This is a genomic window from Paracoccus sp. (in: a-proteobacteria) (genome assembly GCF_046289755.1).
GTDB lineage: Bacteria > Pseudomonadota > Alphaproteobacteria > Rhodobacterales > Rhodobacteraceae > Paracoccus.
Genome location: NZ_JBKBVD010000029.1, coordinates 1 through 49,281, shown reverse-complemented (window position 1 = coordinate 49,281; position 49,281 = coordinate 1). Strand labels below are relative to the sequence as shown.

51 protein-coding genes are annotated in these 49,281 nt (G+C 65.1%); 22 read left to right on the top strand and 29 right to left on the bottom strand.

From position 1 onward, the window contains the following. Positions 1 to 377, bottom strand: a 377-nt coding sequence (locus tag ACK41U_RS12020) for an autoinducer binding domain-containing protein (RefSeq protein WP_409680336.1), incomplete at its 3' end; no start/stop codon positions are given. A 128-nt stretch (positions 378 to 505) separates the two neighbouring features. Between ACK41U_RS12020 and ACK41U_RS12015 the strand changes: the two genes are divergently transcribed. The 4 genes from ACK41U_RS12015 to rsgA all read left to right on the top strand — a co-directional run bounded on the left by ACK41U_RS12015 (position 506) and on the right by rsgA (position 3,216). Continuing rightward, entirely contained in the window at positions 506 to 754 is a 249-nt protein-coding gene (locus ACK41U_RS12015) for a hypothetical protein (RefSeq protein ID WP_409680334.1), read from the top strand. Beyond that, positions 729 to 1,361, top strand: coding sequence for an acyl-homoserine-lactone synthase (locus ACK41U_RS12010; RefSeq protein ID WP_409680331.1), 633 nt, complete (start codon positions 729 to 731; stop codon positions 1,359 to 1,361). The genes ACK41U_RS12015 and ACK41U_RS12010 overlap by 26 nt, the downstream gene beginning before the upstream one ends. A 237-nt stretch (positions 1,362 to 1,598) precedes the next feature. Continuing rightward, the gene (locus ACK41U_RS12005; protein ID WP_409680328.1) at positions 1,599 to 1,817 is read left to right on the top strand and encodes a hypothetical protein; all 219 of its coding nucleotides are present in this window, start codon (positions 1,599 to 1,601) and stop codon (positions 1,815 to 1,817) included. Between the two features lie 391 nt (positions 1,818 to 2,208). Beyond that, positions 2,209 to 3,216 carry a ribosome small subunit-dependent GTPase A gene (gene rsgA, locus ACK41U_RS12000; protein ID WP_409680325.1) on the top strand — a complete coding sequence of 336 codons (1,008 nt, stop codon included), beginning with the start codon at positions 2,209 to 2,211 and terminating at the stop codon, positions 3,214 to 3,216. A gap of 10 nt (positions 3,217 to 3,226) precedes the next feature. On the opposite strand, the gene ACK41U_RS11995 is transcribed toward rsgA, so the two are convergent. Continuing rightward, positions 3,227 to 4,006, bottom strand: a complete 780-nt coding sequence (locus ACK41U_RS11995; protein ID WP_409680322.1) for a helix-turn-helix domain-containing protein — start codon at positions 4,004 to 4,006, stop codon at positions 3,227 to 3,229. Between the two features lie 349 nt (positions 4,007 to 4,355). Here ACK41U_RS11995 and ACK41U_RS11990 point away from each other — a divergent pair, with 349 nt between their 5' ends. Then, positions 4,356 to 5,021: a TorF family putative porin gene (locus ACK41U_RS11990; protein ID WP_409680319.1), complete on the top strand. Its 666-nt coding sequence runs from the start codon at positions 4,356 to 4,358 to the stop codon at positions 5,019 to 5,021. A 189-nt stretch (positions 5,022 to 5,210) separates the two neighbouring features. Here ACK41U_RS11990 and ACK41U_RS11985 read toward each other — a convergent pair whose 3' ends face one another. Beyond that, a complete protein-coding gene (locus ACK41U_RS11985) occupies positions 5,211 to 5,759 on the bottom strand; it encodes a peroxiredoxin (protein WP_409680316.1) in 549 nt (182 codons plus the stop codon). Positions 5,760 to 6,254: 495 nt separating this feature from the next. Here ACK41U_RS11985 and ACK41U_RS11980 point away from each other — a divergent pair, with 495 nt between their 5' ends. Continuing rightward, positions 6,255 to 6,752 carry an Lrp/AsnC family transcriptional regulator gene (locus ACK41U_RS11980; RefSeq protein WP_409680313.1) on the top strand — a complete coding sequence of 166 codons (498 nt, stop codon included), beginning with the start codon at positions 6,255 to 6,257 and terminating at the stop codon, positions 6,750 to 6,752. A 14-nt stretch (positions 6,753 to 6,766) separates the two neighbouring features. Here the strand turns inward: ACK41U_RS11980 and ACK41U_RS11975 are convergent, their stop codons facing one another. Then, positions 6,767 to 6,931 carry a hypothetical protein gene (locus ACK41U_RS11975; protein WP_409680310.1) on the bottom strand — a complete coding sequence of 55 codons (165 nt, stop codon included), beginning with the start codon at positions 6,929 to 6,931 and terminating at the stop codon, positions 6,767 to 6,769. Here ACK41U_RS11975 and ACK41U_RS11970 point away from each other — a divergent pair. From ACK41U_RS11970 to ACK41U_RS11950, 5 genes are all read left to right on the top strand, one after another. Continuing rightward, entirely contained in the window at positions 6,917 to 7,357 is a 441-nt protein-coding gene (locus ACK41U_RS11970) for an NUDIX hydrolase (RefSeq protein WP_409680307.1), read from the top strand. The two genes, ACK41U_RS11975 and ACK41U_RS11970, sit on opposite strands and share 15 nt — an antisense overlap. Positions 7,358 to 7,559: 202 nt before the next feature. Next, positions 7,560 to 7,799, top strand: a complete 240-nt coding sequence (locus tag ACK41U_RS11965) for a hypothetical protein (protein ID WP_409680304.1) — start codon at positions 7,560 to 7,562, stop codon at positions 7,797 to 7,799. Continuing rightward, the gene (locus ACK41U_RS11960; protein WP_409680302.1) at positions 7,796 to 8,800 is read left to right on the top strand and encodes a sensor domain-containing diguanylate cyclase; all 1,005 of its coding nucleotides are present in this window, start codon (positions 7,796 to 7,798) and stop codon (positions 8,798 to 8,800) included. Before ACK41U_RS11965 ends, ACK41U_RS11960 begins: the two co-directional genes overlap by 4 nt. A 352-nt stretch (positions 8,801 to 9,152) precedes the next feature. Further along, on the top strand, positions 9,153 to 12,614 hold the full coding sequence (locus tag ACK41U_RS11955) for a chemotaxis protein CheB (RefSeq protein WP_409680299.1): 3,462 nt from the start codon (positions 9,153 to 9,155) through the stop codon (positions 12,612 to 12,614). Further along, positions 12,611 to 12,982: a response regulator gene (locus ACK41U_RS11950; RefSeq protein ID WP_409680296.1), complete on the top strand. Its 372-nt coding sequence runs from the start codon at positions 12,611 to 12,613 to the stop codon at positions 12,980 to 12,982. Before ACK41U_RS11955 ends, ACK41U_RS11950 begins: the two co-directional genes overlap by 4 nt. A 19-nt stretch (positions 12,983 to 13,001) precedes the next feature. Here ACK41U_RS11950 and ACK41U_RS11945 read toward each other — a convergent pair whose 3' ends face one another. Then, positions 13,002 to 14,009 (bottom strand): chemotaxis protein CheB, encoded by a 1,008-nt coding sequence (locus tag ACK41U_RS11945; protein WP_409680293.1) that lies wholly within the window; start codon positions 14,007 to 14,009, stop codon positions 13,002 to 13,004. A 318-nt stretch (positions 14,010 to 14,327) separates the two neighbouring features. On the opposite strand from ACK41U_RS11945, the gene ACK41U_RS11940 reads away from it, so the two are divergent. After that, positions 14,328 to 14,804: a DUF421 domain-containing protein gene (locus ACK41U_RS11940; RefSeq protein WP_409680291.1), complete on the top strand. Its 477-nt coding sequence runs from the start codon at positions 14,328 to 14,330 to the stop codon at positions 14,802 to 14,804. A 6-nt stretch (positions 14,805 to 14,810) separates the two neighbouring features. Here the strand turns inward: ACK41U_RS11940 and ACK41U_RS11935 are convergent, their stop codons facing one another. The 6 genes from ACK41U_RS11935 to ACK41U_RS11910 form a co-directional block, all read right to left on the bottom strand. Then, positions 14,811 to 15,518, bottom strand: a complete 708-nt coding sequence (locus ACK41U_RS11935; protein ID WP_409680288.1) for a hypothetical protein — start codon at positions 15,516 to 15,518, stop codon at positions 14,811 to 14,813. A 159-nt stretch (positions 15,519 to 15,677) separates the two neighbouring features. Next, the gene (locus ACK41U_RS11930; RefSeq protein WP_409680284.1) at positions 15,678 to 16,706 is read right to left on the bottom strand and encodes a substrate-binding domain-containing protein; all 1,029 of its coding nucleotides are present in this window, start codon (positions 16,704 to 16,706) and stop codon (positions 15,678 to 15,680) included. Next, positions 16,706 to 17,212, bottom strand: a complete 507-nt coding sequence (locus ACK41U_RS11925) for a gluconokinase (protein ID WP_409680281.1) — start codon at positions 17,210 to 17,212, stop codon at positions 16,706 to 16,708. Before ACK41U_RS11925 ends, ACK41U_RS11930 begins: the two co-directional genes overlap by 1 nt. Positions 17,213 to 17,242: 30 nt before the next feature. Next, positions 17,243 to 18,727 (bottom strand): tripartite tricarboxylate transporter permease, encoded by a 1,485-nt coding sequence (locus ACK41U_RS11920; protein WP_409680278.1) that lies wholly within the window; start codon positions 18,725 to 18,727, stop codon positions 17,243 to 17,245. An 80-nt stretch (positions 18,728 to 18,807) separates the two neighbouring features. Then, a complete protein-coding gene (locus ACK41U_RS11915; protein ID WP_409680276.1) occupies positions 18,808 to 19,758 on the bottom strand; it encodes a tripartite tricarboxylate transporter substrate binding protein in 951 nt (316 codons plus the stop codon). Positions 19,759 to 19,791: 33 nt separating this feature from the next. Next, positions 19,792 to 20,277, bottom strand: a complete 486-nt coding sequence (locus ACK41U_RS11910) for a tripartite tricarboxylate transporter TctB family protein (RefSeq protein WP_409680273.1) — start codon at positions 20,275 to 20,277, stop codon at positions 19,792 to 19,794. 175 nt (positions 20,278 to 20,452) lie between these two features. On the opposite strand from ACK41U_RS11910, the gene ACK41U_RS11905 reads away from it, so the two are divergent. Beyond that, the gene (locus ACK41U_RS11905; protein ID WP_409680270.1) at positions 20,453 to 21,661 is read left to right on the top strand and encodes an MFS transporter; all 1,209 of its coding nucleotides are present in this window, start codon (positions 20,453 to 20,455) and stop codon (positions 21,659 to 21,661) included. 317 nt (positions 21,662 to 21,978) lie between these two features. Then, the gene (locus ACK41U_RS11900; RefSeq protein ID WP_409680267.1) at positions 21,979 to 22,986 is read left to right on the top strand and encodes a class 1 fructose-bisphosphatase; all 1,008 of its coding nucleotides are present in this window, start codon (positions 21,979 to 21,981) and stop codon (positions 22,984 to 22,986) included. Positions 22,987 to 23,216: 230 nt separating this feature from the next. Here ACK41U_RS11900 and ACK41U_RS11895 read toward each other — a convergent pair whose 3' ends face one another. Then, the gene (locus ACK41U_RS11895; RefSeq protein ID WP_409680265.1) at positions 23,217 to 25,388 is read right to left on the bottom strand and encodes an esterase-like activity of phytase family protein; all 2,172 of its coding nucleotides are present in this window, start codon (positions 25,386 to 25,388) and stop codon (positions 23,217 to 23,219) included. A gap of 235 nt (positions 25,389 to 25,623) precedes the next feature. Here ACK41U_RS11895 and ACK41U_RS11890 point away from each other — a divergent pair, with 235 nt between their 5' ends. Beyond that, complete coding sequence (locus ACK41U_RS11890) at positions 25,624 to 26,955, top strand: NAD(P)/FAD-dependent oxidoreductase (RefSeq protein WP_409680262.1); 1,332 nt, start codon at positions 25,624 to 25,626, stop codon at positions 26,953 to 26,955. A gap of 42 nt (positions 26,956 to 26,997) precedes the next feature. Here the strand turns inward: ACK41U_RS11890 and ACK41U_RS11885 are convergent, their stop codons facing one another. After that, the gene (locus ACK41U_RS11885; protein ID WP_409680259.1) at positions 26,998 to 27,570 is read right to left on the bottom strand and encodes a TetR/AcrR family transcriptional regulator; all 573 of its coding nucleotides are present in this window, start codon (positions 27,568 to 27,570) and stop codon (positions 26,998 to 27,000) included. Between the two features lie 88 nt (positions 27,571 to 27,658). On the opposite strand from ACK41U_RS11885, the gene ACK41U_RS11880 reads away from it, so the two are divergent. Then, positions 27,659 to 29,152, top strand: a complete 1,494-nt coding sequence (locus ACK41U_RS11880) for an MFS transporter (RefSeq protein ID WP_409680256.1) — start codon at positions 27,659 to 27,661, stop codon at positions 29,150 to 29,152. Positions 29,153 to 29,231: 79 nt separating this feature from the next. Here the strand turns inward: ACK41U_RS11880 and ACK41U_RS11875 are convergent, their stop codons facing one another. From ACK41U_RS11875 to ACK41U_RS11845, 7 genes are all read right to left on the bottom strand, one after another. Next, positions 29,232 to 29,435, bottom strand: a complete 204-nt coding sequence (locus ACK41U_RS11875) for a hypothetical protein (RefSeq protein WP_409680254.1) — start codon at positions 29,433 to 29,435, stop codon at positions 29,232 to 29,234. Positions 29,436 to 29,501: 66 nt separating this feature from the next. Next, positions 29,502 to 29,981 (bottom strand): hypothetical protein, encoded by a 480-nt coding sequence (locus ACK41U_RS11870; protein WP_409680252.1) that lies wholly within the window; start codon positions 29,979 to 29,981, stop codon positions 29,502 to 29,504. Then, positions 29,978 to 30,187, bottom strand: coding sequence for a hypothetical protein (locus ACK41U_RS11865; RefSeq protein WP_409680249.1), 210 nt, complete (start codon positions 30,185 to 30,187; stop codon positions 29,978 to 29,980). Before ACK41U_RS11865 ends, ACK41U_RS11870 begins: the two co-directional genes overlap by 4 nt. A 196-nt stretch (positions 30,188 to 30,383) precedes the next feature. Next, a complete protein-coding gene (locus ACK41U_RS11860) occupies positions 30,384 to 31,667 on the bottom strand; it encodes a TRAP transporter large permease (protein ID WP_409680247.1) in 1,284 nt (427 codons plus the stop codon). Beyond that, positions 31,664 to 32,161 (bottom strand): TRAP transporter small permease, encoded by a 498-nt coding sequence (locus ACK41U_RS11855; protein WP_409680244.1) that lies wholly within the window; start codon positions 32,159 to 32,161, stop codon positions 31,664 to 31,666. The genes ACK41U_RS11860 and ACK41U_RS11855 overlap by 4 nt, the downstream gene beginning before the upstream one ends. Positions 32,162 to 32,363: 202 nt before the next feature. Next, positions 32,364 to 33,374 (bottom strand): TRAP transporter substrate-binding protein, encoded by a 1,011-nt coding sequence (locus ACK41U_RS11850; RefSeq protein ID WP_409680241.1) that lies wholly within the window; start codon positions 33,372 to 33,374, stop codon positions 32,364 to 32,366. 115 nt (positions 33,375 to 33,489) lie between these two features. After that, a complete protein-coding gene (locus tag ACK41U_RS11845) occupies positions 33,490 to 34,392 on the bottom strand; it encodes a helix-turn-helix domain-containing protein (RefSeq protein WP_409680238.1) in 903 nt (300 codons plus the stop codon). Between the two features lie 208 nt (positions 34,393 to 34,600). Between ACK41U_RS11845 and ACK41U_RS11840 the strand changes: the two genes are divergently transcribed. Together ACK41U_RS11840 and ACK41U_RS11835 are read left to right on the top strand one after the other, a co-directional pair. After that, a complete protein-coding gene (locus tag ACK41U_RS11840; RefSeq protein WP_409680234.1) occupies positions 34,601 to 34,990 on the top strand; it encodes an antitoxin Xre-like helix-turn-helix domain-containing protein in 390 nt (129 codons plus the stop codon). Further along, positions 34,987 to 35,688 carry an RES family NAD+ phosphorylase gene (locus ACK41U_RS11835; RefSeq protein ID WP_409680231.1) on the top strand — a complete coding sequence of 234 codons (702 nt, stop codon included), beginning with the start codon at positions 34,987 to 34,989 and terminating at the stop codon, positions 35,686 to 35,688. The genes ACK41U_RS11840 and ACK41U_RS11835 overlap by 4 nt, the downstream gene beginning before the upstream one ends. A gap of 161 nt (positions 35,689 to 35,849) precedes the next feature. Here ACK41U_RS11835 and ACK41U_RS11830 read toward each other — a convergent pair whose 3' ends face one another. Next, positions 35,850 to 36,761, bottom strand: a complete 912-nt coding sequence (locus tag ACK41U_RS11830; RefSeq protein ID WP_409680228.1) for a LysR substrate-binding domain-containing protein — start codon at positions 36,759 to 36,761, stop codon at positions 35,850 to 35,852. A 146-nt stretch (positions 36,762 to 36,907) separates the two neighbouring features. Here ACK41U_RS11830 and ACK41U_RS11825 point away from each other — a divergent pair, with 146 nt between their 5' ends. After that, positions 36,908 to 38,290 carry an aspartate ammonia-lyase gene (locus ACK41U_RS11825; RefSeq protein WP_409680225.1) on the top strand — a complete coding sequence of 461 codons (1,383 nt, stop codon included), beginning with the start codon at positions 36,908 to 36,910 and terminating at the stop codon, positions 38,288 to 38,290. A 38-nt stretch (positions 38,291 to 38,328) separates the two neighbouring features. Next, positions 38,329 to 39,615, top strand: a complete 1,287-nt coding sequence (locus ACK41U_RS11820) for a dicarboxylate/amino acid:cation symporter (protein ID WP_409680222.1) — start codon at positions 38,329 to 38,331, stop codon at positions 39,613 to 39,615. Positions 39,616 to 39,652: 37 nt separating this feature from the next. Here ACK41U_RS11820 and ACK41U_RS11815 read toward each other — a convergent pair whose 3' ends face one another. The 8 genes from ACK41U_RS11815 to ACK41U_RS11780 form a co-directional block, all read right to left on the bottom strand. Continuing rightward, positions 39,653 to 40,312: a nucleoside triphosphate hydrolase gene (locus ACK41U_RS11815; RefSeq protein ID WP_409680219.1), complete on the bottom strand. Its 660-nt coding sequence runs from the start codon at positions 40,310 to 40,312 to the stop codon at positions 39,653 to 39,655. A gap of 19 nt (positions 40,313 to 40,331) precedes the next feature. Further along, entirely contained in the window at positions 40,332 to 40,661 is a 330-nt protein-coding gene (locus ACK41U_RS11810; protein WP_409680216.1) for a TIM barrel protein, read from the bottom strand. Positions 40,662 to 40,817: 156 nt separating this feature from the next. After that, on the bottom strand, positions 40,818 to 41,522 hold the full coding sequence (locus ACK41U_RS11805) for an ABC transporter permease subunit (RefSeq protein ID WP_409680213.1): 705 nt from the start codon (positions 41,520 to 41,522) through the stop codon (positions 40,818 to 40,820). Continuing rightward, positions 41,462 to 41,731, bottom strand: coding sequence for an ATP-binding cassette domain-containing protein (locus tag ACK41U_RS11800; protein WP_409680210.1), 270 nt, complete (start codon positions 41,729 to 41,731; stop codon positions 41,462 to 41,464). The genes ACK41U_RS11805 and ACK41U_RS11800 overlap by 61 nt, the downstream gene beginning before the upstream one ends. A 69-nt stretch (positions 41,732 to 41,800) precedes the next feature. Continuing rightward, positions 41,801 to 42,571 (bottom strand): substrate-binding domain-containing protein, encoded by a 771-nt coding sequence (locus ACK41U_RS11795; RefSeq protein WP_409680206.1) that lies wholly within the window; start codon positions 42,569 to 42,571, stop codon positions 41,801 to 41,803. Between the two features lie 379 nt (positions 42,572 to 42,950). Next, positions 42,951 to 46,043, bottom strand: a complete 3,093-nt coding sequence (locus tag ACK41U_RS11790; protein WP_409680203.1) for an efflux RND transporter permease subunit — start codon at positions 46,041 to 46,043, stop codon at positions 42,951 to 42,953. Then, positions 46,043 to 47,101, bottom strand: coding sequence for an efflux RND transporter periplasmic adaptor subunit (locus ACK41U_RS11785; RefSeq protein WP_409680201.1), 1,059 nt, complete (start codon positions 47,099 to 47,101; stop codon positions 46,043 to 46,045). Before ACK41U_RS11785 ends, ACK41U_RS11790 begins: the two co-directional genes overlap by 1 nt. After that, entirely contained in the window at positions 47,086 to 47,649 is a 564-nt protein-coding gene (locus ACK41U_RS11780) for a TetR/AcrR family transcriptional regulator (RefSeq protein WP_409680198.1), read from the bottom strand. Before ACK41U_RS11780 ends, ACK41U_RS11785 begins: the two co-directional genes overlap by 16 nt. A gap of 303 nt (positions 47,650 to 47,952) precedes the next feature. On the opposite strand from ACK41U_RS11780, the gene ACK41U_RS11775 reads away from it, so the two are divergent. Beyond that, positions 47,953 to 48,894, top strand: coding sequence for a DMT family transporter (locus tag ACK41U_RS11775; RefSeq protein WP_409680195.1), 942 nt, complete (start codon positions 47,953 to 47,955; stop codon positions 48,892 to 48,894). Positions 48,895 to 49,026: 132 nt separating this feature from the next. After that, the coding region (locus tag ACK41U_RS11770; protein ID WP_409680192.1) for a hypothetical protein at positions 49,027 to 49,281 on the top strand (255 nt) is incomplete at its 3' end.

The window sequence follows — 49,281 nt, the reverse complement described above, 5'->3', positions numbered from 1 at the left end:
GTCATCTCTTCGTCCGTCAGTTCGCGGTCGGGCCGCGCCAGCGACAGGAACGAACGCTTGGCCCCGATCTTGGTGACAAACGTGGCCCCATAGACCAGGCCATGGTCCGCCGCCTGCTTCATGATCCCCCTCAGGTCGGGGAACCCGCACGCGGACCAGCGCAGCGAGCCTTCACGTGCAATCGTCCAGACTGCGATCGGGTCACCGAAAAAGAAGTTCTCGGCCTCGTACAGGTCTGTCCATGCCTTGGGATAGCGATTCAGAAAGAGATCCGGCTGGCCAAAGCGCAGCCCGAACCCCAGGAAAAATCCGGACGTGCCAATGCGTTCAAGCAATTTCAGTTCGGCTTCATGGTTTGGAATCGCGATTTCAAGCATGGCGGGTTTGTCAAGCCTTTTGTGGAAACTATCTAAAAGACCTGTCCAAAAAGTCAGGCCCGTGTCAACAGCAAATTAGTCTTCTAGTATGGTCCCACGGCGCGTCGGGACTGGCCAGAGGATGACAGATGAAGGACATTGCACATCGGGTCCGCCCCAGAGGGGTCAGGATCCATGCGTCCGCAGAATTCACCTCGGACATGGCCGACAATCTTGCGGCCATTTTCAAGCGCAACGAGCTGGGCGAAAAAATCACTGTGAACTTCTCGAACATGGGCGTTTGGGCGGTCACCAGTCGTGGCGTGCGCGTGTTCATTGGCGCAACAGATATATTTGAGACGGACCATTCAGATGCAACAAAGTCAAAAGTTCAGTAGCGCGGCAAAGCGCGCCTCCGAGGAATCGGAATACAAGGCCGAGATCATCACCTGCCCCGGAGGGCTGAATCGCTGGCATCTGGTGAACGACTATCTCAAACTGCGCAAGGAGGTCTTTGTCGACCGGCTGGAATGGCCGCTGTTTCACGCCGAAGAGCTGGAATTCGAGCAGTATGACACGTTTGACACCGTCTATGTCGTGGCCACCCGCGGGGGCGAGGTCGTGGGCGGGGCGCGGCTGCGGCGCACCGATCAGGAAACCGGCAACGGCCAGCTGACCTATTCCTACATGATCCGCGACGCATCGTTGGGCATTCTTCCCGGCCTGCCGCAGAACCTGTGCGATGAACTTCCCCCCATGCAAAAAGATGTGTGGGAGATTACGCGCATGGTCGTGAAAGGCCCGAAAGAGGTGTTTGCCCTGATCCTGGACACATCCAACACCTATCTCAGGACCAAGGGCGCCTCGACCGTTCTGTTTCTGGGTTCGCCGGCGTTTCAGCGCATGGCAGACACATGGGCTTGGCCCGTGAAGACGCTCGGACCTGTTGTCGGCAATGCTGACGGACGCTTTCAGGTCTTCGAATGCCCGGTGCGCCACCTCTAGCGCTGCAATCTTTTTTACCACAGGCAGGGGCCGCGCTGGTGCGGCCCCGCCGTCACGCCGGGTGCAGCAGAACGGCACATTGCGCCATCCGGGAACCCGAACGCAGGCCGAGTGTTTGATTGACCGGTCAAGTTAAAAGTGCAGACTAACTTTTTAGACTGACCTTTTAGACAGTCTAGTGCCAAACTCAACCGAACCGCATAAGCTGGTTTCAGATTTCAACGAGGGACATTTTAGATGCTATCTACACGCGATACCGGCCAGGACGCCAAAGTCGAAATTACCCGCGACATGCTGCAAAGGATGTTGTCAGAGTTTGACAATCTCGCTGACCAGCACGGTATCCTGAATCTAGAACTTCGCGGTAACGGGTTGTTCGTAAAGGACCCTGTCACCGGAAGCTACGAGGTCATCGGCCTCGCACGCATGTCCGGCGCAATGGACCACCTGCGCTGAACAAGGGGCGGCGTCTCTGGCGGCCCGCCACGTGATATCCAATGACATACGCGCGTGCGATGGCCAGCGACGGCAATGGCCCCGCCCGCGCAGACCCGGCTTACATCGTAAATCTGTGTACATGGTTTCTCACCCCGCCTGCTTCTGACAGTTCACTGTAAACGTTTCTGATTTTTCGCAGACGCAGGAAAGACGCCCCCGGTTGCAGCGCAGCCGGGGGTTTTCCTTTGCGCCCGCGCGCCCGTCGCCGTCTTTGGTCCCTTCCGTGGCCCTGTCTCTGGCCCGACGCGCGTGGGACGCGCGTGGACGGATATCGCAAAGGTTGCGCTTGCATCATGCAAGTGTCGCGGGCACAGAGGTGATCGTGACCCATTCATCAGATCAGGCATCAATGTCCCTGCAGACCCTTGGCTGGTCGGCCTTTTTTGGCGACCAGCTGGACCCGGATGAAACCAGTCTGGCGCGGATGCGGATTGCAACCGTTCACCGGGCGCGGCTGACGGCCGAATCGGTTTCGGGTCCGGTGCGCCTGAACCTGCCCATCCCTGCCAATACCGCAGATTATGCTGTCGGCGACTGGGTTCTTGTCGATCCCGCAACCCGGATGCTTGTCCGCAGGCTTGACCGCAGGACGCTGCTGCAGCGGCGCACCGAAGGCGGCCGCGTCCCGCAACTGATCGCCGCCAATGTCGATACGCTGTTCATCGTCACCTCGTGCAATGACGATCTGAACCCCGCGCGCCTGGAACGGTATCTGGCCCTTGCGAATGAGGCCGGGACCACCCCCGTCATCATCCTGACCAAGGCCGATCAGGTGGCCGATGCCGCGCCCTTCCGGGATCAGGCTGCGGACCTGCAGCGGGGGCTGGAGGTCGTGACCCTGAACGCCAAGGCGCCCGAAGCCGCGTCGGCGCTGGCCCGCTGGTGCATGCCGGGGCAGACCGTCGCGCTGGTCGGCTCGTCCGGGGTGGGCAAGTCATCGCTGCTGAATACCCTGTCGCAGAAATCTGCCGAAGAGGCGCAGGCGACCGGCGCCATCCGCGAGGCTGACGCCAAGGGCCGACACACGACCACCTCGCGTTCACTGCATGCCATTGCGGGCGGCGGTTGGGTGATCGACACGCCCGGCATCCGCACCCTGCATGTCAGCGAGATTTCCGCCGGTCTGGACCTGCTTTTCGCCGAAATCGCCGAGCTGGCGCCGGCCTGCCGCTTTCGCGACTGCACCCATGCGCACGAGCCCGGATGCGCGGTCCGCGCCGCGGTCGCCGCCGGAACGCTGGACCCGCAGCGGCTTGAACGGTGGCGCAAACTGTTCGATGAGAACCGGGCCAATACGCCGGTGCAGTCGGGCCCCCGCGGCAACAAGACGACAAAAACCTGGGGCAAGCGCCACTGATCCCGCTCCGTCAGCGCGTGTTCCCCCGCAGCAGCATCTGCTCGACCTCGGGCAACAGTTCGATCTCGTCGCGCCGGTAATAGCCGCAACGCCGCAATTCCTGCCGCAGATCGGGCTGTGCCCCCAGATAGATCCAGACGACAGGATGTGTCTGGATCGAGGCGTTGCCCTCGGGTTCGCTGCCGATCGCCACGCCGCTCAGCATGCTGGGCCGGGCGAAATCGCCGATCGACAGGATCGTGAACCATGTCGACCGCCGGTGCCGGACCTCTTGCATCAGGCTGTACAGCTTGCCGTGACGGACAAAGCCCGTGCCCTCATAGGTCATGCGCCGGGGCAGCGAAATGGACGGGCGCGGATAGCGTTCGACCAGCTTGATCACCACCCCTTCGGGCGCCGGGCTCAGCCGCATCAGGGCGCGGTAAAAGATGGCGCTGCCGGGGTCAGGGCAGAACAGCAGATGATAGTAGCCGATCGCCACCCGGTCGGGCGGATCGCCCGCCGAGATGCGGGTCTGGATGGCGCGGAACGGATCATCCAGCTGCCCGATCCGGGGCGGACGCACCCGGATCAGGGCGCGAAAGCCGTCGCGGTCCAGCAGCATCTCGTGTTCTTCCACACCGAAATAGTCGCACAACCGGCGCAGGTTCCGCATCGTCGGGACGGTCTGCCCTGAAAGATAGCGGTGATACTGGGTCCGGTTCACCGACGCCCCCCGGCACACATCCGAGATCGAGCGCGCATAGCCCGTCAGCAGCTTCAGATTCGCAGCGATATCCTCAACTGACATGGCCCCCTCCCCCGACCGGGTGACATGGCTGTCGCGACTTGTCCGTCGTTCCGACCGTTTCGCAACAGTTATACTACATAACTTTTCTTGCCGTGACACATTTCGGATGCGATTTTGTCATCACGACAATCTGACAGGGATGTCCTGCCCGGCGTATGGGCCGCTGATTGTCACCCGGACCGAGGGTTCCGGGCGGCGGTTGGCGACACATGACCGGCGCAGTTCCGGATGCACCCGCGACACGGCCCCGACGCGCAGCATGTCCGCGCGCTGTCCCCGGCTGCGCGGCTGTGGCGGCGCCCTGACCACGGACGAACACAAAACAAACCGCCAAACAACAGGGATGCAGATGAAACACACACTCACCGCCACCATCGTCGCACTGGCAGCAATCGCCCCGGCCGGGCTGGTCCATGCCGAGGGCATGACCTTTACCGGCCTCACATGGACCTCGGACTATGTCGTCGGCGGCTATTCGCTGAACGACAGCAGGCCCGCGCTGCAGGGCTATGTCGAACACAATTTTGCCTCGGGGTTCTATACCGGGATCTGGGCCACCCAGACCGATATCGGCACCGATGACGAGGTCGAGATCGACCTCTATGCCGGCTATCGCGGTGAATGGCAGAAGCTGAGCTATGATGTCAGCTATTTCGCCTATTTCTACGAGCGCTCGGGCTTTGACTACCCCGAGGCCATCGCCAAGGCCGACTGGAACTTTACCGACAGCTTCGCGCTTGGCGCGACCCTGCGCGCGCCTTTTGGCGGGGTCTATGACGGCGAATACATGTACGGCCCGCGCGTCACCTTCAAGCCGCTGCCCCAGACGACGATCAAGGCCGAATACATGTTCAACACCGCCGACGATCTGAACGACTGGAATGTCAGCCTCCGCCAGCAGGTCACCGACAACATCGCCCTCAGCCTCACCTATTGGGAGAACGAGGTTGTCGGGTCCACCGTCGTCGGCGCGATCAGCTTTGACACCGATTTCGCCAGCCTGTTCGGCGGCTGATCCCGACACCCCCGCCAACCGCCAGCCGCGCCACGCGGCTGGGGCCCGCAGACCACATCGCATGGCGCGCGCGATCGGACCCGAATGGCGGCGTGGCCCCGCATCTGCGGACGACGCGGCGCTGTCATGGGTCGCGGGCAGCGCCCGGATCAGCGCCTCGCGACATTGCCGATCAGTCGCGCGCGTCCCTCAGGCCGCCGCGCCTTCGCGTGCGGTTGCAAGATAATCCAGCAGGTTCTCGGGGCTGGAAACTCCGTAAGGGTCATCGCCGCAATTGTCCGACAGGCCCGGCTCTTCGAACCAGGCCTCGACCACGCCGTCATTGATGATCGCCGCGTAGCGCCACGAGCGCATGCCGAAACCCAGATTGTCCTTGGCCACAAGCATACCGATGCGGCGGCTGAACTCGCCCGAGCCGTCAGGGATGACCTTGACCGCATCAAGGTTCTGCGACCGGGCCCATTGGTTCATCACAAAGCTGTCGTTGACCGACATGCAATAGATCGCGTCGATGCCATGGCTGCGAAAGGCGTCGGCGTTCTTTTCGAAACCCGGCAGCTGATAGGTCGAGCAGGTGGGCGTGAAGGCCCCCGGCAGCGAGAACAGAATCACCCGCTTGCCTTTGAAATAGTCGTCGGTGGTCATATCCTGCCAGCAAAAGGGGTTCGGCCCTTCGATGGACTCGTCACGCACACGCGTGTGGAAGGTCACATTTGGCAGAGAGATTCCGGGTTTCATGGGTCGGATCCTTTCGTCATCTTCGATCTGATCTTTCCCCCCTGCGGCCGAGATAATGGCAGCGTGCGACAGGTGCAACTCGGCGGCTGCGATCTGGTGCGCATAATTGCCGCATCCGCAGCAGATCCGTCATCGCCCGCAGCCCGGCATGTCCGGAACCTCCGGACCGACAGCGCAGGCACCGTGCCGGCCCGCCGCTGATGGCAGCGCTCGTTGCCCGAGGGATGACGACGCCGCTTTATGCTCTGCTTCCGGCAAATACCGCCGACCGGCGGTCGGTCGGGGACAGGCCAGCGGCTTCCGGCGGACTGGTCTTCGTCCCCGTTCCGGCGTCATCCCCCCACAGCGCCAAGAGCACCGTGCGGGGCGCAAGGCGCCGTCAGTGCACTGCCCCAAGGCGCCGCCGCAGCCAGGACGGGACGCGGCGTTTAATAACGACAAAGACGCTAGACATTAACCTGTATTGAGGCATGCTGTCGGGGAAAGGAATCGCCCATGACCCAAGCAGAGCCGCAAATGCCCGCCGTTCTGGACCTGATCGACCGCAAGATCGTGGCCGCCCTGATGGAAGATGCAACCACCCCCATCGCCCAGATCGCCGACAAGGTGGGCCTGTCGCAAACCCCCTGCTGGAAGCGGATCCAGAAGCTGGAGGCCAATGGTGTGATCCTGCGCCGGGTGGCTTTGGCCGATCCGGCGCGGCTGGGCTTTGGCCTGTCCGTTTTCGTCGGCATCGAGGCCCCGGACCACAGCGCCGGCTGGCGCGAGGGGTTCATCCAGGCCCTCGACCGCCTGCCTCAGGTGATGGAGGCATGGCGGATGGCAGGGGATATCGACTATCTGCTGCATGTGGCCGTGCCGGACATGGCCGCATTCGACCGCTTTTACCTCGCTCTGACGGATGCGGTGGCGATCAAGAATGTCACCTCGCAATTCGCCATGGAATGTCTGCGCCATACCACCGCCTATCCTCTCAACACCAAAGACTGGTAGAACCATCTTCGCGTTCACGCGCATTCCTGAGAACCACCGAACTGCGTGTTCACTACTGCCGGGGCGCGGCCCTGCGCCATCGCCGTGGGCGCCTGCATCGTGATCCCCGCAACCATCACCGAGGCCCGGACCGGGCTTTGTGCAAAGGAACAGGTGCCCGAACCATGCAACTGGCTCAACCCTCTCTTGCCGTTCGACCCATCGCGGCTGTTCTGGCCGTCGTGATCCGCGACGATCAGGTGCTGCTGGTCCAACGCGCCAATCCGCCGGACGCAGGATATTGGGGCTTTCCCGGCGGCAAGGTCGAATTCGGGGAAACCCTGCTGGACGCCGCCGAACGCGAGCTGCTGGAGGAAACCGGCGTCCGCGCGACCGCGCGCAGGGTTTTCAACGCGGTCGACGCATATGATCGCAGTGACGCCGGGGTCCTCAGACAGCACTTCGTCCTTATCGCGGTTCTATGCCAGTGGCAGTCGGGCGAGCCCTTTGCGGCAGATGATGCGCTGGATGCAAAGTGGGTCGCGATGTCGGATATGGAGCAGACCCTGCGGCTGAGCCGCGATGTGGCAGCGGTGGCCCGGCAGGCGGCAGCAGTGGCTGGCTGAGGGACCGGCACGGGGGGCCGAAGCGGGGTCTCTGCCCTGCTGCAAAAAGGGGTCCGGTCATGCCCCGCCCCTGCGCCATGGCCAATCGCACTTGCTGCGGCGCGACAGGTCGGGCATCTTTGGCAGAGATATGTGCAGCCTAATTCGGGATGCGCGCCCGGATGCTGCTCTGGAGGTGAATGTGCCGGACACGGTGAAAAACGTGGGTATCAGGACCCATCTCGATGCGGCGACACGGCGGATCGTGGGGGACGATGTTCCCCAGCGGCTGCAGTCGATCACTGATGGTCACCTGACCAAACTGATGGCGCTGGTCGACACGATGCATGCGGCCGGGATCGACGAGACCCTCGTGCGCCACAGTGTCCATGAGCTGATAGAAAGCTATGAATCGGAACTTGTCGATGTGATGACATCGCTGGCACAGGCGCCGAAACGATGACGGCACTGGGCACGATTCCGAAGAAGGGCGACGAGTGGGGGCGCCAATGCGCGCTGGACCGGCTGGACGTTCTCGACACCCAGCCCGAACCCGAATTCGAAAAGATCACAGCGCTTGTCCGCGCGGTCTTCGGCGTTCCCATTGCGGCGGTTTCGCTGATAGACCGGGACCGGCAGTGGTTCAAATCAGTTCAGGGGCTCGCGACGCGCGAGACGCCGCGCCGGGTCGCTTTTTGTGATCACACCATCCGATCCAGGGACGTCTTTTGCGTCGAGGATGCCTCTGCCCATCCGCAGTTTTGCGACAATCCTCTGGTCACCGGCCCGCCGGGGATCAGAGCCTATATCGGCGCCCCGCTGATCACCGCCGACGGCTATGGCGTGGGCGCGCTTTGTGCGATTGACTGTCAGCCGCGCTCATTCAGCGACGAGCAGGCCCGCGTCCTGGTCAGCTTTGCCGATCTGGTGATGAACCAGCTTGAGCTGCGGAAAATGGCGACTGTCGATCTGCTGACTGGTCTTGCAACGCGGCGGGCCTTCATCGACGCCATGGAAACCGCGATCCGCGAATGCGGGAACAGCGACCGGCAGCTGTCGCTCATCTGTCTGGACCTCGACAGGTTCAAGGCAATCAATGACACGTTCGGCCATCTGGCGGGCGATGCCGTTCTGAGCGCTGTCGGGCAGACCATCGAACAAGCATCGCGCCACCTGGCATTCGCAGGACGGGTCGGGGGTGAGGAACTGGCCATCCTGCTCGTTGGCGCCGATCCGGACGAGGCCGCCCTGTTTGCTGAACAGATCCGGGCCGCGATCGAAGCCCTGACACTGCCGGATTATCCTGACATCGCATTCACCGCCAGCTTTGGCGTGGCCCAGAGACAGCCTCAGATGAGTGTGAAGGCGTGGATCGCCCATGCTGATGCCGCGCTCTATCGCGCCAAACACGAAGGCCGCAACCGCGTGGTTCACTCGGGCGACAGGATCAATATCCCGTTCTGACGTCACACCGCCGGAGGGGGGTGGCGACGGACAATCCTGAGAAAAACCGGGACGCCAGGTTGCCGGTGGGGGAAGGCCGTGCGAAGCTGGGTGTCAGAGCGGCCCGCGCAACGCGGTCAGGCATGGTCAATTCTGCGGATGAGCCTTTCCGTAATTTTCCCCGTAAGCCCCTGGGTGACGAAAGATGGCGGACAAACCGCAAGACGGAGACAATCGCTCTGGGCGCGCGCCGAGGGCGAAGACGATCCAGCGCGCGGAGATAAAGGGCGGCAACGCGGCCGTCCTGCCGGGCCCGGACGCCGGACCTGAGGACGCCATCGACGGCGCGACGCCCCGGCGCGGGTCCGTCCCGGTGATCGGTATCGGTGCATCGGCTGGCGGCATCGAGGCGCTGAGCGGATTTTTCGATGCCATGCCGGCGGACAGCGGCTGTGCTTTCGTGGTCGTGCTGCATCTTGATCCGAACCGCGAAAGCGAACTGGCCCATATTCTGAGCGCCCACACGACGATGCCTGTCATTCAGGTCAAGGATGGGATGCGCCTTGTTGCGGACAACGTGTATGTGATCGCGCCCGCCTCCAGTCTGCGGGTCAGCGACGGCGCGGTGCATGTGGTGACGCCGACCGAGCCTCGTGGCCAGCGCCACCCCGTCGATGTGCTGTTTTCATCGCTGGCCCTGGACCAGCGCGAACGGGCGGTGGCGATCGTGCTGTCCGGCACGGGCAGCAACGGGACCGAAGGCTTGCGCGACATCCGGGCCGAGGGCGGCATGAGCCTTGTGCAGTCACCCGGAACCGCGAAATTCGACGGCATGCCCCGAAGCGCGATCTCGGCCGGTATGGCCGATCATGTCCTTGATCTGAAAGACATGCCCGAAACGCTGACCGCCTTTATCCGTCATGGCTATGTCGCCGCGCCCGCCGGGGTCGAGGGTGCCTCGCCGCGCGGGCAGACAAGTCTTGGCGATGTTCTGGAACTGTTGCGCGTCCGGGGCGGGCACGACTTTCGCAGCTACAAGCACTCGACGCTGAGCAGGCGGGTTCACCGGCGTCTTGGCCTGAGAAACATCGCAACTCTGGACGAATATATCGGTGAATTGCGCGACAATTCCGACGAGGTGTCCACGCTCATCGGCGATCTGATGATCAGCGTCACCGGCTTTTTCCGTGACCCGGATGCATGGAAAATTCTCGCCGATCTGGTCATCGCGCCGCTGGTTGCCGGACGCGATACCGGGGCTGCGATCCGGGTCTGGACCCCGGCCTGCTCGACCGGCGAGGAGGCCTATTCCCTCGCCATCCTGCTGACCGAAATGGCCGAGGCGGCGGGAAAGCGGCTTGACGTGAAGGTGTTCGCGACCGACGCGCAGGAGGCCAATCTTCGCCGTGCCCGCGACGGCATCTATCCGGCTGCCGCGATGGCCCGCTTTCCGGCCGCACGCCTGACACGCTTTTTCGAAAGGCTCGACGGTTCGTATCAGGTCAGCAAAGACCTGCGCGACATGGTCGTGTTCGCGCCGCAGAACCTTTTGCGCGATCCGCCCTTTTCGCGGCTGGACCTCGTGTCCTGCCGCAACGTCCTGATCTATCTGGAGCCGGAGGCGCAGCAGCGGATCATTGCGCTGTGTCATTTCGCGCTGCAACCGGGCGGACATCTGTTTCTGGGCAACGCCGAAACGATCGGGCGCCATGACGACCTGTTCGAGCCGGTGTCCAAGAAATGGCGCATCTATCGTCGGTTGGAAACAACCCGGCGTGATCTGGTCGGATATTCGCCGCCACGCAGCCAGCCGAACCAACCCGACAGGAAAACCTCGCCGCCGTCACCCGCCCCCCCCGCGTCGGCGGCCGACATGGCCCGCCGCGCCTTGCTGGAACATTTCGCCCCGGCATCGGTGCTGATCGACCGGAAGGGCCGCGTCCTTTATTTCCACGGGACGACACGGGATTATCTGGAGAACCCGCCCGGAGAGCCGACCAGCGATCTGCTGATCATGGCCCGCGACGGGCTGGCTGCAAAGTTGCGCGTGGCGATCCGCGAGGCGACAAACGCCAACACAAACGTGACGGTGGACGCCCGCATCCGCGAGGGCAGCACCGATCGCGCGGTGTCGATGACGGTGATGCCGTTGCCCGCCTCATCGCAGGGCAGCTTTCTGCTGGTCAGCTTCGCGCCCGCCATGCCGCGGCTCGATCCGGCCCCGGCGGGCCACGATGCCTCATCGGACGAACGGGCCCTGCTGGAAGAGCTGCGCGCGACCCGCGCCGAATTGCAGAACACCATCGAATATCAGGAGACGACCAACGAGGAGCTGAAGGCGGCGAACGAAGAGGCCATCTCGGTCAACGAAGAGCTGCAGTCCATCAACGAGGAACTCGAGACCTCAAAAGAGGAATTGCAGTCGTTCAACGAGGAACTGAACACCGTCAACAGCCAGCTGCAGCACAAGATCGGTGAGCTTGAGACCACCACCAACGACCTCAACAATCTGCTGGCCGGGTCCGAGACGGCGACCCTGTTTCTGGACGAGGAATTCCGCATCAGATGGTTTGCCCCGGCGACGCGGGATCTGTTCGACTTCGTCGCCTCGGATATCGGGCGGCCGATTGCGCATCTGGCGCGCAAATTCGATGACGAGCATCTGTTGCGCGATGTCGACACGGTCCTGAGAAAGCTGTCCGTCGTCGAGGCCGAGGTGCCAAGCGACGAGGGCCGCTGGTATCTGCGCCGCGTGCTGCCCTATCGCACGCAGGACAACCGGATCGAAGGGGTCGTCGTCACCTTCAGCGACATCACCGACCGCAAACGCGCCGCCGATGCGATCAACGATGCGCGCGTCTATTCCGAAACCATCGTGCGCACGGTTCAGCACCCTCTGCTGGTTCTGGGCAAGAACCTGCATGTCCAGTCTGCCAACCGCGCCTTTCGCGAGCTGTTTGCCATGTTCGAGGATGAGCCCAGGGGCCGCCCGATCTTCGAGTTGGGAACCGGCGAGTGGAACAACCCGCCGCTGCGCGCTCTTCTGGACAAGGTTCTGTCCGAGGACGAAGAGATCCACAACTTCGCGTTCGAGCAGGATTTCAGCCTGACCGGGCGCCGCTCGATGCTGCTGACGGCCTGCAAGCTGCCGCAAGAGGGAAGCCGCGAGGACCTGATCCTGATCGCCATCGAGGATGTCACCAAGCGCAAGCGTTTTGAAGAGCACCGCGAGATCCTTGTCGGCGAACTGAACCATCGCATCAAGAACGTCATGGCGACGGTGCAGGCCATCGCGTCGCAGACGCTTGGCACCGCCACATCAATGGAAGAAGCCCGCGCGACCTTCGAGGCAAGGCTGATCGCGCTGGGTAAATCGCACGATCTGCTGACCCGCGAAAACTGGGCCGGTGCGGATCTGCGCAACATCGTCGCGGATACGGTCCAGCCGCTGGCGGGGGGCGCGGGCCGCTTCCGGATCGAGGGTCCGCATCTGTGGCTGATGCCCAGTGCCGCGCTGTCGATTGCGATGGCGCTGCACGAACTGGCCACGAACGCCGCCAAATACGGCGCGCTGTCGAACGAGGGCGGGCAGGTCGACATCCATTGGCAGCTTGTCGGTGGCGGCGATGACCGCCGGCTTGCCCTGCGCTGGTCCGAAAGCGGCGGCCCGCCTGTGGTCCCGCCCACGCGCAAGGGGTTCGGCTCGGTTCTGGTGCAGCGGGTGCTGGCGGCGGAACTGAACGGAAAGGTCTGCGTTCACTATGAGCCATCCGGAGTTGTGTGCACGATCGACGCCCCGATGCCAGTCACCGAACCGAGGGGCGAGACCGAGTGACCAGTCAGGCAGCCAAACGCGTATTGATCGTCGAGGATGAGGCTTTGCTGGCCCTGCATCTCGAAGACATGCTGAGCGAACTGGGACACGAGGTCGTGGGCCAGGCCGGTCGGTTCGACGCGGCCATGCAACTTGCCCGCGACGGCGATTTCGACTTTGCCATTCTCGACGTGAACGTGTCGGGGACAAAATCCTTCCCGATCGCAGACATCCTGCACGAACGCGGCATCCCCTTTGCCTTTGCAACAGGGTACGGCGCCGACGGGCTGTCAGAGAAATATCGTGCGTTTCCGATCCTGCAAAAGCCCTATGCGCAGCACGACCTGGAGCGCACCATCGAACAGGTCTGTTCCGGATCGCCCCAATAAGGTGATCAGGCCGGGGCGGTCAGCCTCTTGGGGCCGATACGGCCCTGCGCGGTGCCTCCGGCGTGATCCAGTCCTGCTCGACCAGATCGCGAAGTTTGTAGGCCCGGTCCAGCGCCTGCTTGCTGGCCGCATGCCAGTCGCCGGCGGCATCACCGTCGGAGACGCCTCCGTGCTCGGCCATCTGGAGGCAGAATTCCGCGCGCTCATTCAGAAACCGGACAGCGGCGCGCATGACTTTTTCCATCTCTTCGAACTGTGCGGCAGCCATCACCTCGGCCGTGTAGATGTGCCCGATATGGCAGCCGAACTTGATGACCGACCCGACCTCGAACGCCTTCAATGCGCCGCCGCAATCCGGGCATGTTACGGTCGCGGGACGCTCGAAAGGCCGACCCTTGGCGGTTCCGGGTTCCTGCCCGTCAGTCTGAGAGGTGGCATTTGACATGGCCATTTTCGTTTCCTCGTTCCGATCGACCAGTTTCACAAGCAATGCGGGGATTTCCAGCAGCGGCAGGCAATGATCCAGCGCGACATGCGCAGCCGCGCTTGCAGGCATTTCGGGATAGGCGGCATCCGCCGGATCCTGCCCTATGGCAACGCCACCGCGTCGCTTGATTTCCAGCAGTCCCGTCGTTCCGTCATTCAGATTGCCCGTCAGGATCACGCCTGCGGCCGCCGGGCCATACTGTTCCGCCACGCTGCGAAACAACGGGTCGATGGCGGGCCGCGCGCAGTTCTCTTTCGGCCCACGCGACAGGCGCACGCGCCCGCGATCCACGAGCATGTGGCGATCGGGCGGTGCGACATAAATCTGACCGGGACGGATGTCCTCGCCGTCTTCGGCATGTTTGGCGGGCACCCGACCCGCAGACGTCAAAAGCGCAGGCAACTCGCTGCGATAGGCTCCGATATGGAGGACAATCAGAACCGGCGCGGAAAAATTTTCCGGCAGCGCGGCGACCAGGCTGCGCAATGCGTCAACCCCGCCTGCCGATGCGCCGATAGCAATGATCGAGGAACGAGTCATGACGGCCTGTGCGTTGAGCGTGGTTGTGGTCAGCCAGGGTCAACGCAGCCGGCGGGCAAAGGTTCGCAGCGCCGGGCAGCAATCGTTGCACGCCCGTTGCTGACGCCGGAGAACAGCATGTCGGCGCCCGGACAGCCAGGTGTCCTGACCTGTCGGTGACCGCCGACCGACATAGTTGCCAAATCGGGTGTCATTTTGCAGCCGCTGCGCGTTCGGTCCATGGCAGAACCGGACTGCCGACATTAGACAATCCCGGTCACGGCGTCACGCAATGGCGCGCCGCTACCTCTTTCAACCGTCGTCCCGAAAGGAAACCCGATGTCCGACCCTCTTTTTGTCGATGGCTGGCCCGGCGTGCTGCGCATTCCGCTTGTCGGTTTGCTGGCCTATGCGGCGCTGATCATCATGCTGCGGACATCTGGCAAGAGAACGCTGAGCAAGATGAATGCCTTTGATCTTGTGGTGACTGTGGCGCTTGGCTCGACCCTGTCGACGGTTCTGCTGAACGCCAGCATTCCGCTGTTCGAAGGGATCGTGGCCCTGGCCCTTCTGGTCTATCTGCAATACGCGATCACGTGGCTGTCGGTCCGGTCCCCGCGGTTTCAGAGCCTGATCAAAGCCGAACCGACGCTGCTGGTCCATGACGGTCGCTACCTTGATGCGGCGATGAAAACCCAGCGTGTGACGCGCGACGAAATCGGCGCGGCGCTACGCCAGAGCGGCAAAGCCGGGATCGAACAGGTTCTCTCTGTCGTGCTGGAAACAGATGGCTCGATGACGGTCATGCCACGGTGAACGGCCCTATCCCCGAAATCCGGCGCGGCTGAATGTGGCGGGCTGAGGTCGGGCGCGATGCTGCAACCATGGCCGCGACAGGCTGAGACCGACAACCTGCACAATCAGGATCGCGCCAAACAGCTCCATCCCCTCTTCGACGCGCCCGGCTGTGCGGTTGGCCCATTCCGACAATTCGATGCCCCAGCCGGCCAGCTTTCGCCCCAACCCGTCCAGCGTCTTGGCCAGCGCATACAACGACAGCGCACAGGCCATCAGCCAGGCCCAGACCTGTCCCCCGCGCAATCCGGACAGCCACGGCCCCAGATTGCGGCGAAGCAGGCGCAGCCCGGCCCAGACCAAAAGCGCAACGACCAGCGCGCCCGCAATTTTCTGCGCCACTGGTGCTGCACCAGAATACAGCCGCAGCGACAGGATACCGCTATCGGTAAAGCCCTTGTCCCAGTCCAGTTCCCGCAACCCGGCGGCCAGCGCCAGCACGGCCAGATGCCAGCGCCCCGGCTCTTTGCGGCGAAGCATGTCGCCCGTCAGTGCCAGCGCCCCCAGGATGAGAAACAGCGCCGAGGCGGACTCGATCGGCCCCGATTCGGCAAAGACCTGTTCGATCGTGTCGACAGAGACCAGCCCCACCAGCAGCCAGCCAAGCGCCAACGCGCAGGACAGAGCAAACACAAGGACGGGATCGCGCAGGCGATTGGGGGGAATTGCGGACATGAGCATTCATGACGGATTTATGACGGACATGCCATAGGTCAGGACCGCCTGCCCTCCGGCAAGAGATCAAAACAGCGTGCAAATACAGCAACGGCAACGATGTGCTTTTGCATCGCGGGCGGGTCAGGACCGGGCTTGTCCTACGCGTCTTGCGCGACGTCAGCGCGCCCGGACGGTGTCGCCAAGGTCAATCTGATAGCCGAGGTCGATGACCATCCGGGATGGCAGCCCGCCCGACAGACGGTTCAGCAGTTCTGCGGCTGCACGGGCGCCGATGGCGTGACGGTCGGTGTGCACGCTGGCCAGACGGGGGATCATCGCCTGCCCGACATCCAGCGCATGAAACCCCGCGATCGACATGCGTCCCGGAACCGCGATCCCCTGACGGATACATTCGAAATAGGCGCCGACGGCCACGTCATCATTCGTGCAGAAAATCCCGTCGGTCGCGGGGTGGTCCCGCAGCACCTGCTGCATCAGGACCGAGCCGCCGGTGAATGAGGATTTCTCGGCGCTCTCGACGCTGACCGGCGCCAGCCCGTGATCGCGCATGGCCTGCGCATAGCCCTCGCGGCGCTGCAATGTCCGCGCATCCAGCCGCACACCCAGATAGACGAGGGCGCGGCAGCCCTGCGCCAGCATCGCCCCGGTCATGGCATGGGCGGCCTGAAAGTTGTCGTAGCCCACGGCCTGCTGCAGGGTCGGGCTGCGGCTGTCCATCACCTCGACCACCGGGATCGCGGCGATGTCCATCAGGCGCAAGGCCTCGTCGGTATGCTCGCGGTCGCCCAGAACAAGCCCGTCGACATTGGCCGCGATCAGCGAGGCGATGCCGCGTTCCTCGGCCTGCGGATCATAGCCGTAATGCGCGATCATCACGCGATAGCCTGCGGCCTCGGCGGTTTCCACCACCCCGGCCAGAACCTGCGCAAAGACCTGATTGGTGACCGAGGGCACCATCATGCCGATGGATTTGCTGGGCGCGCCCGTCAGCATCATCGGCGCATTGTTGGGCAGATAGCCTATCTCGCGCGCGGCGGCCAGGATCCGGTCGCGCAGCGGCTGGCCCACGGCCTCGGGCGTCCGCAGACAGCGGCTGACGGTCATCTTGGTGGTGCCGACACGCTCGGCGATGGCCGCCAGACCGGGGCGGCGGCGTTTGCGCCACGGTTCGGGCGGCGCCTGCATCAGCGCGCCGGGGCGGCACCCAGGGCCGCCAGCGATGCCGCGATCACCTTGTCCAGATCCTGTTCGACCGAGACGTTCAGAACGGGTTCGTCCACCGGCTCCTCCAGCTGGCTGAACTGGCTTTCAAGCATATGTTCGCCGGCAAAGTAATGGTCATCGCGCGATCGCATCCGGGTGCTGATCGTCTGAAAGCTGCCGTGCAGATAGAGAAAGGTCAACGCCGGATCGGCCTGACGCAGCCGGTCCCGATAGCGGCGTTTCAGCGCCGAACAGGCCAGCACCAGCCCGTCCTCGCGCGCGATCAGACCGGCAAGCGCCTCCAGCCAGCCCGCGCGGTCGTCATCGTCAAGGGGCTGGCCCGCCGCCATCTTGGCGATGTTTTCAGGGCTGTGCAGGCTGTCGGCATCGACAAAGCGCCGCCCCAGATGCTGCGCCAGCGCCCGGCCCACCGCCGTCTTGCCGCAGCCCGACACGCCCATCACCACAACCCGGCCAATCTCAGTCATCTGTCTCTCCTGCTTGCGGATCAAAGCGCCTCATGCACGGGCGGCCTTGCGCCGCATCTGCACCACCATGGCCAGCAACGCCAGCACCACCGCGACCAGCCCCTTGGACAGGTCCGAGGCCAGCAGATACTCGACCAGCCCCTGACCGCGCGCATTGGCGATCAGCAGCGAGCGTGACAGGTTCGATTCGATCAGCGGCCCCAGCACGACGCCGATGATGATGGGGGCGGGCGGCACGCCGATCTTCTTGAACACCGCACCCAGAATGCCCAGCACGATGGCGATCAGCACGTCAAAGACGCTGTTGCGCAGCGAGTAGGCGCCGAACAGCGACATGACCAGCACCGTCGGCACGATATATTCCATCTTTATCTTCAGGATATGGGCGAAATACTTGATCCCGAAGGCGCCGATCAGCCCCATGGCCACCACCGTCAGAACCATCCCGTACAGGAAGATAAAGGCCACATCGGGGCGGTTCTGGAACAGGCTGGGCCCCAGTACGATGCCATGCACGACCAGCGCGCCCGCGATGATCGCCGTGGTCGGGCTGCCCGGCACGCCAAGCGCCAGCAGCGGCACCAGCGACGAGCCAACGGTGGCGTTATTTGCCGATTCCGCGGCGATGATACCCTCGACATTGCCCTTCTCGAAGGTCTCGGGCTGTTTCGAGGCGCGCTTGGCCTCGGCATAGGACATGAAGACGGCCAGCGTGGTGCCCACGCCCGGCAGCAGGCCCACGAAATTGCCGATAAGATTGGCCTTCAGCAGCAGGATCTTGTGGCGGAAGATGTCGCGGATCACCGACAGACGGGTGATCGACTGTTCGACATAGCTGACCTGCTGATCGGCCCGCTTGCCGATATTCAGGATCATCTCGGCGATGCAGAACAGGCCCAGCACCACCGGCACGACGGAAATTCCCGTGCGCAGATCCGGCTGGCCGAAGGTAAAGCGGTCCTGCCCCGAAATCTGGTCCAGCCCGATGGTCGAGATCAGCAGCCCGAACAGCACGGCAAAGGCGGCTTTCAGCAGGCTGCCCGCCAGCGCGCCCACGATGATCAGCCCCGACAGCGAGATGAAGAACATCTCAGCCGGGCCGAACTGCAGCGCGAACCGCGCCAGAGGCGGGGTGAACAGGATCAGCACGATCACGCCGACAAACCCGCCGATCGTGCTGGAAAAGACCGAATAATACAGCGCCTCCTTGGACCGGCCCTGCTGGGTCAGGGGATAGCCCTCCATCGCGGCGGGGGCTGCGACCACATCGCCCGGCACATTGATCAGGATCGCGGTGATCGAGCCGCCATACATGCAGCCCATATAGATGCCGCCCAGCAGCAGCAGCCCCACCTCGGGCGGCAGCGCGAAGGTCAGCGGCAGCAGCAGCGAGATGCCGACCGCGCCATTCAGCCCCGGAATGGCGCCGACGACGATGCCGATCAGCACGCCACAGAACACCGCCACAAGGACGGGCCAGCTCAGCAGCATGGGAAGATAGGTCAGGATGTCCATGAGCATGGCCTTCTTGCGGGCGGAAACTTGCGGGCGGAAAAAGGGGGGGGTGCAGGCGGCATGGCCGCCTGCCGGGGCGATCAGAACTGGTCGCGGTTGGCGTCGATGACCTCGGCCAGCGCGGCGTTCGATTCCTCGACCATGGCGTTGACCGCGTCGCTGTCCAGATAGGCATAGGGCAGCGCTGCGGTTTCAAACCGGGCGATCAGATCCTCGTCGGTGGAAATCGCATCCAGCGCCTGCGTCAGCCGGGCGCGCACATCATCGGGCAGCCCTGCGGGCGCCACGACCACGCGACCCACCTCCATCACCTGATCAATGCCCAGCTCGCGCATGGTCGGCACGTCGGGGAACATCTCCATCCGCTCGGCCGAGGCGAAGGCCAGCGGCGTGCCGCCCGCATCCGTGATCGGATCGTGGCTCATGGACGAGGTCGAGGCCAGGTCGATATGCCCGCCCAGCACCGCGTTCATCAGCTCGCCGCCGCCGGCATAGCGCACGGGCGTCAGCACAGCCTCCAGCTTGTCGCCAAAGGACAGCGCGTTCAGCAGGCCAAGCGAGCCGCTGTCGCCCACGATCACCGCGCCGGGGTTTTCCGTCGCATGAGCGCGCAATTCGTCCAGCGTCGAGAAGGCGGCATTGGGGCGCGCGAAAATGCCCATCGGCGTGCTGTCGAACTGCGCCAGGAAATCCAGATCCTCGGCAGAGTCGAAGGCCACCTCACGCGTGCTTTCGATGACGAAATTGTCGGGATAGCCGAACACGCCGATCGTGTAGCCATCCGCATCGGCGGCGGCGATCTCGGCAATACCGATCTCTCCGCCCGCGCCGGGGCGGTTGACGACGTTCAGCTGCACGCCCAGTTCCTGACCCAGCCGTTCGGACACAAGCCGCGCGACGGTATCGCCGCCGCCGCCCGCGCTGTAGGGCACGATCACGGTGATCGCCTGTCCGGGGTAATCCTGCGCGGCGGCGGCCAGCGGCAGCAGGATCGCGGCGGTTCCGCCCATCAGGGCCTTTGCGAATGTCATGGTGTTCTCCTCCTTGGAAAGTCGTTATGCGTTCTAGAGCAGCGCCCCGGACGGCGCCGGCAGGCCGATCAGCCGGTCAAAGACCAGATACATGACCAGCGTGGCCCCTGCCGCCAGCACGAGGGCTGCGACAGCATCGCGCCACAGCCGGACGGCCCCGGCCGAGACCCGGCAATGCCACAGGTAGATGGCGACGATCAGCAGGGGCGAGGTCACGTAAAACCCGAAGGCATAGAGCAGCGCCCCCGCAGCGATCAGGATGGCGCCCGGCACGCCGATGCTGCGGCCCCATGCCATCGACGGCGCGACCGCGTTCTGACCGCGCATGCCCGACAGGATGGCCACGGCCACGATCCCGGCGCCGGTCACGATCATCAGCGTCAGGATGAAGCGCGGAAACAGCCCCGGACCCGCCGCAAGCGACTGCGCCTCAAGGAACAGCCACAGGCTGCCCAGCAGAATCACCGCGCCCAGAATGATGTCGGAAATATGGGTCTTCCACCCTTCGCGCATGATCATGCCCCCTCCTCAGACCGGCTTCTGCCGTGTCTGTTACGCGTAACGTTACGCGTAAAGCAAGCAAAAAACGCGCGAGGGGCCAAAACAGCGCGGCTTGCACGTCACGCAGATCCGATGTCAAAGGCGCTTGTCCGAGGCTCATGCCGCGCCCGGATGAACCCTCAGGTGATCCGCCATGCTGCCGTTTCTGCGCGAAAACATCCGCTGGCTGAGCGTCGGCTTTCTGCTGACCTTCACCTCGGCTTTCGGGCAGACATGGTTCATCGCGCTGTTCGCCGGATTCATCAAAGAGACGCATGGGCTGACAGATGGCAGCTGGGGCGGGCTCTATACCGTTGCCACGCTGTCTGCGGCGGCGCTGATGTTCTGGCGGGGATCGCTGGCCGATACGGTGCCGCTGTCGCGGCTGGCGCCTGCGATGACCTTGCTTTTTGCCCTAGCCGCGATCGGTCTGGCCTTTGCGCCCTCGGTCCTGTTTCTGGGGATCGCGCTGTTTCTGCTGCGGTTCTGCGGGCAGGGCATGTTCAGCCACATGGCCATGACCGCCATGGGCCGGTGGTTCGAGGCGCGGCGCGGGCAGGCCGTGTCGATCAGCAATCTGGGCCATCCGGCGGGCGAGATCGTCGTGCCGCTGCTGGTCGTGGCGGTGCTGGGGGCAATCGGCTGGCGCAGCACATGGCTGGTCGTGGCCGTCGTGCTGTGCATGGTCGTCGCGCCGCTGCTGTTCGTGATGCTGTCCGAGGGGCGCAACCCGGTCGGACGGGCGGCCCCGATCGCGCGCCCCGGCCTGAACGGGCGCCAGTGGCGCCGCCGGGACGCGGTGCGCCACTGGCTGCTGCCCGCATTGCTGCCGGTGTTGCTGACGCCGGGCTTCATCTCGACGGTGATCTTTTTCCAGCAGGCCCATATCGCGCAGGTCAAGGGCTGGACCTTGCCCGAGATGGCGCCGGGCTACACCGCGTTTGGCATCGCCACGGTCATCGCGGCCTTTGCATCGGGCTGGCTGGCCGATCGGTTCGGCGCGCTGCGGCTGCTGCCGGTGCTGGTGGTTCCGATGGGGCTGGGCGTCGCCCTGATCGGACCTGCAGACAGCGTCTGGGGCTGGTACGTGGCGCTTGGCGTGGTCGGAATCACGCAGGGGATGGCGGGCTCGCTCTGGGGGGTTCTGTTCCCGGTGCTGTACGGCACCGCCCATCTGGGCGCGATCAGGTCGCTGGCCACGACCATCATGGTGGTCTCGACCGCGATCGGGCCGGGCATCACCGGCGTGCTGATCGACGCCGGAATCGATTTTCCGACCCAAAGCCTGTTTCTCGGCCTGTGGTGCGCCGCCGTGACCTGCCTGTGCTGGGGGATCAGCCGAAAGCTGCGCGCTGATACCTGAGGATCGCCGCGTGACCCACAGGCCGACCCGTCGCTGTGGGTTCATCGACGCCGACCCTGGCGCGATCGGCGTGCGCCGGGGTTCCTGGCTTTTGCGATTTTGAGATGGGCGACCGCCCACTGCACCACAGCGCCCGGCGCCCTTGCCGACGCAAGCGCATCGGCTTTTTGTCACCCGGATGACCGAAATCTGCTTTATGTCACTTGCACCGCGTGATGCGCTGGCGTGGCATGATGCCGGGCGGCGCCCCGTCAGCGCCTCTGGCCCATTGGCACCAGCACTGTGCCTGAAACGATACGAAAATACAGGAGACACCCATGCGAAGAAAAAGTCTGACCCAGTTTCTGGTCGAGCAGCAGCGCGAGCAGTCGGCCCTTCCGGCACAGCTGCGGCTGCTGCTGGAGGTCGTGGCACGGGCCTGCAAGCGCATCAGCTATACCGTCAATCAGGCCGGGACGGATGGCCTTTTGGGCGATGCGGGCGCGATCAATGTGCAGGGTGAGGCACAGAAACGTCTCGATGTGATGGCCAATGAGATCCTGCTGGAAGCCAACGAATGGGGCGGCCACCTGGCCGCGATGGCCTCGGAAGAGATGGACACCATCCACCCGGTTCCCAACCGCTATCCGATGGGCGAATACCTGATGATGTTCGACCCCATCGACGGGTCGAGCAATGTCGATGTGGCGCTGTCCGTCGGTACGATCTTTTCCGTCGTCGAGGCGCCTGCCGACATCTCGGGGCGCACGCCGACCGAGGCCGATTTCCTGCTGCCCGGACGGCGGCAGGTTGCGGCGGGCTATGCGCTTTACGGCCCGCAAACCCTGCTGGTCCTGTCGGTCGGAACCGGCGTCTACGAGTTCTCGCTGGATCGCACCATGGGCGCCTGGGAACTGACCGGAGAGAATTTGCGCATCCCTTCGGGTTCGCGCGAGTTTGCGATCAACATGTCGAACCGCCGCCACTGGTCCGAGCCGGTGCGCCGCTATATCGACGATTGCATGGCCGGGAAAGACGGCCCTCTGGCGCAGGACTACGGGATGCGCTGGACCGGGTCGATGGTGGCCGACATTCACCGCATTCTGAAACGCGGCGGCGTCTTCATGTACCCGTGGGACAGCCGCAACCCCGATGCCGCAGGCAAGCTGCGCCTGCTTTACGAGGCAAACCCGATGGGCTTCCTGATCGAGCAGGCCGGAGGTCTGGCCTTTGAAGAGGATCATCCGATCCTTGAGATCCAGCCCAGAGCGCTGCACCAGCGGGTCGGCGTGACCATGGGCGACCGGGACGAAGTCGAACGTATCCTTGGCTATTTTGCCGGGTAGCCTCCCGGCAGGCAGGCCGCCGGAGCCCATTGGTCCGGCGGTTCTGTTCGGCCCGCGCGGCGGCCTCTGAAGGGTCCGCTGTCTGATCGCCGGTTCAGCGCTGTGCCCCTTTGGCGGAAACGGAAGCGCGGGCGGTGAACAGGCCGGGCACAAGCCCGCGGAGGTCAGCGCCCCGGCTTATCCGAAACGCGCACCCCCGCGGGGGCCCCGGTGCTGGCCTCTGGCCTGTGTCAGTCCAGCTGGCCGACCGACCAGAACAGCGTCTCGCCCGAGGCGTCCTGCACCCCGTCATTGTCGGTCACGACCCATCCCGTGCCCGCCGCGTCGATGGCAAAGCCCTCGACCTTGTCCTGAACATAGCCGTTCAGCACCCGCAGGTCGGGGATCAGATCGCGCACCAGTTCCTTGGTCACGACCGGCAGATCGCCGCCAAGGGGTGCGGGGGTCAGATCGGCCACCGGCACGCGATACAGCCTCTTGGTCGCGGCCGCCGCGCCGATCTGATTGTCGCGCTCAAGGATATAGGCCCAGTCCCCGTGCAGCGTGATCTCGGACAGGCCCGTCCATGCGCCCTCGGTGGGCTGGTCCAGCGGGTAATGCACCGCGCCCCAGCTTTTGGCCTCGGTGTCATAGGCGACCAGCTTGACCATACCCTCGGGGTCATCGCCCCATTCGCGCTGAACGGCCATCCACAGCGTCTTGTCCTGCACGGCGATGCCTTCGAACCCATAGCGGATTTCATGGGCCAGAAGTTCGGCGGGCAGGCCGATCTCTTCCTTGATCGCGCCCTTGGCGTCGGTGCGATAGATCGCATGCGGCGTCAGCCGGTCGGTCCGGCCTTCCGAGGCCAGCCAGAAACCGCCATCGGCAGCCAGCGCGATCCCCTCAAGGTCCAGCTTCTGCGCCGGTTGGCCGTTGCGGGTGACGACCATCTTGTCGGTGATGCGCGCGGGCGTCTGGCTGGCGTCGATGGTGAAGATCGCGGGCTGCATCGCATAGACGCTGTCCGAGACGGCATACAGCTTGCCCGGCGTCTGGGCATCGGCCACCATGCCCGACAGCGCGCCCCATCCGATCAGCTCATCGGCCCCGGCCGAGGTGATCATCGGATAGGCGGCGGGCGCGTCCTGCCATTCATAGATCATGACATGGCTGGCGGCGGCGCCGTCTTCGCGCCCGTCGAATTCATTCGCGGTGGCGATCAGGCCCCGCTCGGGGATGGCCACGATGCCTTCGGGGCTGATGCCCGAGGGCAGCAGCTGGTGCAGGCGGGGTGCGGCCATGTCCGAGACGTCATAGACGCCGATGACCGAGCCGCGTTCCGCGGCGACAAAGACCATCGGGATGTCGTCAAAGGTCGCGACCTCCATCCCCTCGGGCTCGACACCCTTGGTGTGGCTGCGATGTTCGGGGTAATGGCCGATTTCGACAATGGCATGCTCAAAGGACGTGCCCGCATCCCAGACCTGGGTGCCGTCGCGGTGAAAGATCGACCAGCCGCGCGTGCCGCCGTTCCAGTCGCCCTCATTGGCGAAGGCGACGTGATCGTTGTCCAGCCACTGGACGGCGTCGGGTTCGCGCGGTGCGGCGGGCTTGCTGCCGCTGAAATCCAGCGCCCCGTCGCGGGCGGTGTCGATGCCGTCCAGCGCGACCTCGCCCGCCGGGAAATGCGATTGCACCGTGCCGTCGGCGCCGATGATGACGATGTGGTTGTTTTCCTGCAGCGTGACGACGATTTCACCTGCGTCGTTCACATCGACGAATTCCGGCTCGGGGTCTTCGGGGAAGATCGCAGCCAGACCGGTCATGTCGATGTCCTGACGGCCCGCGCAATCGACCGCGCCATCGGTCACCGGCAGCTTGACGACATAGCCTGCGGGCATCTGCGGCAGGCCGCCATCGCCCAGATCCTCGTCACGCTCGTTCTCGATCGCGACGGCCAGAAAGCTGCCGTCCTTTGCGCGCGCGACCGCGTCGGGCTGGCCGCCCAGATCGCATTCGGCCACCACGGACATCGAGGCGGGATCGACCGTCACCAGCTTGCCCGAGGGCTGGGTATAGCTGTCCGAGGTGTTCACCCCGGCAAAGACCAGACCGCCGATAAAGACGGCGGTGGTCGGCTCACCGCCCATGTCGATATTGCCCATGGCGACGGGCGCCTTCGGATCGGTGATGTCGATCAGGCCCAGCACGCCCAGAGGGCTGTCGGAATAGACCAGCGTCATCCCGTCCTCGGAGGCCGAGATGATCTCGGCCGAAGAGGGGCGCGCGACATCATCGGTCTCCGCCATGTTGGCGGTGACGGGCAGGGTCGCGATGCGGTTGAAATGCGATTGGGCCAGCGCCGGGACGGCGGCAAGGATGGCCAGAGTGGAGACGAAACCTGACAAACGAACAGACATGGGACCTCGGAGGGCTACGATTGATGGCGCGACGCTAGCGCCGATCTGTCACAGTCTTGTGACCGTCCATGCCTTGCGTCAGGCCGGGGTCAACAGGCGCGTCCGGGGCCTGTTGACCGGCGAAAAGGCAGGCGGACGGGCTGGTCTGCGCGACCGGGATGCTGATAGATCTGCCGGACGCGGCCCGCATCGCCGGAGTCTGCGTGAACTAGCCAGCCCGAGGAGAGCGTCTGACATGCCCGGTCCCTTTGTCACCCCCGTCCACGGCGATCCGGACCTGCCGGAAAAGGTGGATGTCGTCGTGATCGGCGGCGGCATCATCGGCTGCTCGACCGCGCTTGAACTGGTCGATCGCGGGTTCAGCGTCGCCCTGTGCGAAAAGGGCGGCATCGGGCACGAACAGTCCAGCCGCAACTGGGGGTGGGTCCGTATCTCGCGCCGCGACCCGCGCGAGGTGCCGCTGATGGCCGAGGCGGTGCGGCTGTGGCAGGGACTGGCCGCGCGGACCGGGCGCGATGCGGGCTATCGCCAGACCGGCATCGCCTTTGTCTGCGAAAACGACACCGCCTATGCCCAGCACGCGGCATGGCTGGACAACCTCAAGGGCTATCAGTTCGACAGCCGGATGCTGTCGGCGCGCGAATTCGCGACCCGTTTTCCCGGCAGCCGGATGCAGCCGGTGGGCGCGCTGTTCACCAGCGCCGATGGCCGGGCCGAGCCGCAACTGGCCGCCCCGGCCATTGCCGAAGCCGCGCGCGACCGGGGCGCCCATGTGCTGACCGAATGCGCCGTGCGCGGGATCGAGACGCAGGCCGGGCAGGTGTCGGGTGTGGTGACCGAACGAGGCCACATTGCCTGCGAACAGGTGGTTCTGGCCGGCGGCGCGTGGTCCAGCCTGTTTGCCCGCAACAGCGGGCTGCGGCTGCCGCAGCTGCGGGTCAAGAACTCGGTCATCCGCACCAGACCACTGGAGGGCGGGCCGGATGCCGCCATCTGGTCCGAGCGGTTCTCGGTCCGCAAGCGGCAGGATGGCGGCTATACGATTGCGGACGGGTTCCGCAATGTCGTGGACATCGTGCCCGACAGCTTTCGTTTCATGCGGGATTTCCTGCCCGCATTCAGGGCCGAGCACAAATCGCTGATGCTGCGGTTCGGCGGGCAGTTCTATGATGAATGGCGTGTTCCGAACCGCTGGTCGCCGGATGAGGCCAGCCCCTTCGAATATTGCCGCGTCCTCGACCCCAGACCCGCGATCTCGATTCAGGACAAGGCTCTGGCGGCGCTGCGTCAGGCCTTCCCGGTCTTTGACAAGGCCCGGATCGCGCAGCGTTGGGCGGGGGCGATCGACGTGACGCCGGACGCTGTTCCGGTCATCTCGCCGGTCGAGTCGATCCCCGGATTTCACATCGCCACCGGCTTTTCCGGCCACGGCTTTGGCATCGGCCCCGCTGCCGGGCTGCTGGCCGCCGATCTGGTCTCGGGGCGCGCCCCGGTCGTGGACCCGGCCCCCTTCCGGTTCAGCCGCTTTTCCGACGGATCGAAGATACAGATCCTCAGCGGCTACTGAACGACCGCAACGAACAGCACCCCTGCCCCCGCGTGGCACAGCTCAGTCGTCCCGAGGCGCCGCGTCGGGCGGGGCTGATCCTGTCGCGGACATCATGTCCTGGAACAGGGCCGTCCACTGCGCCTGATCAAGGTCGATCAGCCCGAACGCCTTCAGCAGGAACGCCCCCTCCCCCGCCAGAAAGGCCAGCGCCACCTGACGGTCGCCGGGCTGTGTCAGATCAAGCCCGGCCAGACGCGAGTTATACCACGCTCGTGTCGCCGACAGCTGATCGGGGTGCTGCAAAAGCGCGGTCATCATCACGGCAGAGCGCGAGTGCTCGGCATCGTCGGCATCGCGGGCGGCCGCAAGATGCCCGCGGATCAGCGCGTGCGGCGAGGGGTCGGGGCCGGTCTGCCGGGCCACCTCGGCATCGAAGGCCTGCCCCCACCGCGCGATCATCGCCTTGATCAGGTTGTCGCGCGTTCCGAAGGCGTATTGCACGCCGCCTTTGGTGATGCCGGCGGCCTTCGCCACCGCATCGAAACTCAGTGCGGCCGCGCCTGTGGTCACCACCAGAGCCTCGGCGGCGTCCAGAACCTTGTCGCGGTCAATGCTGCGGGGTCGTCCGGCCATTTTCCCTCTTTCATTACGATACGACTGTATCTATATGCCCCATTCCAGAGACACAACCTCTTGTTCAACGTTCCAAAGGATGACCGCAATGGCCCCCCGCAACCGCTGGCTTGTTCTGACCATCGTGTCGAGCGCGCTGTTCCTGATCGTCATCGACATGACGGTCCTCTACACTGCGCTGCCAAGGCTGACACAGGATCTGGCCGCCACAGCCAACCAGAAGCTGTGGATCGTGAATGCCTATCCGCTGGTGGTGGCCGGGCTTCTGCCCGGTCTGGGCGGGCTGGGGGACCGGGTCGGGCACAAGCACATGTTCATGTCCGGCCTCGTCGTGTTCGGAGCGGCCTCGCTGGCGGCGGCCTTTTCGCCCACACCTGCGGCGCTGATTGCCGCCCGGGTGCTGCTGGCGGTGGGCGCGGCCATGATGATGCCCGCGACCCTGTCGCTGATCCGGCTGACCTTCACCGACGAGAAAGAGCGCGCCTTTGCCATCGGGATCTGGGCCGCCGTCGCCTCGGGCGGTGCCGCGATGGGGCCGGTGGTCGGGGGCTTTCTGCTGGAATGGTTCTGGTGGGGATCGGTGTTTCTCATCAACGTGCCGATCGTTATTCTGGCCCTGCTGGCGGGGGCGGTGGTGCTGGTCAACAAGCGGCCCGCGCAGGCCCATCCCTTCGATCTGATCGGCTCGGTGCAGATCATGGTCGGGCTGGTCGCACTGGTCTATGCCATCAAGGAGGTCAGCAAACGCGAGCCGTCATGGCTGGTGTCAGGGGCTGTCGCGATCATCGGCGTGGCCGCCATGACGGCCTTTGTCCGCCGCCAGCGGGCAAGCGCCAGCCCGCTGATCGACTTTTCGCTGTTCCGCAACGCCCGGTTTACCGCAGGCGTGGTGGCGGCACTGGTGGCGGCTGCGGCTCTGGTCGGGGTGGAGCTGGTCTTCAGCCAGCGCCTGCAGCTGGTGCTGGGCCTGTCGCCGCTGCAGGCGGGGCTGATGATCCTGCCCATTCCGGCGGCGTCCTTTGTCGCCGGGCCGCTGACGGGTCTCGCGCTGCCGCGTCTTGGCGCCGCGCGGGTGCTGACATCGGCCCTGATGCTGACGGGACTGGCCCTGACCGCGTATCTTCTGACCCATACCGGCCCGGCATGGCTGTGGCTGTCATGTCTGGGCATCATGGGCTTTGGCATCGGCGCGACCATGACCGCCGCGTCCAGCACCATCATGCTGTCGGCACCAGAGGACCGCGCCGGCATGGCAGCCTCGGTCGAGGAGGTGTCCTTTGAACTTGGCGGCGCGCTTGGCATCGCCATTCTGGGAAGCGTCATGACCGCCCTGTACACGCGCGCCATGACGATCCCCGAAGGGTTGTCCGCGACCGTTGCCGACAGTCTGGATCAGGCGCTGCTGATTGCGCAGGGGCTGGACCCGGTGGGCGCGGCGAATGTGACGGCGCTGGCGCGGGCGGCCTTTGACGAGGCGTTTGTCGGCGTCATTTCCTTGGCAGCGGTGCTGGTGCTGGCCGCGGCGGTCGGGATCTGGCGCAAGACGGCGGCGGGGCGGCAGGCGGGCAGCTACGGCGTGTAACGGCGCCGCCCGCCGGTACTGACGGGCAGGGATGGCGCCGCGGACGGGCAATCGTCGCGGCGCATCCGCAAAGCCGCGTTCAGCCAGCGCTCAGCATCGCGGCACCGTCCTGCGCCATGCGGTCCAGCGCGTCCAGAACCGCCGCCTTGTCTCCGCCCGCGATGGCCGCATCAAGAGCTGCGACATTCGCGCTGATGCGCGCGAACATCGCATCGTTTTCGTGGGCCGGCATCGGCATGCGCTCGGTGAATTCGACGAAGTCGTCGGCCTGTTTGGCCAGCATGTACCCGGCGGCCTCGGCGGCCTGCGCGACCTCGACCGGCTCGCCGGTATTGGGGGACAGCTTGACTCAGAGCGGCAGGTCGGTCGCCCGGCGCAGCTGCGCCACCACCTGCCCCGTGGTGTCGGCGCGCACCGCAAAGGCGCGGCCGTCGGCCTCGATATTCGGGCAGGAGATATTCGCCTCCATCGCGGTGACACCGGGAACCGAGACCGCCTCGGCCAGCCGCGCGAAACTGTCATAGCCATGCGCCGAAATCGAGACGATCAGCGGCACATCATAGCGCGCCCAGAACGGCAGGGTCTGCGTCAGGAAATGATCCAGCCCGCTGGAGGGGATGCCAATGGCGTTCATCATCCCGCCGGTCAGATCGCAGACCCGTGGCGTCGGATTGCCGCTGCGCGCCCCGGCGGTGAAGGTCTTCAGCACATGCGCGCCCAGAATGCCCAGGTCGAACACATCGGCCAGATCCTCGGTGAAGGTGCCAGAGGCGGGCATGACCGGATTGGCCAGCGTCACGCCGCCCACAGATGTCAGCAGCCGGCTCATGCCGGCACCCCCGCGTCTGCGACCAGATCAGCCAGCGGGAACACCGGACCCTCGCGGCAGACGCGGCGCTGCACGATGCCGCGGCCCGTGCGGCCCGAGTGGAACGGGCGCATGCAGGCCTGACACATGCCCAGACCGCAGGCCATCTGCTGTTCGACGGCGATCTCGCCGGGGATGCCGTATTCGGCGCCGATCTGCTGCAACATGCGCGCGATCCGGGCAGAGCAGCTGAAAGAACTGCCCCGGCACACAGTCCAGCACCTCGGCGGGGGCCTGCAGCGTCAGCAGCCGGTCATCGGTGTTCACCGGGTCGTTGGCGCGCACCACGGCAAGCGCCTCGGCGCAGCGATAGCGGGGCGGGGTCGTTGCGGGGTCTGTCGGTCAGGCGTTCATCATGTCCCCTCAGCCAAAGATCAGTTGCGGGATGAACAGCGAGATCTGCGGGATATAGGTGATCAGCATCAGCACGATCAGGTTCACCCACAGGAACGGCCACACGCCCCCGATGATGGTCGCCACGGGTTTGCGCAGGGTCGAGGAGGCCACGAAAATATCCAGCCCGAATGGCGGCGTGATCATCCCCAGCCCGATGTTCAGCGTGACGATCAACCCGAAATGGACCGGATCAATCCCCAGCGCGACCGCCACGGGATAGAGCGGCGGCACAAGGATCAGCAGCGCCGAATTCGGGTCGATGAACATGCCCGCGATCAGAAAGCAGACATTCACCACCAGCAGAAAGGTGATCCAGCCCGCGTCAACCGCCCCCAGAAAGCCGATGATTTCGGCCGGGACCTGCGCCAGCGTGACGAAATAGGACACAAGCCCGCCCATCGCCAGCAGCACGAAGATGATGCAGGTGTTGATCGCGCTTTGCTCGGTCACCTCGAACAACCCGCGCAGGGTCAGGCTGCGCAGCACCACCACCTCGATCAGGATGGCATAGACCACGCTGACGGCGGCGGCCTCGGTCGCGGTGAAGGTGCCCGAATAGATGCCCCCCAGAATGATGGCGGGCATGCCGATGGCCCATTTCGCCTGCCAGATCACGCGGGCACGGTCGGCCCAGCCCACACGTCCGGCACGGGTGATGCCGTCGCGCCGGGCCACGTAGTTGACGTAAAGCGCGAAGGCCAGACCCAGCACCAGCCCCACGGCCAGCCCGCCCGCAAACAGGCGCGCGATCGAGGTGCCGGTCATCCAGCCGTAAATGATCATCGTGATGGACGGCGGGATCAGCAGCGCGGTTTCGGCGCTGGAGACGATCAGCCCCAGCGAGAATTTGTCGGAATAGCCGCTGCGCCGCAATTCGGGATAGGCCATGCGGGCCATGGCAGCGACCGTGGCCGGGGCCGAGCCCGAGACCGCGCCGAACGCCATCGAGCCGCCGACCACCACATGCCCCATGCCGCCGCGCGTGTGGCCCAGCATCGCCTTGACCACCGCCACCAGCTGCTGCGCGATCTGCCCTGACCCCATCAGGTTGGCCGCAAACACAAAGAACGGGATCGCCAGCAGCGTGGCATGATCCACCCCGCCCAGAATTTTCTGGACCACCACCAGATCGGGCAGGCTGGCATGGAACATCGCCTTGTAGGCCAGTGCCGGGACGGCCAGCACCAGAAACATCTCGAAGCCCAGCACCAGCAGCGCGACGGCCAGAATGACAATCAGACCCATGATCATGCGACGTCCTCCGCATCGGCAAAGCGGTCGATCACGCCAAGCAGGCTGAGCGCATAGCGCAGCGCCAGCAGCACAAAGCCTGCGACCGGCGCCAGATAGATCAGCCCCATCGGCACCCCCAGCGTGGGCGAGCGTTGTCCCGTGCCCAGCACGAACTGCACCAGCCCCAGACCCAGCCACGCGATGTAGAGGGCAAAGGCCAGCCCCACGACATCGGTGATCTTCAGCAACACCCGGCGCAGGCCCTCGGGCAGCTTGTCGCGCAGGTTGCGGATGCCGACATGCCGCCCCCGTTCCAGCGCCAGGCCCAGCCCCAGAAACACCAGAAACAGGTTCAGCATCCGCACCGCCTCTTCGATCCAGGCAAAGGAGGAGGCGATCTGGCCGCCCAGCTCGCGGGCGACGATGCTGGAAAAATACAGCGCCACCATGGTCAGGAAAGTCACGACAAGAATTGATCGTTCGATCAGCCGAAGCATGTTGAGGGCCAGCATCGCGGGTCCGTCCGTTCCAGGCATGTGGCGCAAAAGGCGATACCGCCCCGCGGGCGCGACATGCGTCCAGTCACAAGGTGACAGCCGGGGGCCGGACAGGGTTCAGTCCGCACCCGCTGCACCGGGAAAGGGTCGGACCGGGGCGCGCGTGGCCCCGGTCCGCTGTGGCACCCCCATGAAACGGGGGCTGCCGGGTGCAGGATTACTGCGCCAGCTTTTCGTATTCAGGCAGATAGATATCCAGCAGCGCCTGACCCGCATCGCCCGCCAGAGCGAGATAGGCGGCCGAGGTCGGGCCAAAGGTGGCCTCGCGGAAGGCGGCGCGTTCTTCGGCGCTGGTTTCGCGCACGTTCATGCCCGCGGCCGTCACGGCCTCCAATGCGCGGTCCACGGCGGCCTGTTTGTTGGCCACCAGTTCCGGCACCATCCCGACGAACGCGTCCTGGATGATGGTCTGATATTCCTCGGGCAGGCTGTTCCACCACACCGGGCTGAAGATCACGACATCTTCCATGGCGCCATGACCCGACAGCACCAGATTGTCCTGCACCTCGAAATATTTCATCGTCTCGATGGTATCCAGCGGGTTTTCCTGCCCGTCGATCACGCCGGTCTGCAGGGCGGTGTAAAGCTCGCCGAACGGGATCGCGATGGCCGAGGCGTCCAGCGCGTTGAACTGTTCGATCAGCACCCGGCTGTCCATGACGCGGAATTTCTGATTGGCGTAATCGGCCAGATCCTCCACCGGCAGGTTCGAGGTGATATGCTTGCGCCCGTTCGGCCACAGCGCGATCGCCAGCATGCCCTTGTCGCTGAAGCTGTCGAGCAACGCCCGACCGAACGGCCCTTCGCGCAGCGCCTGCGCGTCCGCCTCGTCTTCGGGCAGCAGATAGGGGATGTCCAGAATCGAGACGACGGGGTTGAAGCCGCCCAGAAACGCCGCCGGCGCGACGGTGCCTTCCAGCGACCCGAACTGCACGCCCTCATTCATCTGGCGCTGATCGCCCAGCTGGGCCTGCGGATACAGCACGAATTCGACATTCCCGTCGGTCCGTTCGTTCACCAGCGCGGCGACCTTTTCCAGATGGATATGCCGGTTTTGCGCCGCGGATTCGAGATGTCCGATCTTGGCGGTGAATTCTTGCGCGAACGCGCCGCCGGCCATCGCGGCAAAGGCGGCAACCGTGGCTGAAAGGCGGTCAATTCTGATCATCTGTTTCCCCTGTGAATGTTGTTTTCTCTGACCTTCCCCGAAGCCGGGACGCTGTCAAGAGAGTGATCTATATTTTGAGACGGTCGGAGGTGACGACGTCGGAATTGCCTCTGTTTTAGACAATGCCATCACGATCGCCCTGTTCTTCCGCTGTCGCGACCAGCGCTTCCAGACGCTCTGCCGCCTCTTGCCCGCGCAGCGAACGCTCCCACAGGGCGCGGGCGATGCCGTCATGCAGGTCCACCGCTTCGGGGGCCGACGTGATGAAACCCACCCCGACGCTGATATTGGGATTGTGACCCAGCCGAAACGGACTGACCGTCAGCGCCGAGCGGGCGCCTGACCGTGTGATCTGAAAGCTGGTCGAGGGAAACGGCTCGGGCGACACGCCAAGCTGAATTCCGATGTCGGGTTCGCGCAGCAGGCTGATGATATGGCGCACCTCGTGCACGGCCGCACGCCGCCGCTCGGCCCTGATCTCATCGGGCAGACCGTGCCGCCCTTCCAGCCCGTCGCGCAGAAAACCTTCGGTATCGTTGATCGAGATGACCGACACCAGCAAGGGCCTGCGTCGCGTAAATATCTGTTTTCGCTCGGACAGTATGCGCAGAATCTGGCTGGCCTCTGCCTGTTTCCCGGACGGGAGGGATTCCAGAAACACCTTTTGCAGGATCGCGTCATAGGACGTGGTGGTGACGAGATACGAGATCGGACTGAACAAGCCGATGATCTGATCCGCCTGTTCCTCGACCTGCCGCATCCGCTCGAAGAAGGCCAGCGCGTTGGGGATATATTCGATGCCCACGCCCAGCAGCGTGGGCAGTGAGACCTTCAGTTCACGGGAAATCGACGCCAGCGTTTCGATCTTGGTGATCTCGCCCTTTTCGGCGCGGTACAGCGCCGCGCGCGAAATGCCGATGCGCAGCGCCAGTTCTTCCGGCCCGAAGCCACTCCCGATCCGGTGCGCCCGAAGGCGCGCCCCGATACCCTCAAAGCTGGTCCTGTCGATATCCGCCACACCTGCCCCCGATTGCAATGGCCAGCCGCTGTCGTCTCAGTTCTGATACAACGCCCTGCGCACCGCAAGCATTTGTGGCGGCGGAACAAGACCTGAGCTCAGAGTTCGGGCAGTCGGCGGTGGATACCTCCATGTTTTCATAGAAAGCGGGTCATATGGACTTTACTACAGGGCCATATGACCTATATTGCACTGACAGGAGTCAAAGATGCAAATTGCCGTCAAATCCCGCGAAGCGACCCAGATGAACGCCGTTGCGCTGAAAGCATATGCGCGCATCGCCGACGCCTGGTCTCTCAGCCTCAAAGAGGCGGCCGCTCTGGCCGACATGTCCGAAAGCACATGGAAACGCGCCAGGAAGCCGGGCTTTGCCGGAGAGCTGACAAAGGATCAGCTTTTGCGCCTCAGCGCCCTGATCGGCATCTACAAATCGCTTGAGCTGTACTTTTCCGAAACCCTTGCGAAAAGCTGGTTCACACGCGCGAATGCGGGGCCCCTTTTTGGTGGTGCGCGACCGGTGGACACGGCGATCGAGGGAGGCCTGCCACAGATCATTGCCGTCAGGACCTATCTCGACGCGCTTCGGGGCGGCGCATGAGGCAGACCGAACTGTCGGATCGCGGTCTGGTTCGCCTTCTGCCCGCCACCTATCACAAGCCCCCCTCATTGCGGGGTCTTGTCGATTCCGACGACGAGATGGAGATTCTGGCCGAGATCGAGGGCCTGACCAGCGCGCGTCTGCTGGCCGAACGCGGCAGGAGCCCGCATCTGGACCCCCGCGAACTGGCGTGGCGGCGGCGCAGCCGGGATCTGCGGATCTATGGCGATACCCATGTGAACGCGGCGTTCACCTATACCCGGACGGGCGGCAATCGCTTTAACCCGGAGGCGCGGGGGGCGTGGTATTGCAGTTGGAACAGCATGGTCTCGGTCGCCGAGGTCGCATGGCACCGGACCAGAGAGCTGGGCTATACCGGCGTGTTCGAGGACAGCGCCCGCTATGTCGAATTGCTGGCAGATTTCATCGGTGTCTTTGACGACATGACGGATGAGCCGGGGCACGCGGCCCTTCATCCCGACCCGGCGGTCGGATACCCCGAGGGTCAGAGCCTTGCCGAACGCCTGCGCCGCGACGGGTCGCGCGGGTTGATCTATCCTTCGGTCAGGGCGCCCGCGCCGGGTGGAAACTGTCTGGTCTGCTTCGAGCCGCACGCCATCCAGAACGTGCGGCCCGGCGCGTCCTGGGATCTGGTCTGGGAGGGCACGCCCGACTATTCCATTCGTGCCGTGGCCTGATCCCTGTCGGGGCAAGGGCGATCCGGCCTTGCAGACTGCCCCGATCCCGAATGTCTGGTCGCACCTTGCAGATACAGTGCTGGCGGCCAGGTCTTCAACGGCGGGCCGATCCGTGATCCTCGTGTCAGGCCCGTGTCAGGCCCGCGGCCCGATGCCGCCCGCTAGAGGAGCGGCGGATCATCGCTGCGGGCGACCAGCCTTGACCAGAACCGCTCGACCGGCGGCTCGGCGGTGGCCGCGTTGCGGAAAGCCGTGATCGCCATCGCCTCGGACAGGTGCAGCCCGTCAACCGTCAGTTCGGCGACCTCGCCGCGCGCCAGTTCGGCCTCGATCAGCTTTTCCGGCAGCCACGCCACGCCGATCCCCTGTATGACGGCGGTCTTGATCGCGGCGCCGATGCTGTCTTCATAAACCATGTCCAGCGACAGCCGCTCGGGCTGGCGGTCAAGGATGGCGTTCGTCAGGCGACCCTGCACACTGCTGGCGCCGCAGGACAGGAAGGGCACGTTATGGCCGTCCAGCGCATAGACGGGCTGGCCGTCCACGGCCCTGGACACCGGGATCAGCCGGTCGTTGTCCAGCGCGCAGGCCAGCTTGCCGGTCAGGCTGCTGCCGGTCGAGATCATGTCATGCGAATAGCAGATCAACACGTCCGCCGCCCCCGAGGTGATCGCATCGACGCAGCCGGTGAAATTATCGGCCATGACGCGAAAACGGGGCTGCGGGCCGTTCCGGTAAAGCTGGCGCAGAAAGACCGGCACATAGGACACGCTGAGCGACTGCAGGCAGGCCAGACGGATCCCCGCCTGCGATTTGGCCGTCGCGGCCAGTTCGGTGCGCATCCCCTCCCATTCAAAGATGATGTTCTGGGCCACGGGCAGGAACTTTTGCCCCGCAGGCGTCAGGGCGGCGGGATGGACCGAGCGGTCGATCAGGACCGCGCCAAGCGCATATTCCAGCTTTTTGATCCGGCGGGTGAAGGCGGGCTGGGTCACGTTGCGCCGCGCCGCCGCCCTTGAAAAGACCGAGCATTCGGCAAGCGTCACGAAATCCACAAGCCAGATCAGCTCCATGCCGCCCCCCCGCGCGCCCATGCCTGTTTTGGTGAAAACTATACCGGAACGGCATGATGCGCAAACGGGCAAGAGGAATTCCGCATCGGCATTTCCCAAGCCACGCGGCGCCTGTCATCCCGGTGTCATCACGCAGGGGAACGATCATGCGGACCGAAAGAGACCAGCTTGGGGCGATCGAGATTGCCGACCATTGCGCCTATGGCGCGCAGACGGCACGGGCGCTGTCGAACTTTTCCATCTCGCGCAGCCGGTTGTGCGACGAGCCTGAACTGGTGCGCGCCATGGCGATGGTCAAGCACGCCGCAGCGCGGACGAACCTTGATCTGGGCATCCTCGATCCCGGTCGCGCGCAGACCATCATGGCGGTGGCGGAACAGATCATCGACGGCCATCACCACGAACATTTCGTCGTGGACATGGTGCAGGGCGGGGCGGGCACCTCGACCAACATGAACGCGAACGAGGTGATCGCCAATATCGGCCTGAAGCTGATGGGCCGTGCCTTTGGCGATTACGATGCGCTGCATCCGAATGATGACGTGAACCGGTCGCAATCCACGAACGACGTCTATCCCACCGCGCTGCGGCTGGCCTTGATGCGGCGTGCGGGTGGTCTGATCCGTGAACTGGGCCTGCTGTCAGATGCCTTCACGCGCAAGGCCGGGGAATTCGGCGGCATCACCAAGGTCGGGCGCACGCAGCTGCAGGACGCGGTGCCGATGACCGTCGGTCAGGAATTTGCGGCCTTTGCCACCATCACGACGGCCAGCGCCGCGGGGATCGACGCCGCCACGGGCGCGCTGGCGCATGTCAATCTGGGCGGCACCGCCATCGGCAGCGGCATTCTGGCGCCTGCGGGCTATGCCGCGCGTGCCGTGCAGCATCTGTCCGAACTGTCGGGCTTTGCGCTGGTGCCTGCGGCAGATCTGTTCGCGGCGGGCTACGATCAGGGCGGGCTGCTGGCGATGTCGCAGGCGCTGAAGACGACCGCCGTGCGGCTGTCCAAGATCGCCTCGGACCTGCGGCTGCTGTCCAGCGGGCCGCGCGCCGGGCTGGCCGAGCTGATCCTGCCGCCGGTTCAGGCCGGGTCCTCGATCATGCCGGGCAAGGTCAATCCGGTGATCCCCGAAGTGGTCAATCAGGTCTGCTATGCCGTCATCGGCAACGATCTGACCGTGACACTGGCCGCCGAGGCCGGAGAGCTGCAGCTGAACGCGATGGAGCCGGTGATGCTGGCCCGCCTGCTGGACTCGCAATCCATGCTGGAGAACGCGGTGCGCACGCTGCGCACACGCTGCATCGACGGGATCACGGTCGATGCCGACCGCTGCCGCACCCTGTTCGAGGGCAGTTTCGCGCTGGCCACGCAACTGGTCGAGACGCTTGGCTATGACCGCGCCAGCGCGCTGGTCTATCGCGCGAAACGCGAGGGGATCGGCCTGATCCCCGCCCTGACATCCGAGCCGGGCCTGCCGCGTGAGGTGGTCGACAGCTTTACCGGCACAGGGTTGCGCCTGTCGGCGTGACGACCGGGACGACACAGATCCTTGAGGGAGGAGAAACCATGACGACGATGACACAAGGCCGCAGCATCCTGGCGCGTTGGCGCAGCCTGCTGCTGTGGCAGAAGATCTTTATCGCGCTGTTGCTGGGCGCGACGCTGGGTGTGATCCTGAACATGACGGGCAACAGTCAGGCCGCGCTGTCGATCCGGCTGGTCGGCACCGCCTTTGTCGCCGCCATCAGCATGCTGATCGTGCCGCTGGTCTTCGTGTCGCTGGTCTGCGGGATGACCTCGGTCACGGACATGGCGCGGATGGGGCGGATCGGGGTCAAGACGGTCGCCTTTTATCTGGGCACCACGGGATTTGCCGTGGGCCTTGGCGTGCTGCTGGCGGTGCTGATCCGTCCCGGCGTGGGCGTGCAGTTCGACGCGCCGACCGCGCCTGTGCCCAACGCGGCGCCGGGCTTTGCCGAGACGCTGATCGCGATCATCCCGACCAACCCGATCAGCGCGGCGGCGGATGGCAACGTGCTGCAGATCATCTTTTTCGCCATTGTCTTCGGGCTGGCCATCAACCTCGCCGGAGAGCCTGCGCGCCCGCTGCGCGACCTGTTCGACGCGCTGAACGCCGCGATCATGAAGCTGACCGAAATCGTGATCTCGTTCGCACCCTATGGCGTTTTCGCGCTGATGGCATGGGTGGCGGGCACCTATGGTCTGGACGTGCTGCTGCCTCTGGGCAAGGTCATCTTTGCGCTGTATCTGGGCTGTGTCATTCACGCGCTGGTCATCTATGGCGGGCTGATCCGGTTCCTGTCCGGGCTGAACCCGCTGCGCTATTTTCAGGGCGTGGTCGAGCCGGTGATCGTGGCCTTTACCAGCACCTCCAGCGCGGGTTCGCTGCCGGTCACGATGACGGCGGTGGAACAGAATCTGGGCGTGTCGCGGTCGGTGTCCAGCTTTACCCTGCCTCTGGGCGCGACGATCAACATGGACGGAACCTGCATGTATCAGGGCGTCGTGGCGATCTTTGTGGCGCAGGCGTTCGGGATTGATCTGTCGGTGGGCGATTACATGACCATCGTGCTGACCGCGACGCTGGCCTCGATCGGAACGGCGGGGGTGCCGGGCGCAGGGCTGGTGATGCTGTCGCTGGTGCTGACCTCGGTGGGCTTGCCGCTGGAGGGGGTGGCGATCATCGCGGGCATCGACCGCATTCTGGACATGGCGCGCACCGCGCTGAACGTCGCCGGCGATGCGGCCTGCAGCGTCGTGGTCGCCCGGTCCGAGGATGAGCTGGATCAGGCGGCCTATGACACGCCGCATGTCCTGAAATCGGTGGTCTGACCGAGGATGTCTGCGCCGGACAGCGTCCGGCGCAGCGTCAGCCCGACGAGATCACCAGATCGGCGGGGCGAGAGGTGCCGATGACCAGCCGGGCGTTGGGCAGGTCGTTGGCCTCGACCTTCCGGCGCGCCTCGGGCTCCGGCAGGTCCTGCCAGCGGCGCAGCAGCCGCGCCTCAAGCGTGGTGAGGGGGACGTCAAGCGCCACGGTCAGATCGAAATGCGCCGCCAGAGGCCGCCAGTCGGGATCGTCCAGCAGCAGGTAATTCCCCTCGACCAGGATCAGGCGGATGGCCGGGTCGATGATGCGGGCGCCCGCACGGGCGATTTCAAGATCGCGGTCAAAGACCGGCACGGCGACCGGCCCGTCATCTGTGGCCAGACGCGCCAGCGTGGCGGCAAAGCCCCGGACGTCAAAGGTAAAGGGCGCCCCCTTGCGCGGGCGCAGCCCCTGCGGCACCAGCCACAGGTCGTCATAGTGAAACCCGTCCATCGGCAGGATCGCCACCCGGCCCGGATGATCGCGCGACAGGGCCTGCTCCAGCGTCAGGGCCAGCGTGCTTTTGCCTGAACCCGGAGGCCCGGCAACCGCCACAAAGCGGCGCGCCGGACCCTGTGCCATGGGCGCCAGACGCGCCAGCAGCCCGGTCAGGTCGATGCGGTCATGGCCGGTCATCGCGGCATCGGGATCTGTGGTCATGTCGGCGCCCTTCCTGTGATCAGATCAGCCCATATTGCCGGGCTTTCATCCTGAGGAAAGACAAACCGTCCGTCAGCACCTCATCGCGCGAGGGGGCAACGTCGCGCCAGACCGACAGCGCATCGGCGATCTGCGGAGGCACGGTGATGAAGCTTTCCATCGCCATCCCGCCCTTGAACCGGATCGCAGCCAGCGCGCCGAACACCTCGTCCCACTGGATCGTGTCCATGCCCGGCATGCCCCGATCCGAGGCCGAGAGGTGGATATATTTCAGATGCTCGCGCGCGCGCAGGATGCCGTTTGCCAGACCCTTTTCCTCGATATTCATGTGGCAGGTGTCCAGATGCACAAAGACATTCGCGGCCCCACACGTTCGCACAGCCGCACCGCGTGATCGGCGGAATTGAGCAGGTGGTTCTCGTAGCGGTTCACGGCCTCCAGACCATAGCCCAGACCCAGCTTGCGCGCTTAGGCGGCGGCCTTTTCGACCACGCGGGCGGTGGCGTCATATTCGGCCTCGGTCGGGCGCTTGCCGGTGCGCTGGCCGATGCCGCCATACAGAACGCCGCTCATCGCCTCGGCGCCGATGGCGTCGGTGACGTCCAGCGCCCTCTTCAGGAAATCCAGCGCGCCTTCGGGGTTGTTGGTGGGCAGCACCACCGGCAGGACCCGTCCAAAGCCGCCGAAAGGATCGACTAGGCCTCGCCATGCCCACCCGGACCGAGTTGAACCGCGCCGCCATGATGATGCCCGCGACCGCGCACATCAGCCCCGACAGCACATAGACCATGGTCAGCGCGCGCCGGGTGTTGACGCCGGAATAGCGCGTCGCCTCAAGGTTCGAGCCCAGCTGATAGATCGAAAAGCCCAGCCGCGTGCGGTTCAGGATCACCGCCCACAGGACCGCACACAGGCCGAAGACGATCAGCGGCACCGGCACGCCCAGCACCAGCACGACAGGCCTGGCCGCCGCACCTCCGCCCCAGATCAGCACCCATGCCAGCCGCAGGCCCGCGATATTGGCCGAGAAGGTCGCCGCCAGATTGAAGCCGCCCGACAGGATCGGGATCAGCATGGCCAGCATCAGCAGCCCCACCACCTCGCCCGGCGCGATGGTCAGAGTGATGTCGTGATATTCGCCATGCCGCGTCAGCCCGCGCAGTTCCAGAATGGGCGCGGCGGGCGTGGTTTCCGGGCGCGGCCCTGCCATTCGATGACCGCGCCCGGCTCGGGGCGGTGGACGCCGCTGATGACCTTGATCAGCGTGAACTTGCCACAGCCATTCTCGCCCGCAAGGCACAGAACCTCGCCGGGGCGGACATCAAAGGCGATGTCATCCAGCGCCTGCACGCCGCCAAAGCGTTTCGAGACATGGGCAAGCCGCAGCAGGCCGCCTGCCTGCGGGTCGGGTTCGGGCATCGGGCCCGCCGTCAAATGGGGTGTCTGATGGGGTCGCGGCGGGACCGTCGCGGCCCCGCCGGTATCGGGTCAGAGGCCCATGGCGGCCAGATCGTCCACCGTGTCTGCGTTGATCTCGACCAGCTGGTCGACGATGATGTTGCGGCCTTCGGGCTCGATCACGCCCAGCCCCTCGATCTCCATGCCCGCCTCGACGGGTTCGTCATCGGCCAGCATGGTGCCAAGCGTCACAAAGACCTCGCCCGCCTGTTTGGGGTTCCACATGTAGCCGCCCGACAGGATGCCGTCCTGCATCAGCATGCGGCCCTGACCGGGCGAGAAGGGGCCCAGCACGATCACCTCGCCGCCCCGGCGCCGTTCCTCGACCGCGCGCGCGGCGCCGATCGGGCCCTGACTGCCGAACGCCAGAAAGCCGCGCAGACCCTCATGCGCGCGCATCAGGTCCAGCGCGGTGCGGCGCGAGGCATCCACATCCCCGGCCACGCCAAAGCGTTCGCCCACCAGCTCCATCCCGGGGTGGTTGGCCCCGATCCAGGCGATGGCGGCATCGGCCCAGGCATTGTGCAGCGGCACCGTCAGCCCGCCGACAAAGACGGCGTATTGCCCCTGACCGTCCAGCGTTTCGGCCAGCTGCCGGCCATAGGCCTCGCCAAAGCCCACCGCCGAGGCCAGTTCGAAATTCCAGTCGACGTTCTGCTGATCGGGCGATTCGTGGGTGATGCCCGCAGCCTGCGCGCGGGCCAGAACCGGCTCCAGCCCGCAGGCCGCATGCGAAGCGCTGGCCCGGATCGCTGCCCAACGCCCCGAGGCGCCCCGCGCCCTTCTTGTGAACTCGATCACGGCCTTCCGAGGGCTTTGCCCGGTTCTGGCAGGCGCATGCGGGCGGTTTCACCGCCGCACGGGTCGCCTGTTTCGACCGGGATCCTTTCGCCGCCTGCCTTCCCATCGACACGATCATGCTGCGACAGGATGTCGAGACGCTGATCACCCGCTGTTTTTCCGGGTTTGACGCGAATGAGGATCGCAACGGTGAGATAGAGATCGTTCCGGCGCGGATCGTCGTGGATGACACCTGACCCGACCGTCTGGCCGAAAGCTCTGTTTCAGGCGGGCCGCCGGGTCGCTTCGACCTGCGACTGCCCTGCGGCTTGGACAACTGTGACGTCTTCTGGCTTGTGTGGCTGAGAATTGACGGGGGAAAAGCACAGAAATAGCGCCGTCACCGGACCGGAGGTTCTGCTGCACGCAGGCGCCTTGCGGCCGTGGCGCCCGGCCGGATGCGGAACATCAGCGCATAGAGCACCGGCACCACGATCATCGTCAGCACGGTGGCAAATGCCAGCCCGCCCATGATCGTGACCGCCATCGAGGCAAAGAATGCGTCCGACAACAGCGGCAGCATTCCCATGATGGTGGTGCCTGCGGCCAGCACGACCGGGCGCAGACGGCTGACCGACGCGTCGATCACGGCCCGGAACGGATCGGGCTGAACCCGTCGCTGTGCGTCCATTTCCTCGACCAGAACGATCGCGTTCTTCATCAGCATGCCTGACAGCGACAGCAGCCCGAGCAGCGCCGTAAAGGTGAACGGCAATCCCGACATGAGCAGCCCCAGCGACATGCCCGTGACCGCCATCGGCACCACAAGCCACAGGATTGCCGGTTGCCGGATGCGGTTGAACATCAGCACCGAGATGAACAGCATCACAAGAAAGCCCAGTGGCAGTTGCTGCCCCAGCGATTCCTGCGCCTCGGTCGAGCTTTCGTATTCGCCGCCCCATGCGATGGAATAGCCGGGCGGCAGCGCCATCGCCTCGATCATCGGGCGCAGCTGGCGAAACGCCTGATCGGCGGTCAGATCCCCGGCGGCATCGCCCTGTACGGTCAGGGTTCTGACACGGTCGCGGCGGTGGATCAGCGCCTCTTCGGTGCGCGTCTCCAGCCGGTCGACCACATGGGCCATCGGGATATGGCCGCCCGATCGTTCGGACCAGACCTGCATGTCCAGCAGACCGGCCAGCCCGGTGCGCTCGGCCTCGGGGCGGCGCAGAAGGATCGGCAGCTGGGTGTCGCCCTCGCGCAGCGACCCCGCCCGCAGACCCGAGGTGCCATAGAGCATCGTGTCGGAAATCGCGCTGCGGCTGACACCGGCAAGGCGCATCCGGGCCTCGTCCACGACGGGAACGACCGTCAGTTCGGGCTGGCGCCAGTCGTTGCGGAGGTCATGCAGAACACCGGACTGCCGCATGATCGCGCTGACCTGATCGCCGGTCTGGCGCAGGGTGGCGCTGTCCGGTCCCGAGATGCGCAGCGCGACATCCGCGCCGGTGGGCGGGCCAAAGACCAGGCTCTCCAGCCGCAGCTGTCCCTGCGGGAAGGCTTGCGGCAATGTCTGGCGCAGGCGGGCGATGGTGGCGGGGATTTCGGCCGCCGTGGCCATCCGCACGATGGCCAGACCATAGGCGGGGTTGGGTTGTTCGGGCTGAAAGGTCAGCATGAAGCGGCTGGACCCGGCGCCGCTGAAGGTCGTGACCGCCGTGACGCCGGGCGTGTCCTGAAGCGTCGCGCCGATCTGGGCCATCGCCTGCCGCGTGGCCGCAATGTCGGCGCCCCGTGGCAGATCGTAATGCACATAGAACAGCGGTGTGGTGGAGTTGGGGAAGAACTGCTGTTTCACGCCCCCGAACGCCACCAGCGAGCCTGCGGTGATGGCCACGACGGTGGCGATGACCAGCCAGCGCGCGCGCAGACTGGCACCCAGGACCCGCGCATAGATCTGATACAGCCGCCCCGCATAGGGGTCATCCCCGGCAGCTCCGCTGGCGCGCAGCAGGCGCGCGCCCAGCCATGGCGTCACCGTCACCCCCAGCACCCAGCTGAGCAGCAGCGAGATGGCGATCACCGCAAACAGCGAGAACATGAATTCGCCCGTCGCATCCGGTGACAGGCCGATGCCGGAAAACGCCATGATCCCGATGACCGTCGCCCCCAGCAGCGGAATGCCGGTGGCGGCCTCGGTCTCGGCTGCGGCCTCTTCGGCGGATTTGCCGCGCCCGATGCCGATGACCATGCCCTCGGTGATGACGATGGCGTTGTCGACCAGCATCCCCATGGCGATGATCAGCGCACCCAGCGAGATCCGCTCCATCTCGATGCCGAAGACGGCCATGAACATGACCGTCGCCATGACCGTCAGCAGCAGGGTCGCGCCCACCACGACGCCCGCGCGCCAGCCCATCGCCAGCATCAGCGCGCCGACGACGATGGCCACCGACTGCGCCAGACTGATGATAAAGCCCGAGACCGCCTGATCGACGACCTTGTGCTGTTCATAGATCGGCGTCAGCGTGACCCCCGGCGGCAGGTCATGGGCCAGCGCCCGCAGCGCGGCCTCGACCGCGTGGCCCACCTCGACCACATTGCGCGAGGTGACGACGGACACGCCCAGAGTGAACACCTGCGCGCCATCATGGGTGACGACCAGTTCCGGCGTCTCGGTGATCTGACGCGAGACATCGGCGATGTCGGTCAGCGCCAGTTGCCCGGTGTCGCCCGGCTGTCCCACGCGCAGGGCGGCAATGCCTTCGGGCGTCACATAGCCCGGCGGCAGGCCCAGCCGCAGGCGCGCCGTGTCCGATGTGACCGTGCCTTGCGAAAAGATCGTGTTTTCAGACGCGATGACGCCCAGAACCTGATCCGGCGGCAGGCCAAGCCGTTCCAGCCGGGCCGCGCTGACCTCGACGGTGATATTCTCTTCGGTCAGGCCCGCGATGTCGACCTTGGCGACACCATCGACCGTGACCAGCCCGCGGCGCAGCTGGCGGGCGATTTCGCGGGCCTGCCGGTGCGAATAGCCCTCGGTCGAGACGGCGTAATACAGGCCATACACATCGCCGAAATCATCGTTGATGACAGGATCGACCACACCCGCCGGCAGCGCCGGACGCGCATCGCCGATGCGGCGGCGCAGCTCGTCCCAGACCTGCGGCATGGCCTCGGGGCCATAGGTGTCCTCGATCTCGACCGTCAGCTGCGACATGCTCGGCATGGATCGCGATTCCACCCGCCGCAGCTGCGGCATCTGCTGGATCGCGCTTTCCAGAACCTCGGTCACCTCGCGCTCGACCTCGGTGGCGGTGGCGCCGGGATAGGGGGTAAAGACCAGCGCGGTTTTCAGGGTGAACCCCGGATCTTCCAGCCGCCCGACACTGCCCATACCCCAGAGGCCGCCGAAAAAGCACAGCAGAATCAGCAGCCAGACCGTGACCGGCCTGCGGATCGAGCCTGCGGCAATCGAAAAGGACCGGCCCATCACAGGCTGCCCGGACGCACGGACGCGCCTTCGGTCAGTTGCCACCAGCCAGCGGTGACGACGCTTTCGCCCGCCTCCAGCCCGGTTTCGACCGGAATCCGGTCGCCCTGCGGCAGTCCGACGCTGACCGGGCGGCTGTGGACCGTCTGCGAGGCCGCATCATAGACCCAGACATGGGGCGTTTCTCCATGCGTGGTATCAATCGCGCCCAGGGGCAGTTCGATCCGCGATCCCGCCTGCTTCAGCGCGATGTGAACGCTGGCGGTCATGCCGGGCAACAGGCCGGGATCGACCTCGCCGGTGACGGCAAAGCTGACCTCGTAGGTCTGCGCCACGGGGTCGGCCTCGGTCACGAAATCACGCAGTTCCAGCACCGGCTGATAGCCGGGCAAGGCGGCGAAACTGGCCCGGATCTCGAAGCTGTCCGCATTGGTCCGCGCCTGGACCGCCAGCGTCTCGGGCAGCGAGATGACAATGCGCATTTCGCTGATGTCCTGCAGCCGCACGACCGGGACCGCGGGCGTCACATTGGTGTATTCCTCGGCCAGCGTGCGGGCGACCAGTGCCGGAAACGGGGCGCGGATGCGGGTCTGATCCAGCGCGCGCCGCGCCTCGCGCAGGGCGACATCGGCCTGGGCGCGATCCGCCTCGCTGCTGTCCAGCCGTGAGCGGGTCGAGGCCCGGTCCACCAGCGCGCTGGCACGCACATATTCCGCCTCGGCCTGCGTGGCGACAGCATCCGCGCGGTCCAGCGCAAGCTGATAGCCGACCGGATCAAGCGCCGCGATCAGATCGCCCGCGTCCAGCCGGTCCCCCTCGGCCACGGGGCGCTCGATCATCTGGCCGTTGATCTGGAACGCCAGATCGACGGTCCGCAGCGGTTCGGCCCGCCCGACAAAGCTGCGCGACAGGCCCTGCGATGTCGCTTCGACCTGCATGATGGGGATGGCGATGGCGCCGACCGGCTCGGGGGTTTCATCGGCCGAGGCATCCGGGATGCAGCCCGACAGAAGGATCGCCGCAACCGGCACGAACAGGGCATTCAGTCGCAAGCGCATGTGCGGGGCTCCAGCGTGGCGGTCATTTGGTGCAGGCGCGCGAACATGGCGTCACGCGTCTTCGGATCACGGGGCGGAAGGCCCAGCATGTGCTGAAACAGCATCCCGTCCATGGCCGCCATGACGATCAGCGCCCCGACCGGGTCACGGGTCTCATCGCAGGCCAGCGCGATGGTTTTCGCCATGGTTTTGCGCAGCGGTTCCAGCAGTTCCGGGTTCTGAACCCCGGCCGTGAGAATCGCCTGAGGCAGATGCGGGTCCGACTGAAGAAAATCGTGGAATGCCGACAAGGTGCTGGTCAGATGCGCGTTCGGAATATCAGGTGCCTTGGCCCGCTGATCGTCGGCGCAGCCTTCGAAGCATTGCATCATATGGGCCAGCAGTTCTGCCAGCAGCACCTCTTTTGAGGGAAAATTGTAAAGCACGCCTGCCTTGCTCATGCCCACTTCGCGCGCGACGGCTTCTATCGTCAGGCGGCCACTGCCATCGCGGGCGGCCACGGCGATGGCCGCCTCAAGAATGTCTTCGCGGGAGGTATTGGCACGCATGAGACTGACCGTCCGGTTGGTAAGTGACTGACCGTTTGGTAGGTCGATTTCAGATGGCTGTCAATATCTTGAGGAACCGCAGAGTTTCCGCCACCGGACAGCCCCACCGGACAGCATCGCCGGGCAGTACCGCCGGTGGCCGGGTCGGCGCCGCTGGTATCGGCCTGCCGGGAAGGGGCAAGGCGCGGCCGCGCCCCTTTGGCGGGCCTCAGCCGAATGGACGGGCGCGGGCGCGCTGCCAGACATTGCACAAGCTGCAAAACCGCTCTAGCAGATGTCTGTCCATGTCGGGAAAGACGCCCCTTGAGTGCCAACCCACCATCACCGGTTCACGGCATCTTGCTGAAATGCGCAAGCGTGACGGTGTTCACCGTCATGGCGGCACTGGTCAAGGCAACCTCCGAGGGCGGCCTGGGCGTGCCGCCGGGTCAGCAGGTGTTCTTCCGCTCGATCTTTGCGATTCCGGTGATTCTGGTGTGGCTGGCGCTGCGGTCGGAATTGCGGGTCGGTCTGGTCACCGTCCGGCCCATGGGCCATGTCTATCGCGGCATCGTGGGAACGACCGCGATGGGCCTGAACTTCTGGGCGCTGTCGCTGCTGTCCTTCCCCGAGGTGACGGCGATCAACTTTGCCGCGCCGCTGCTGGTCGTGATCTTCGCGGGGATGTTTCTGGGCGAGGATGTCCGCGCCTTCCGGCTGTCGATGGTCGGGCTGGGGCTGACCGGCGTACTGATCGTGCTGTCGCCGCAGCTGATGACGGGCAGCGATGTCGATGCGTCGCGCATGCTGGGCGCGGTTGCGGCGCTAATGGGGGCGATGTGCGCGGCACTGGCGATGATCTTCGTGCGCATGCTGGTCCAGCAAGAGCGGACATCGGCCATCGTCTTCTGGTTCTCGGTCACCTCCACGATCCTTGGGCTGATGACGCTGCCCTTTGGCTGGGTGATGCCCGGTCCCGCGACGGCGGTAATGCTGATCATGTCGGGGCTGCTGGGCGGGATCGGGCAGATCCTGCTGACCTCGGCCTATCGCTATGCCGATGCCTCGGTCGTGGCGCCGTTCGACTATCTGGCCATGCTGCTGGCGGTGCTGATCGGATGGTGGGTCTTTGGCGAAATCCCCACGCCGACAGTGATCATCGGGGCGGCAATCGTGATCTTTGCGGGCATCCTGATCATCTGGCGCGAGCACAAGCTGGGGCTTGAACGCAGCCGCCAGCGCAAGGCCACCACCCCGCAGGGCTGAGGCGCCGCGACCGCGGCGGGCGCAGGGCCGCGTCCTCGTGCGTGCCGGGGCCGGTCATCCAGATGTCGGAACTAGCATACAGTCCGGGGCCGCCATGGCCCTCGGAATTTTCGGTCCTCGACAAGACGCGCCATGGCGCGCGATCCGTTCGTCGCGTTCCGGTCTCTGCGCCGGGTGGTGACATGCGCATCTCTGGCAAGGTCCGGATCAACAGGCGTGGCTGCGACGGCAGACAGGGCACCAGAGGCTTGTCTGCCGGCGGCAGCCGTGGCAGATTGCCGCAGTGTGGCGGTGTATCCCTTCGGCGTGATTCTGCGCCGCCTTTTGCAATGTCCTCATATTCAGGTTCATCCGATGCGCGACCCCTTGTTCCGCATGGCCCTTGTT

Coding starts and splice junctions, on each gene's coding strand:
- ACK41U_RS11850 (WP_409680241.1), bottom strand. CDS start 33,374: ATGATCAGAATTGACCGCCTTTCAGCCACGGTTGCCGCCTTTGCCGCG.
- ACK41U_RS11880 (WP_409680256.1), top strand. CDS start 27,659: ATGGCCCCCCGCAACCGCTGGCTTGTTCTGACCATCGTGTCGAGCGCG.
- ACK41U_RS11995 (WP_409680322.1), bottom strand. CDS start 4,006: ATGTCAGTTGAGGATATCGCTGCGAATCTGAAGCTGCTGACGGGCTAT.
- ACK41U_RS11890 (WP_409680262.1), top strand. CDS start 25,624: ATGCCCGGTCCCTTTGTCACCCCCGTCCACGGCGATCCGGACCTGCCG.
- ACK41U_RS11935 (WP_409680288.1), bottom strand. CDS start 15,518: ATGTCCGCAATTCCCCCCAATCGCCTGCGCGATCCCGTCCTTGTGTTT.
- ACK41U_RS11860 (WP_409680247.1), bottom strand. CDS start 31,667: ATGATCATGGGTCTGATTGTCATTCTGGCCGTCGCGCTGCTGGTGCTG.
- ACK41U_RS11870 (WP_409680252.1), bottom strand. CDS start 29,981: ATGAGCCGGCTGCTGACATCTGTGGGCGGCGTGACGCTGGCCAATCCG.
- ACK41U_RS11895 (WP_409680265.1), bottom strand. CDS start 25,388: ATGTCTGTTCGTTTGTCAGGTTTCGTCTCCACTCTGGCCATCCTTGCC.
- ACK41U_RS11875 (WP_409680254.1), bottom strand. CDS start 29,435: ATGCTGGCCAAACAGGCCGACGACTTCGTCGAATTCACCGAGCGCATG.
- ACK41U_RS11905 (WP_409680270.1), top strand. CDS start 20,453: ATGCTGCCGTTTCTGCGCGAAAACATCCGCTGGCTGAGCGTCGGCTTT.
- ACK41U_RS12010 (WP_409680331.1), top strand. CDS start 729: ATGCAACAAAGTCAAAAGTTCAGTAGCGCGGCAAAGCGCGCCTCCGAG.
- ACK41U_RS12015 (WP_409680334.1), top strand. CDS start 506: ATGAAGGACATTGCACATCGGGTCCGCCCCAGAGGGGTCAGGATCCAT.
- ACK41U_RS11930 (WP_409680284.1), bottom strand. CDS start 16,706: ATGCAGGCGCCGCCCGAACCGTGGCGCAAACGCCGCCGCCCCGGTCTG.
- ACK41U_RS11800 (WP_409680210.1), bottom strand. CDS start 41,731: ATGCCCGAACCCGACCCGCAGGCAGGCGGCCTGCTGCGGCTTGCCCAT.
- ACK41U_RS11940 (WP_409680291.1), top strand. CDS start 14,328: ATGTCCGACCCTCTTTTTGTCGATGGCTGGCCCGGCGTGCTGCGCATT.
- ACK41U_RS11815 (WP_409680219.1), bottom strand. CDS start 40,312: ATGACCACAGATCCCGATGCCGCGATGACCGGCCATGACCGCATCGAC.
- ACK41U_RS11920 (WP_409680278.1), bottom strand. CDS start 18,727: ATGGACATCCTGACCTATCTTCCCATGCTGCTGAGCTGGCCCGTCCTT.
- ACK41U_RS11910 (WP_409680273.1), bottom strand. CDS start 20,277: ATGATCATGCGCGAAGGGTGGAAGACCCATATTTCCGACATCATTCTG.
- ACK41U_RS11840 (WP_409680234.1), top strand. CDS start 34,601: ATGCAAATTGCCGTCAAATCCCGCGAAGCGACCCAGATGAACGCCGTT.
- ACK41U_RS11820 (WP_409680222.1), top strand. CDS start 38,329: ATGACGACGATGACACAAGGCCGCAGCATCCTGGCGCGTTGGCGCAGC.
- rsgA (WP_409680325.1), top strand. CDS start 2,209: ATGTCCCTGCAGACCCTTGGCTGGTCGGCCTTTTTTGGCGACCAGCTG.
- ACK41U_RS11780 (WP_409680198.1), bottom strand. CDS start 47,649: ATGCGTGCCAATACCTCCCGCGAAGACATTCTTGAGGCGGCCATCGCC.
- ACK41U_RS11980 (WP_409680313.1), top strand. CDS start 6,255: ATGACCCAAGCAGAGCCGCAAATGCCCGCCGTTCTGGACCTGATCGAC.
- ACK41U_RS11900 (WP_409680267.1), top strand. CDS start 21,979: ATGCGAAGAAAAAGTCTGACCCAGTTTCTGGTCGAGCAGCAGCGCGAG.
- ACK41U_RS11785 (WP_409680201.1), bottom strand. CDS start 47,101: ATGCGCTTGCGACTGAATGCCCTGTTCGTGCCGGTTGCGGCGATCCTT.
- ACK41U_RS11865 (WP_409680249.1), bottom strand. CDS start 30,187: ATGTTGCAGCAGATCGGCGCCGAATACGGCATCCCCGGCGAGATCGCC.
- ACK41U_RS11790 (WP_409680203.1), bottom strand. CDS start 46,043: ATGGGCCGGTCCTTTTCGATTGCCGCAGGCTCGATCCGCAGGCCGGTC.
- ACK41U_RS11915 (WP_409680276.1), bottom strand. CDS start 19,758: ATGACATTCGCAAAGGCCCTGATGGGCGGAACCGCCGCGATCCTGCTG.
- ACK41U_RS11835 (WP_409680231.1), top strand. CDS start 34,987: ATGAGGCAGACCGAACTGTCGGATCGCGGTCTGGTTCGCCTTCTGCCC.
- ACK41U_RS11805 (WP_409680213.1), bottom strand. CDS start 41,522: ATGGCAGGGCCGCGCCCGGAAACCACGCCCGCCGCGCCCATTCTGGAA.
- ACK41U_RS11825 (WP_409680225.1), top strand. CDS start 36,908: ATGCGGACCGAAAGAGACCAGCTTGGGGCGATCGAGATTGCCGACCAT.
- ACK41U_RS11985 (WP_409680316.1), bottom strand. CDS start 5,759: ATGAAACCCGGAATCTCTCTGCCAAATGTGACCTTCCACACGCGTGTG.
- ACK41U_RS11855 (WP_409680244.1), bottom strand. CDS start 32,161: ATGCTGGCCCTCAACATGCTTCGGCTGATCGAACGATCAATTCTTGTC.
- ACK41U_RS11945 (WP_409680293.1), bottom strand. CDS start 14,009: ATGACTCGTTCCTCGATCATTGCTATCGGCGCATCGGCAGGCGGGGTT.
- ACK41U_RS11830 (WP_409680228.1), bottom strand. CDS start 36,761: ATGGAGCTGATCTGGCTTGTGGATTTCGTGACGCTTGCCGAATGCTCG.
- ACK41U_RS11970 (WP_409680307.1), top strand. CDS start 6,917: ATGCAACTGGCTCAACCCTCTCTTGCCGTTCGACCCATCGCGGCTGTT.
- ACK41U_RS11990 (WP_409680319.1), top strand. CDS start 4,356: ATGAAACACACACTCACCGCCACCATCGTCGCACTGGCAGCAATCGCC.
- ACK41U_RS12005 (WP_409680328.1), top strand. CDS start 1,599: ATGCTATCTACACGCGATACCGGCCAGGACGCCAAAGTCGAAATTACC.
- ACK41U_RS11885 (WP_409680259.1), bottom strand. CDS start 27,570: ATGGCCGGACGACCCCGCAGCATTGACCGCGACAAGGTTCTGGACGCC.
- ACK41U_RS11925 (WP_409680281.1), bottom strand. CDS start 17,212: ATGACTGAGATTGGCCGGGTTGTGGTGATGGGCGTGTCGGGCTGCGGC.
- ACK41U_RS11960 (WP_409680302.1), top strand. CDS start 7,796: ATGACGGCACTGGGCACGATTCCGAAGAAGGGCGACGAGTGGGGGCGC.